This is a genomic window from Micromonospora sp. DT178 (assembly GCF_049841695.1).
GTDB lineage: Bacteria > Actinomycetota > Actinomycetes > Mycobacteriales > Micromonosporaceae > Micromonospora.
Genome location: NZ_JBNCKV010000008.1, coordinates 1 through 56,027, shown reverse-complemented (window position 1 = coordinate 56,027; position 56,027 = coordinate 1). Strand labels below are relative to the sequence as shown.

Here is a 56,027-nt window from a genome sequence, read left to right as displayed (position 1 = left end):
TGGTCGGCGCCGGCCCGGCCGGGCTGGCCGCCGCCGCCACCCTCGGCCGGCACGGCGCCGCCGTCACCGTCGTCGACGAGCAGGAGCAGCCGGGCGGGCAGATCCACCGCCGGCCGCCGGCCGGGTTCGCCCCGCCGGCCGCGCCGTCCTCCGCCGGTCGGGCGCTGCTCGCCGAGGCCACCGCCGCTCCCGGCGTCCGGTGGCTCGCCGACACCACGGTGTGGGGCGTCCTCGGCACCCGGGCCGGCCTCGACGGGTACGCGGGCGAGCAGCCACCGCCGGGCCGCTACCGGGTCGCCACGCACGGCCCGGCCGGGGTCCGCCTGCTCGAACCCCGGGCGGTGCTGCTCACCGCCGGCGCGTACGACCTGCCGGTGCCGTTTCCCGGCTGGACCCTGCCGGGAGTGCTCACGGCGGGCGGCGTGCAGACGTTCGTCAAGGCGCAGGGCCTGCTGCCGGGCGGCCGGTTCGTGCTGGCCGGGGGCCATCCGCTGCTGCTGGTGGTCGCCGCCCAGCTGGTGCGCGCCGGTGCCCGGGTGGTCGAGGTGGCGCTGATCCAACGCCGCCGCGACCTGTTGCCCGGACCGGCCGGGCTGGCCGCCGTGGCGGGCGCGGGCGGCAAGATCGCCGAGGGCTTCGGCGCGCTGCGCGTGCTGCGCCGGGCGGGGGTGCCGGTCCGGTTCGCCACGGTGGTCCGCCGTGCCGACGGTGATCCGGACCTGAGCAGGGTGACCCTCGCCGAGGTCGGCGCCACGGGGCAGCCGGTGCCCGGGACCGACCGGGACGTGCCCTGCGACGTGCTGGCGCTGGGGTACGGCTTCGTCCCCTCCGTCGAGCTGGCCCGGCAGGCCGGTTGCGCGGTGACCTGGGACTCGCCCGCGGGCGGCTGGGTGGTCCGGCACGACGAGTGGTTGCGCACCTCGGTGCCCCGGATCGCGGTGGCCGGCGAGCTGACCGGCGTCGCGGGTGCCGAGCAGGCGGCGGTCGAGGGCCGGCTGGCCGCCCTCGGCGTGCTGCGCGACCTGGGGCTGCTCGACGAGCGTCGGGCCGCCGCGCTGGCCGGCCCGGTGCGCCGGGAACTGCGCCGCCGGCGACGTTTCGTCACCCGGGTGCTCGACCGGTTCGCGCCGGACCGGGCGGCCCTGGGCAGCCTGGTCACCGACGACACCGTGCTCTGCCGCTGCGAGGAGGTGCGGGCCGGTGACGTGCGCCGCGCGCTGCGGGCCAACCCGCACCTGGGCACCGCGAACGCGGTGAAGCTGGTGACCCGCGCCGGGATGGGCCTGTGCCAGGGCCGGTCCTGCCAGCCGGGCCTCTGTCAGCTCATTTGCACGCTGACCGGCCGGGGGCCGGAGGAGGTCGGGGCGTTCACCGCGCAGGCGCCGGTCAAGCCGGTCCCGCTGCGCGCCCTCGCGGCCGGCGACACGCCGCCCTGCGCGCCCTGACCGGAGCGCCCGCCGCCCGCCGTTGGTCGGGCCGCCCGCAGCCCGGCCGCGCCGACCCCCCCTCGATCGACAACTATCAATTGCATTCCGTCAATCCCTTGATCGGCGGGACCGGCGCGGGCCGGCCGGTCGCAGGTGCTCGCGGATCATCCGATTTTCCGCCGAGGACGCTCGACGGGGTCACGCCGTCGCCGTCGGTTCCGTAGGTTGCCCAGCACATCCGCCTCGCCGGAGAGGGGTCGCCATGGGGAACATGCCGAACCTGGGGGGCGTGCCACGTCGACGGTTGCTGCGCGACGGTGCCGTCATCGCCGCCGCCGTGCCGCCGCTGCTGCTGGTGGGCCCGTCCGGCGCGTCGGCCGCCGTGCCCCACTACGACCCGCAGCAACGGTTCATCCGCCTGGTCGGCGGCGGGTACGGCGTCATCTTCGCCATCCAGGCCGACGGCGCGCTGTACTGGTACCGGCACACGGGCTGGCAGACCGGCGCGTTCAGGTGGGCGAGCGGTTCGGGCCGCCGCATCGGCTCCGGGTGGCACCAGTTCCGGGCGGTCTTCGGTGGGCTCGACGGCTCGCTCTACGCCGTACGCGGCGACGGCACCGTCCACTACTACCGCTACCGGCTGACCAACGCGACGACCGGCGCCGGCACCTGGATCAGCGGCGGGCAGATCGGCGCCGGATTCGAGCGCTACCCGCGGCTGTGCGGGTTCCACGGCGCGTTCTACGGGCAGAACGCCGCGGGCGAGCTGTTCCTGCACCAGTACGACCTGGTCAGCAGGGCGTGGACGGTCCAGGGGGCGCGGATCGGTGGCGGCTTCACCGGCGCGGTGTTGCAGGCGGACACCTCCGGGGTCCTCTACGCCTACCACTACGGCGACATCCGCTGGCACCGGCACCTCGGCGGCGGCACCTGGGCGTCGGGTTCGGGCCTGCGGATCGGCTCCGGGTTCCGCAACTTCTTCCTCAACGACGGGGTGTGGTTCACCGGCCAGGGGGCGCTGTACGCGATCCCGCCGGACGCGGCGACCGCCCGGCAGACCGGCGCGCTCGCGCAGTACCGGTTGACCAACCACACCACCGCCGGCCCCGACCGGCGGGCCGCCTGGATGAACAGCGGCACCGGGAAGAGGGTCGGTTCCGGTTGGACGGTGCAGACCCAGGCCGCCCTCCAGGGCTACGCCAACACCCCGAGCGTGGCGCAGGGCGAGGTGGCGCGGATCGCGGTGTCGACCGGATTCCCGTCGCTCACCGCGTCGATGGTGCGGCTGGCGCCCAACCCCGGCGCCCCCGTGGTCGTCTCGGCACCGCTGCCCGTGACCGGCGGGGTGCAGTCGCTGCCGGTGGGGTTCCTCGGCGTCGGCTGCGGGTGGTCGGACCGGTTGCAGTTCCGGGTCCCCGCCGACTGGCAGCCCGGCCTCTACGCCGCCCGGCTGGAGGGCCCGAACGGGCTGCACCGGTACGTGCCGTTCCTCGTGCGGCCGACCCGCCCCACCAACAAGATCGCGGTGCTGCTGCCCACCTTCACCTACAACGCCTACAACAGCTGGGGCGGGCACAGCCAGTACTGCCCGGACACGACCGGCCGGCGCCCCCTCTCCGTGCGTCGGCCGTCGACGGAGCTGAACGTCGACGACCCCGGGATCCGCGACCACACCCTCTTCTCGGATCTGCTGCTGACCCGCTGGATGTCCCGACAGGGGCTCGACTTCGACGTCTACGAGGACGCCGACCTGCACGGCTCCAACGGCTGGCTCACCAACTACCGGGTCCTCGTGCTGGGCAGCCATCCGGAGTACTGGTCCGACACGATGCGCCAGCGCCTGGTCAACTTCCAGGCCGGCGGCGGCCGGCTGATCTATCCGGGCGGCAACGGCCTGTACGAGCGGGTGCAGGTCAACTCCGGCCGTACGGTGGTCACCTACCGCCGCGCGGACGGCAGGCGCGACATCTACACGGAGCTGGGCCTGCCCGCCTCGCAGCTGCTCGGCACCAACTACACCGACGCCGGCACGTACGCGCCGTACCAGGTGCTGCGTGAGCACCCGTTGCTGGCCGGCACGGGCCTGGTGGTCGGCAGCAGGTTCGGCCGCACGGGTTACAACGGCGCCGCCAGCGGCTGGGAGACCGACGGGCTGCGCGGGCTGGCCGGCGAGGCGTCCCCGGCGCAGGTCATCGCCCGGGGGGAGAACCCCGGGGGCCACGGCGCCGCGCTGGTCTTCCTGGAGCGGCCCAGCGGCGCCCTGGTCTTCAGCGCGTCCTCGATCTCGTTCGTCGGCGCCCTGGCGGACGACCCGGCGATGTCGACGCTGTTCCGCAACGTCTTCGACCGGATGCTGGCGTCGGCCCCGGCGGTCCGGGCCACCGAGGTCCCGATGCCGCGCACCAGCCCGGCGCCCGCGATCCCGGAGCCGTCCACGATGGAATGACGGCGCTCAGAGCCAGCCCGAGCGGCGGAAGAGGCGGTGCAGGGTGAACGCGGTCAGCGCCATCAGGCCGAGCACGGTGGGGTAGCCGTAGCGCCAGTGCAGCTCCGGCATGTTGGCGAAGTTCATGCCGTAGATCCCGGCGATGCCGGTCTGGGTGGCGGCGATGGCGGCCCACGCGGCGATCTTGCGCATGTCGTTGTTCTGCTCCACCGCCAGCTGCGCCAACCGGGACTGCACGATCGAGTTCAGCAGGTCGTCGTAGGCGGCGACCCGGTCCACCGCCCGGGTCAGCCGGGCGTCCACGTCGACGAACCACCGGTGCAGGCCGCGCGGCGGGTTGTCGGGCCGCTGGTCGAGCAGGGAGCGCAGCGGCGCCTGCAGGGGCTGCACCGCCCGCCTGAACTCGACCACCTCCCGCTTGAGCTGGTAGACGTGCTGGATGTCGGCCGAGCGGTCGCGGGCGAACACGGCCTCCTCGATGCGTTCCAGGTCCCGCTCGACGTGCCCGGCGACCTCCAGGTAGAGGTCGACCATCCGGTCGCAGACCGCGTACGCGACCGCCCACGGGCCCTGCGCGAGCACCGCCGGGCGCTGCTCGACGTCGGCGCGCACGCAGGTGAGCGCGCCCGCGGCGCCGTGCCGCACCGTGACGGCGAAGCGGTCGCCGAGCAGCACCATCACGTCGCCGGTGTCGACCACCTCAGAGGTGTCGGTCAGCTCGGCGTGCTCGACGTAACGGGCGGTGCGCAGCACCAGCAGGGTCACGTCGCCGTCGCGGCGCACCGTGGGGCGGTGGCCGTCGGCGAGGGCCTGCTCGACGGTCAACTCGTCGAGCCCGAAGGTGCGGCCGACGGACGCCATCACCGCCGCGTCGGGCTCGTGCAGGCCCAGCCAGACGAAGGCGTCGCGGCCGCGACGGCTGCGGGCGTATGCGTCGGCGTAGTGGGGGCGGCCGGGCTCGCGCCGCCCGTCGACGTAGACGGCGCAGTCGACCACGGCGTCGGGATTGGAGCGTGGGGGCTCCGGCGCGCGCTGCCCGGGCAGCGGTCGGCCGAGCAGCCGGTCGAACACGGCCGACAGCCTCACCCGTTCTCCCACCCGACGAGCCACCCGTCCCCCTCCGTCGCGCCCGCATCCGCGCGGACACCGTACTCGGCTGCGGCGAGTCCGGGGTCACGGCACCCGGGTGGCGAAGACGACGACGTTGTCGACGTAGTTGCCGGTGTCCCGGTCGAACCGGCCGCCGCAGGTGATCAGGCGCAGGCCGGTCGCGTCGCTGGGCCCGTAGACCAGGTCGGTGGGGAAGCGGTCCTTCGGGTACGACCCGACGCCGTCGACGGCGAAGGTGGCGACGCTGGCGTCGGCGCGGGTGATCCGCACGGTGTCGCCGGGCCGCAGCCGGCCGAGGTCGAAGAAGACGGCGGGGCCGGCGGCGGAGTCGACGTGCCCGACGATCACGGCGTTGCCGGTCTCGCCGGGGCTGGCACCGTGCCGGTACCAGCCGGCCAGGGTGGGCCGGTCCAGCGGCGGCACCTCCAGGTGCCCGTCGGCGTCGGCGCCCACCGGGACGATCCGCGCCCGTACGTCGATGGCCGGGATCCGCACGTCGACCGGCTCGGCCCGGTGCAGCGGCGGCACCGACGGCGCGGAGCGGGTCGGTGCGGGGGCGGCGGCCCCCGGCCGGGGCGGGCGGGGCGGGGTCGTCGCCAGTCCGGCGGCGACCAGGCCGAGCCCGGACGTGGCGAGCAGGACGATGACCGTCACCGCCCAGCCGGGCCTGCGCCAGGACACGATCCCACCTCCGTACGCGTTCGCCCGGGTGCCCGCTCCGGTGGTTCACCGGTGCGGGCACCCGTTGCAGGGATGGACGGCTTCCAGGAGTGGACGGCGCGGGGCCGTCGGTCAGAGCGTGGCCGCTGCCATGTGGCGTCGGCGGCGGGCCAGGATCAGTGCGCCGCCCGCGGCGGAGCCGAGCAGGGCGCCGCCGGCGGCCAGTTCCCCGGTCCCGTCGTCGGTGCCGCGGCCGCCGGCCTGGGCCCCGCCGATCGGGGTGACGGTGAACGTGGCGCTGCCGGCCGCGCTGCCGTCCCCGCAGGTCGCGGTCACCGTGTAGGTGCCCAGGGTGAAGCCGGCGGTGAAGAGTTCGGCGCTCAGGCCGCCGCCGGCCGCCGCGGTGGTGGACCGGACGTTCTGGTCGCGGTCGGGGCCGGTGACGCGGAAGATCGCGTCGCCGGACTTCGGGTTGCAGGTCGTCGCGGTGAGCACGACCGTGCCGCCGACCGGCGTGGTGGCCGGTGACACGACGGTGTCGGCCAGCGCCGCGCCGGGGAGCAGGAGCGTGCCGAGACCCACGCCGAGCGCCGCCGATACGAGAACTGTCTTTGCCTTCATACGCGTCTTCCCTCACTTTTCGTCCGCTGACTGCGTGGGACGTCGTTCGGGTGGCCAACTCCGTGACTAGCACCGGTGTGACCAACCCTAGGAGGGTTGGGGCCCCGATCCGGTGAAAATGAGAAATCTTCGTTGCCGTCACGTGTCCACCCGCGAGGCGGAGGGAGCAGCGGAAATGCCGGCACGGCCCGCCCGCGAGGGTTGGCCGGGTCGGTGTCGTCCGGGGTCGTGCTGTCGGGGCTGGGCCGTCTCGGCCCGTCTCGGGACCGATGCCCGGCGGCGGGCGCGTACGCGCCCGGCCCGCCGCGGTGGTCCGGTCCTGGCCGGTTTGCTCAGGGCAGGACGCGCCGCCGTTCCGGTCGCCCGGCAGCGGGTCCGCCGGTGCCGGCCGCGTGCGCGACGAGGTGCTCAGCCCTGCGCGGTGGCGCTCTCCGGGCGCGGCTCGGGCAGCGGCTCCCCGGTCTCCAGCAGCGACTTGAGGCTGGCCAGCAGCTCCGGCCAGCCGCCACCGCCGTCGAGTTGACCGCTGACGGCCCGGTACATCTCGCTGCCCGGGGAGAAGTCCTCGTGGGTGACGGTCAACTTGACGAACTCGCCGTACGGGGCGATGTCGAAGGTGACCCGGGACCTCCGCTCGCGGAGCCGGGCCGCCAACTCCTCGTCGGACCAGCCGAAGTGCGCGGCGTGCTCCGGCTGGAAGCCGTGCCAGCTGTAGGAGAGCCGGCGGAACGGCTCGGCGACCAGGACGCGCTGGCCGAGGTCGCGGAACTCGCCGCCCGGCTCGTCCTGCCACAGCACGGGGGAGCCGACCCTCCAGTCGGAGCGCAGCGCGACGCCGCCCCAGTAGCGGCGGGTGAACGCCGGCTCGGTCAGCGCGGCCCAGAGCCTCTCGGGGGTGGTGTTGACGTAGGTGGTGTAGACGAAGGTGGGACTGTCCATCGGCTCCCGCTCCAGCGCTGTCCGTAGGTCGGCGAGTGCGCGCACCCGCTCGCGGTCGTAACGGTCGATCCATCGTTCGGCGACGGCGTTGATCGGGACGGGGTTGAGGTAGTGCAGCTTCTCCCGGCCGCGTCGCACGGTGGTCACCAGGTTGGCCGCCGAAAGCACCGCCAGGTGCTTGCTGACCGACTGCCGGGTCATGTCGAGCCCGGCGCACAGCTCGCGCAGGCTCTGCCCGTCGCGCCGGTTGAGGTCGTCGAGGAGCCGGCGCCGACTCGCGTCGGCCAGCGCCCGGAACACGTCGTCCACCCTGCCCACCTCGCACACGCAGCCGTCCGGCTGCCTGTCAGATTAGGCAACCGGACGACTGCATGTCCAGCATGTCGCCGCATCCACCCGTCAGGGGGGCGGCGGGGGCGGTCAGGCCGGGCGACCGGCGTCGTCGTGCAGCAGCCCCACCAGCGCGGAGACGCCCTCCTCGCCGTGGCCCCGGGCGACCGCCTCGTCCAGCAGGTCACGTACCGGGCGCATCAGCCCGGCGTCGACCCCCAGGTCCCGGCAGGCTGCCAGCAGGTTGCCGAAGCTGGCGGCCTGCATCCCCAGGGAGGACCCGTCGGCGTCGTGCTCGCCCGAGTCGACGGCCGCCGCCATGGCGGGCAACTCCCCGAGCATGGCGGTCAGCCACCCGGTCACCATCGGCGCGAACTGGCCCGCCGGCGTGCCGGCCGCGCGGATCATCGCCGTGGCGTGCAGGAATCCACCGAACATGCCGTACATGGCGGCGAGCAGGGCCAGGTCGTGCACGGCCGCCCGACCGGAGTCGGCGCCGAGCCAGTGGACGTCGCCGAACACCGCGAGGGTGTCCCGCCAGTCGAGGAAGGCGTCCTCCGCGCCGCTGTAGAGCACGAACGCGCCGGGCTGGCCGATCATGAACGGAACGGCCATGATGCCGCCGTCGACGTACCTGGCGCCCCGCGCGGTCACCCACTCCGCGAGCCGGCGGGCCTGCTCGGGGGTGCCGTTGGTCAGGTTCACCACCGTCCGCCCGGCCAGGGCCGGCGCCGCCTGTTCGAGCACCCGACGGGTGACGTCGTCGTCGAGCAGGCACACCACGACCAGTTCGCCCGCCGCGACCGCCTCGGCAGCGGAGCCGGCCACGTCCGCTCCCGCCCCGGCCAGCGCGGCGGAGCGCTCCGGCGACCGGTTCCACACGGTCGTGGGGTGCCCGGCGGCGAGCAGCGCGCCGGCCAGGGCCCTGCCCATCGCGCCGAGCCCGAGCACGGCGACGGGCCGGTGGCGCGGGGCGCTCACGCGGCCGCCTCCGCGTACACCCGGACCAGCCGGGAGAAGTCGTCGGCACCGTGCCCGGCGTCCACCGCGCGGGCGGCGACGGCGTTGGCCGCCCGGAGCGTGCTGGTGTCGATGCCGTGCCCCTCGGCCGCCTCGACGATGTGCGCCATGGTGGCGGCGGCGGAGGCGATGGTGGAGACGTCGGCGGTGTGGTTCCCGACGTCGATCCGCCCGGCCAGGTCGTCGACGAGGTCGGGCAGCAGGCCCGAGATCCCCTTGGCGTACGGCGCAAGCTCGGTCGCCGTGATCCCCTCCGCCCGGGCCAGGGCGAAGGCGTGCGCGATGCCGCTCATGGCGGTCCAGAACACGTCGAGCAGCGCCACGTCGTGGGCGGCCGCACGAGCCGGGTCCGCGCCCAGCCAGTCGGCGGAGCCGCCCAGGCTCCGCAGGGTGTCCCGGTGGGCGTGCCAGACCCGTTCGGGCCCGCTGTAGAGCACCAGCGCCGCGGACCCGCCGATGGTGGGGGCCGGGGTCATGATCGCGCCGTCGAGGTAGTCGACACCCTGCCTGGCGGCCCAGGCCGCCATCGCCCGGGCCCGCTGCGGGGTGTCGGCGGTCAGGTTCACCAGGGTGCGCCCGGCGAGGGCTTCGACCGCGGGCTCGACGACAGCGCGGACGGCGGCGTAGTCGATGACGCAGGCGAGCACCAGCGGGCTTGCGCGGACGGCCTCCGCCACGGTCGGCGCGCGCCGGGCGCCACGTGCGACGAGGGGATCGGCCCGGGCGGCCGTGCGGTTCCAGACGGTGGTCGGGTGGCCGGCGGCCAGCAGCGCGCCGGCGAGGGCCCGGCCCATCGGCCCGAGGCCCAGCACGGTCACCGGGGACAGATCGCGGTCGGTCACGGAAATGCTCCTTCGTGGATGGGGCGGCTCGGCCCTTGCGCGTGCCGCCGGGCCGGTCCCATCCTGTTTCCGTACGCGCGAAGCATCAAGTACCGACTATTTCCTCAGGTACTTACCTTTTGGTAAGTGAGAGCGGGGCGACGTGAAGAAGCGGACCTACACGTGCGGGCTCGACGCCGCGATCGACGTCGTGGGCGGCAAGTGGAAGGCGCTGATCCTGTGGGAGCTGGACGGGGGCCCCCGCCGCTTCGCCGAGGTGCGCCGGGGGATCACCGGGATCAGCGAGAAGATGCTGATCCAGCAACTGCGCGAGATGGAGGCGTACGGCCTTGTGCACCGTGAGGTCTACCGGCAGGTCCCGCCCAAGGTGGAATACTCGCTGACCGACTTCGGCCGGTCCCTCAACGAGGCGCTGATGCCACTCGGCGACTGGGGCGAGCGGAACATGGCGACCATCGAGGCCATCCCCCGGGACTGACCGGCCGGCGCGAATCCGCGTGCCCCGGCGGCTGCCCGGCGCATAGGGTCGCGCGGTGACGGAGATCAGGACCGAACGGCTGCTGCTGCGCGACTGGCGGGAGTCCGACCTCTCGCCGTGGGCCGCGATGAACGCCGATCCGGAGGTGCGCGAGCACCTCGGCCCGCTGCTTACCGCCGAGCAGGCCGCCGCCTCGGCGCGCGCGTTCCAGGCCGACCTCGACCGGCTCGGCTACGGCTTCTGGGCCGTCGAGGTCCGCGCCGGCGGCGCGTTCGTCGGCTTCGCCGGCCTGGACCGGGTCGACGAGGGTGTGCCGGTCACCGGCGTGGAGGCGGGCTGGCGGCTCGCCCGCTCCGCCTGGGGTCACGGCTACGCCACCGAGGCGGCCCGGGCCGTCCTGCGGTACGGCTTCGACACCGTCGGGCTGCCGGAGATCCTGGCCATCACCACCGCGACCAACCTGCGCTCGCAGGCGGTGATGCGTCGCCTGGGCATGACCACCGATCCGGCCGACGACTTCGACGACCCGGAGGTCGACTCCGGTCCGCTGCGCCGGCAGGTCGTCTACCGCAAGCGGGCCGGGGACCGCTGAGCGTCGGGCGGCAGGCCCCGGTCGGCCGGCCGCTGATCACCAGCGCGTCGCTGGCCGGCGGCGCCGCTCAGGGCCGGGCCGCCGTTCGCTCCGGCGCCCCCCGGAACTGCCGGTCGACGACGGCCAGCAGGGCGGCGTGCGTCTCCGCGTCCGCCGCCACGATGAGACCGCCCACGCCGGTGTGCGGGGGCTGCCCCCGCAGCCCGGTCACCACGCACCCGGCCGCCTGACACAGGGCGATACCGCCGGCGAAGTGCACGCTGTCGCGGAGGTCCCCGTCGGTGACGTACGCGGCCCGTCGACCGGCGGCGACCCACGCGACGGCCAGCGTGGTGGAGAGCACCCGTGGCCCGAACCGCGCGGCGAACTCCGCGTCCGCGAGCATCCCGGTCGCCCGGAACGCGGGGGCGTTCGGGAACGGCGGGTCGAGGTTGACGTCCACCAGCCGGGAGCTGGCCGACGGCGCGAGGGGCTCGTCGACGCCGTCGCGACGGATCTGGGCCGCCCTGCCGTCCCCGAACCAGAACACCTCCCCGGCGAACGGCTCGGCGATCGCGGCGGCGGTGACCTCCGGACCGGTGCGCAGCGCCACGTTCACCGCGACCAGCGGGGTGCTCGCCGCGTAGTTCAGCGTGCCGCACAGCGGGTCGACCAGCCAGGTCCGGTCGGCCGACCGGGAACCGGTGTGCCCGCTCTCCTCGCCCAACACGGCGTCGTGCGGCCGGGCGCGGCGCAGCACGTCGAGGACGGCCCGCTCCGACTCGAGGTCGGCGGCGGTGGCGAAGTCACCGGGCGACTTGTCGAACCGTTCCAGCGGCCCGCCGAACCGGGCCCGGACGACAGCCGCGCCCGCCTCCGCCGCGACGATGGCCAGTTCCGGGTCGGTGAGGATCATGGCCGAACGGTAGCCGAGGCCGGCGGAATCGGCGGCGCGCCCGGTGCTCAGCCGCGAGGGTCGGGATCGGTCACCCAGCCGGCGAGCAGCACCAGCCCGGTGGGCCGGTGCACGGCGAGGAAGCCGAAGGGCCGGTCGACGTCGAAACGTACCCGCCGCCTGCGGGCGGTGAGCCGCGGGCGGGCGGAACCCGCCCGCGTGGCGACGGCGGTGACCACGGCGGCGCGGAAACCCGTCGCGCTGAAGGTGGCCGTGGCGCTCTGCCGCGCCTGCGAGACCGCCAGGAGCCGGGAGATGCCGGGGAAGTGGTCGCCGTCGCCGGCCGCGGTGGACAGGCCGAACAGCGCGGCCCGCTCCAGCAGGTCGTGGTCGGCGGAGGCGGTGAAGGCCACGGTGCGGACGAGCAGTTCCGGCCGGTCGTCGAGGGCGTCGACGACCTGCTCGTCGACGCCGGGGCCGGCGGCGATCGGCAGCGCGGCCGGCGCCTCGAGCGCGCCGACGGCGGCCGGCAGCACCTCCGCCGCCCCGTGCTGCGGCGCGCCCAGGGCGAGCACCACGTCGACGTCCTCGGCGCCCCGCACGGTCAGCAGGCTGAGCGGGCCGGCGGGGGTGTCGGCGGCCCGCAGCGCGTCGAGGTCGTAGCTCGTCCGGCTCAGCCCGGCGAGCCGGCGACCGTGCCACGGCCCGGCGGACGGCTGGCACCAGGCGTCGCGGAACGGCGCGGCCCACCCGGTTCGCAGCGACAGCGCGCTGGCCAGGACCATCGCCGTCGTCGGGGTGACCCGCACCGGCATCCGGGGGACCAGGCCGTCGGTGTGGGTGGCGGCCCACTCGTCGAGGGCCGCCCCGTCGCGCGCCGGATCACCGGTCAGCTCCCCGCGCATGGCCGCCGGCACCTCGCGCGACCAGCGGTCGGTCAGCGGCAGGTCCCGCCGCGCCCAGGCGGCGAGCGCGAGCCGGGTGGTGGGGGAGCGGTCCAGGTCGGACCGGGCCGGCTCCGGCGCGACCGCCAGCAGTTCGTCGCGGGCCGGACCGGTCGCGTAGCGGGCGAGCAGCGCCAGCAGCGGATAGACGCCGGCGCCGGAGACGACCGTCTGCCCGGCGTCCACCGTGGACGCCCAACGGGCGGTGAGCGCGTTGGCGGCGGTGATGCTCATCGGCAGGCGTCCTCCCGGTTGCACGGTGGCCGTCGCCCGGGGGCGACCGCTGGCACCCTACCGCCGCCCGGCGACCGCCCGATGCCCCCGCGACCCGGGCCGGTCGGTGCCCGGGCGTCCGGGCCGGTGTGGCAGCGTGGGCGGCGTGAACACCTCCGCGCCGCTGGACGTCGACCTGGCGCTGGTCGGCGGCGGCGGCGCCGCGTCGCTGGTCCTCGCCGCCCTGGACCGGCACGGGGTGCGGGACCTCCGGGTCGCCGTCATCGACCCGGTCCACCGGCGCGGCCAGGACCGGACCTGGGCGTTCTGGGACCGTCCCGGCAGCGACCTGGACCCGCTGCTGGCCGCGAGCTGGCCCCAGGTCGAGGTGGCGACACCCGACGGCCGCCGCGTCCTCGATCTCGCCCCCCTGCGGTACGCCATGCTGCGCTCGGGCCCGGTCTACGACCGGTCTGCCGAGGCCGAGCGGCGGCTCGGGGTACGGCGGATCGTCGCGCCCGTCGACGCCCTGCACGACGACGGCGGGCACGTCACGGTACGCGCCGGCGGCGCCGGGCCGGCCGTCCGCGCGTCCTGGGTGCTGGACTCCCGACCCCGGCCGCCCCGGCGACCCGGGCGCACCAACTGGCTCCAGCACTTCCGGGGCTGGTGGCTGGAGTCCGCCGCGCCGGTCTTCGACCCGGCACGGGCCGTTTTGATGGACTTCCGCACCCCGCAGCCCGCCCGGGGCGTGTCGTTCGGCTACGTCCTGCCGGTGAGCGACCGGTACGCCCTGGTGGAGTACACGGAGTTCGGCCCCGACCTGCTCACCGACGCCGGGTACGACGCGGCGCTGGCCGGCTACCGGGACCTGCTCGGCCTCGACCCGACCCGGCTGACCGTCCGCGAGGTGGAGAACGGGGTGATCCCGATGACCGATGGCCCGTTCGAGGCCCGGCCCTCGCCCCGGGTGGTCCGCCTCGGCACGGCCGGCGGCGCCACCCGACCCTCCACCGGCTTCACCTTCTCCGCCATGCACCGCCAGGCCGAGCAGGTCGCCCGCGCCCTCGCCGCCGGCCGCCCGCCGGTGCCCGCTTCCGCGTACCCCCGTCGGCACCGCTGGATGGACGCGGTCGCGCTGCGGGCGCTGGACGCCGGCGGTGTCGGCGGCCCGGACTTCTTCGGTCGGCTCTTCGACCGCAACCCCGCCGAGCGGGTGCTGCGGTTCCTCGACGGCGCGACCACCCCGGCGGAGGAGGTGGCGCTGATGAGCTCCACCCGGCTGCGGCCGATGGTCGCCGCCACCGCCGGCGACGCCGTGGCCCGGCTCCGCGACCGCCTCGACCCGACCCGTCGGGCGGCGACCTGGACGGTCCCGCGACCGGTGGTCGGCGACCGGGCCGACGCCGACGGCTGAGCCGCCTCAGCCGGCGCGGACGGCGTCGCGGATCAGGACGCGCAACTCCTCCATCGGGTCGCCGTCGCCGGCGCCGAGCAGCGTCTTCGTCGCGGCCACGGTCAGGCCGAGGTCCGGATAGGCGTACGCGAGGCTGCCGCCGCTGCCCGCGGAGCCGAACGCGCCGTCCGGCTCGACCGCGTAGCCCAGCCCGAAGCTCGCCTCCCGGCCGAAGACCCACTCCGTGCCGCGCACCGCGACGGCGCTGACCTCGCGCAGCCGCTCGGGCGAGATCAGGCGTACGCCGTCGACCTCGCCGATCAGCGCGGCGAACATCCGGGCGACGGCCCGGGCGGACATCGTCCCGGTGGCCGGAACGTCGGCGCGGAGGAACTCGTCCCGGGTGCCGACGGAGGCGTCCGGTCGGAGACCGGGCGGGGCGACCCGGTCGAAGTTCGGCAGGTTGGCGGCGGCCCAGGCCAGCAGGGCCGAGAGGTTGCGGTCGGCGACCGGGGCCAGCCGGCGCAGGTCGGCCTCGGGCACCCCGAAGAGCAGCTCTCCGGGCACGCCGAGCGGCCCGGCGACGTCCTCGGCGAGCACCCGCGAGATGCGCCGGCCGGTGACCCGGCGGACCACCTCGCCGACCAGCCAGCCGAAGGTCCAGGCGTGGTACGCGAGCACGTCGCCCGGCGCCGAGAGCGGCACGCTGTCGGCGACGATCCCGCACATGCGGTCCCAGTCGGTGGCGTCGGCGACGGCGACGTCGGGCGGCAGCGCGGGCACGCCCGCCGTGTGGGTCAGCACGTGTCGCAGGGTGATGCCGCCCTTGCCGTGGCGGGCGAACTCCGGCCACACCTCGGCGATCCGCAGGTCGTAGTCGAGCAGGCCCCGCTCGGCGAGCACGTGCACCACGGTCGCGGTGAGGCCCTTGCCGGTCGACACGCTCCAGATCGGTGTGCCGGAGGTGAGCGGCCGGCCCGTGGCGCGGTCGGCCACGCCTGCCACCTCGTCCACCACCCGCGTCCCGTGCAGGTAGGCGGCCACCTGCACGCCGGCCTCGCGGCCGGAGGCCACCAGCTCGTCGATCCTGCCCCGCACCTCGGCCCGCAGGCCGTCACAGCTCCCCGTCACGGGAGGCCATCCTGCCAGCGGCGGGGAACCGGGTCACGGCCTTTTCCACCGCCCCACGCCCGGCCGGTGGGGCGACCCTCCGACCGTCGGGCGCGTACGCGCGGGAGGTGCCCCGTGCCGCGCCGCCGCCCGACGGCGGGGGAGGCGGTGCGGATTCGGTAGGTTGCCGGAATGGTGGACGAGACGACCGGCAGGGTCGTGCAGATCTGGACCGACGGGGCGTGCAGCGGCAACCCCGGCCCCGGCGGGTGGGGCGTGGTGCTGCGCTACGGCGCGCACGAGCGGGAACTGTGCGGCGGCGAGGCGACGCCGACCACCAACAACCGGATGGAGCTGATGGCGGCCATCCAGGCCCTGGAGAGCCTGACCCGGTCGGTCACGGTCGAACTGCACACCGACAGCACGTACGTGCGCAACGGCATCACCAGCTGGCTGGCCTCGTGGAAGCGCAACGGCTGGCGGACGGCCGCGAAGCAGCCGGTCAAGAACGCCGACCTGTGGCAGCGGTTGGAGGCCGCGTGCGCCCGGCACGAGGTCACCTGGCTGTGGGTGAAGGGGCACAACGGCCACCCGGAGAACGAGCGCGCCGACGCGCTGGCCAACCGGGGCATGACCGAGGCCCGCGCGTCGGCGGTGCCCGCCGGTCGCTGACGAACCGGCGGGCGGGCCGGCGGTCAGGTCACTCGGTGCGGCTCGGGTCGGTGGTGCCGGACACGGCGTCCACGTCGTAGCCGGCGCGGCTGACCTCCCGGGCCGAGCGCCGGTCCTCGGCCGGCAGGTCGGCGAAGTCGTCGCCGGTGTCGTCGGTGCTGCGCAGGGACTCGCCCGGCGGACGCAGCGACGCCTGCATGGCGGTGGCGCCGTCCGGCTCGTCGGTGGCGGCCCGGTCGGTACGGTTCTGATCGGTCATGCCGCTCTCCTGCCCCCGTGGCCTGCCCGCAAACGTGCCTCGCGGTGCTCAGCGCGCCGCGTCCGGATGGCCCGGCATGCCGGACCCGCCGCTGGAGGTGCCCGACGCGCCGCCCGCCATGCCCGACCCGTCGTCCTCGGTGACGATGTCGGGCTTCGTCGTCGTGTCGTCCGGCGCCGGGACGTCGGTGTCCGCCTCGACCTGGACCAGCCGGGCCTGGCCGGCCTCGTCCTCGGCGTGTGCCGGGTCGACCGGCAGCTCACCGTCGCGCGCCCGATACCCCACCGCTGCCTCCCCTGCCGTCCGCCGCTGCCGTTCCGCCCCCGGCTACCCGCGACCCCCCACCCGAAACCCCACCCCGCCCCCGCCTCTGCCCGCCCGGGCGGCCCTGCCGCGAGGCCCGTCCGGGCGGGGGCGGGGCGCACGGGGCGAGGGCGCGGCGGTGGGGCGGGAGAGTGGGTCAGCGGCGGCGGGGTGGGCGGGTGGGGCGGGTGGGGGAGCGGGGTGGGCGGCGCAGGGGGGTGAGGGACAGCGGGGACCAGTGGCCGGGGCGCGTCCGGTCGGGCGGTAGGACGGTGTGCTGGTCGCCCCGGGCCGCGTCGAGCTGCGACTGGTGCAGGAACAGGGCGCCGGAGAGGTCCGCGCCGCGCAGGTCCGCCCCGCGCAGGTCGGCGCCGGTGAGGTCGGCCAGGCCGAGGTCGACGCCGCGCAGGTCGGCGCCGATCAGCAGGGCCCCGCGCAGGTTCGCCCGGCGCAGGTCGGCCCGGCGCAGGTCGACGCCGAACAGTTGCGCGCCCCGCCGGTCCACGCCGGGCCGGCCGCCCCGGGCCCGGGCCGCGTCCCCGGCGCGGGCCAGCAGCGGGTTGACCCGTCCCCGGTACGCGTCCACGTCGAGCCCCAGCAGCGTCCCGGCCGGCTCCCGGGCCAGCCGCTCGGTCTCGTCGAGCGCGGCGGACAGCTCGTCGCGCAGCGGCTGCGGCGGGCGCGTCGCGAGCGCCTCGGTCAGATACCAGAGCAGCTCGTGCAGCGGCCGCATCACCGCGAACGTGTCGAACATGCGCGCCGCGGTCTCCGGCGCGTCGCGCCAGTCCCGCCCGCCGAAGGTGACCTGGGCCACCCGCTGCCCGGCGCCGAAGCAGTCGAAGACGGTGCAGCCGGGGAAACCCCGCTCGCGCAGGTCGGCGTGGATGCCGCAGCGCGAGTCGGCCCGCAGGTTCGGACAGGGCCGCCCGGCGGGCTTGTCGATGGCGAAGTCGGCCGACGCGGAGAAGGCGGGCGCGACGCAGCAGAGCCCGAAGCACCGGGCGCAGTCGGCGCGCAGTCCGTCCGCGGGCGACGTCGCCCCGGGAGTCTCCGACACGCTGACCGTTCTCCTGCCGATCGGGGTCTTCCGCCGGCGGTCTCGCGGGCGGAGGCTCCCATTGTCCCGCCCCCGCGAGGCCACCGGGCCACAGGGTGCGCGGCCCACGCCCCGGGCGCGGGGAGCCGCGGCGTATCGTCCGCGCTCCGCGCTGCCAGCGCGGGCCACGCCTGCGCTCAGCCCCGCACCGAACGCCAGTCGTGCGACTCCAGCGCGTTGGCCTGCGGGCCCATCATCAGCATGCCGCCGTCCACCGGCCAGGACGCGCCGGTGACGTACGCGGCGGCGGGCGAGGCGAGCAGCGCGACCACGGCGGCCACCTCCCGCGCGTCGCCGGGCCGCCCGACCGGCACCCCGGGGCGCTCCTGGGTGAACGGGTCGACGTCCTCCTGGCCGGTCATCGGGGTGGCGATCTCGCCCGGGGCGACCGCGTTGACGGTGATCCCGTCCGGGGCCAGCTCCTGCGCCATCACCTTGGTCAGCAGGCCGAGCCCGCCCTTGGCGGCGCAGTACGCGGCCGAGCCGACCCGGGGCGCGTGCTCGTGCACGCTGGTGATGTTGACGATCCGCCCGCCCAGCCCCGCGGCCCGCATCCGCCGGGCGGCCCGCTGCCCGCACAGGAACGGCCCGTCGAGGTCGACGGAGAGCACCTCGCGCCACTGCTCCCAGCCGGTGTCGACGAACGGCGTGGACGCCCCAGTGCCGGCGTTGTTGACGAGCACGCCGAGGCCGCCGAGCCGGTCGGCCAGCTCGTCGACGACCGCGTCGGCGCCCGGCAGCCGGGTCAGGTCCAGCTCGGCGACCTCGCAGCGCCGGCCGGCGGCGCGTACCTCGGCGGCGGTCCGCTCGCCGCCCTCGGCGTCGCGGTGCCAGGTGACGCCGACGTCGAAGCCGGCCTCGGCGAGGGCGACGGCGCAGGCCCGGCCGATGCCGGAGTCCGCGCCGGTGACGATGGCGGTTCTCGGGTAGTTCTCGTAACGCGATGGCATGCTGGCGCACTACCCGTTCCCCGCGAATGCAACCACGCGTCGATCCCCGTCCATGAAGAGGATTGTCTGCGTCGATGCGCTCTGTCATTCTCCACCGTGGACGCTGCCAGCGGCGGTCGGCAATCCGGAGGGTCGCGCTGAGGTGGCGCCGTCATCTGCCGGAGGGATCTCGTGAAGCGCAGACGTCGCCATCTGCTCGCAGGACTGGCGGTCGGTGCCCTGGTGGCGTCGACCGGGCTCGTCGGAATCCACTTCGCCGGCGCCGAGGTGCCGACGCCCGTCGCCGCGGCCGGCGACGGTGAGATGCCCGGCGCGCTGGGCGCCCACATGGAGCGGCTGCGCCAGGCCGTGCCGGGCAGCGACGGCATGTCGCCGGACGGGCCCGGCAACGCCGCGCAGCAGGAGTTCCTGGAGCGCGCGTACCCGGCCGGCACGATCAGCATCGCCCAGGTCGACCGCTCCAAGTCGGCGTACGCCGCCGCCGAGCGGCGCGCCGGCGGCACCCGGGGCTGGACGAACATCGGCCCCAGCGAGGCCCTCTACCCGTTCACCGAGTTCCGCAACGCCGCCAACTACGTGCCGAACGCGTACGTCGCGGGTGGCCGGGTCACCTCCATCGACATCGCTCCCGACTGCAACGCCCTGCTCTGCCGGGCGTACGTCACGCCGGCCGGCGGCGGCGTCTGGGGCACCCTGAACGTCCTCGCCGCCGAGCCGAAGTGGTTCTACCTGGGCGGGCCGCTCGGCATCAACGCGGCCGGCTCGGTCAAGATCGACCGCAACGACAGGACCGGGCTGACCATCTACGTCGGCACCGGCGAGGCGAACACCTGCGCCTCCGGCTGCGTCGCCGGCGTCGGGCTCTACAAGTCGACCAACGGCGGCGTCACCTGGAAGGGCCCGCTGGGCAAGGACGCCCTCGCCGGCAAGGGCATCGGTGAGATCACCATCAAGCCCGGCGACCCGAAGACGCTCTACGTCGCCACCACCACCGCCCTGCGCGGCATGTCCGGCTCCTGCTGCACCGGCGTCACCCGGCCCGTGCCCGACGCGGAGAAGTGGGGCCTCTACAAGTCGTCCGACGGCGGCGCGAACTGGACGTTCATCCACAACGGCTCGGCCGACGCGACGCAGTGCACGGGCAGCGCCGCCGAATACAACAACACCGCCGCCTGCTCGCCGCGCGGCGTGCGCTACGTCAAGCTCGACCCGCGCGACGCGAACACCGTCTACGCCTCCTCGTACGCCCGGGGGGTCTGGCGCTCCGCGGACGCCGGCGCCACCTGGACGCAGATCAAGCCCTCGCTGAACCCGGCGGTCTTCCAGACCCGGGCCGCGATCGACGTGACCGCCCTGCCGAACGGCAAGACCCGGATGTACGTCTACGAGGGCAACCTCGGCAACCCGTACTCGCGGCTGTTCCGCAGCGACGACGTGGCCGGGACCACGCCCGCGTTCACCGACCTGAGCAGCGCCAACCCGGCCGACCCGGGCTACGCCACCTACAACCAGTGCACCGGCCAGTGCTGGTACGACGTGTTCGTGCACACCCCGGCCGGGCACCCCGACATCGTCTACACCGGCGGCTCGTACGTCTACGGCGAGACCGTCGCCCACAAGCGGGCCGTGGTGCTCTCCACCGACGCCGGCGTCAGCGGCACCGACATGACCTACGACGGCACCGACGAGCTGCACCCCAACGGCCTGCACCCCGACCAGCACGCCCTGGTCACCAACCCGCGCAACCCGTACCAGTTCTTCGAGGCCAACGACGGCGGCGTGATGCGCTCCAGCGGCCAGTTCGTGGACCGCTCGGCCTGGTGCGACAACCCCGACCGCAACCTGACCACGCAGGCGCAGAAGGACCGCTGCCGGCAGATGCTGTCGAAGATCCCGTCGAAGCTGGACGGCATCAACAAGGGCATGAACACGTTGCAGTTCATCAGCCTCTCGGCCAGCCCGCACGACCACCGGCTGCTGCAGGGCGGCACCCAGGACAACGGCACCTGGGAGAACAAGGGCGAGCGCCGGCGCTGGGTCAACACGATGATCGGTGATGGCGGCGCCTCCGGCTTCGACGTCGGCAGGCCGGAGTTCCGCTTCCACACCTTCTACGACGCCTCGCCCGAGGTGAACTTCGCGGGCGGCGACGTGGGCAGCTGGATCTCGATCTCCGACCCGATCTTCGGGCAGCCGGGCACCCTGTTCTACGCCCCGGTGATCACCGACCCGAAGGTCAGCGGCACGATGTTCGCCGGCACCTCGCGCACCGTCTACCGGACGAAGACGTTCGGGCTGGGCGACCGGAGCCTGGCCGAGGCCGACCGGATCTGCAACACCTGGACCGGCACCTTCGAGGCGCAGTGCGGCGACTTCGCGCCGCTGGGCACGGTCAACCTGACCGACGCCGCGTGGGGCGACCGGGCCGGCGGCGCCGTCTCGGTCGTCGAGCGCGTCGCCTCCGACTCGTCCACGGCGTACGCGGCCACCAGCACCGGCCGGGTCTTCGTGTCCCGCAACGTCGACGCCGAGCCGGCGTCGGCGGTCACCTGGACGCGCATCGACACCGCCGCCACGCCGAACCGCTTCGTCACGAGCGTCCACGTCGACCCGGCCGACCCGGCCCGGGCGTGGGTCTCCTACAGCGGCTTCAACTCGAACACGCCGGCCACCGCCGGGCACGCGTTCGAGGTGCGGCTGGCCGGCGCCGGCGCGACCTGGACCGACCGGTCGTACGACTTCGGCGACCAGCCGATCACCGACCTGGTCCGCGACGACGTCACCGGCACCCTCTACGCGGCCACCGACTTCGGCGTGCTGCGGCTGGCCAAGGGCAGCACGACCTGGGTGAAGGCGGCCCGGGGCATGCCGAACGTGGAGGTCGCCGGGCTGACCATCGTGCCGGGCGAGCGGGTGCTCTACGCCGCCTCGCACGGTCTCGGCGCCTGGCAGCTCACGCTCTGAGGCAGGCGACCATCGGCAACGACACGGTGAGGGGCCGCGCACGCGGCCCCTCACCGCTGCCCGAGGCGGCCGGCCGCGCCTGGCGGACCCTCGGCGCGGCCTTCGTCCTGCTCGTCTTCGTCCCGCCGCTGCTGCTGCTGGTCTCCGGTTCGCTCACCGAGCCGGGCCTGCCGCCGCCGCCCACCCCGCAGCTCGTGCCGGAGCCGGTGTCCACCACCGGCTACCGGGAGGCCGTCGAGCTGGGCGGGCTGCTGCGCGCCTCGCTCAACTCGGTCCTGGTCGCGGTCGTCGCCGTGCCGCTGAGCGTGCTCGTCGCCTCCCTTGCGGGCTTCGCGCTGACCCGGCTCGCCCCGCGCGTCACGGGCGTCGTCGTGGCGGCCTCCCTGGTCGCGCTGATGGTGCCGGCCACGGCGCTGCTCGTGCCCCGCTTCGCGATCTTCCGGACGCTGGGCCTGACCGACACCCTAGTGCCGCTGGTGGCCCCGGCGTTGCTGGGCACCTCGCCGCTCTACGTCCTGGTCTACCACCTGGCGTTCCGGGCGCTGCCGAGCGACCTCTACGACGCCTGCCTGGTGGCGGACCTGTCGCCGCTGCGCACCTGGTGGCGGGTCGCCCTGCCGCTGGTGCGCCCGGTCACCGCCGGCCTCACCGCGCTGACCTTCGTGCTCACCTGGTCGAACTTCCTCGACCCGCTGGTCTACGTCTACGACCGCGACCTGTTCACCCTGCCGCTGGCGCTGCGCTCCCTGTCGGTGCTGGACCCGACGAACTTCCCGGTGTTCCTGGCCGGGGCGGTGCTGGCCACGGTGCCGGCGCTGGCCGTCTTCGTGCTCGCCCAGCGGCGCTTCCTCCACCACGACGACCCGACGGGACGGGACTGACGATGCGACCGGCAACGGAACCGACGATGCGACCGAGGGCGCTGCTCGCGCTGCTGCTCACCGCCGTGCTGGCCGCCACGGGGTGCGGCGCCGGCTCCGGGTCGTCCGCCGACGGCCCGGTGCGGCTGCTGGTCTTCGGCGCCCCCGAGGAACTCGTCGCCTACCGCACCCTCGTCGAGGCGTACGAGAAGGCGCGTCCCGGCGCCGACGTGCAGCTCGTCGAGGCCAGCGACCGCAAGGACCTGCTGGCCCGGCTCGCCACCTCGGTGGCCGGCGGCGCCCCGCCGGATGCGTTCCTGATGAACTACCGCTTCTACGGCCAGTTCGCCGCCAAGGACGTCATCGAGCCGCTGGACGACCGGCTGGCCGCCTCCGAGGCCGTCGACCCGGCCGACTACTACCCGGTGGCGTGGGACGCGTTCCGGTGGAAGGACCGGCAGCTCTGCCTGCCGCAGAACGTCTCCAGCCTGGCCGTCTACTACAACCGCACCCTGTTCACGAAGTACGGCGTGCCCGAGCCGAGGGCCGGCTGGACGTGGAACGACCTGGTCGCCACCGCGACCGCGATGACCCTCGACTCCCGTGGCGTGGTGGTCAAGGCCACCGAGAGCGAGGGCGCGGCGCTGCGGCCGGCCGTGCACGGCCTCGGCGTCGAGCCGTCGATCATCCGGCTCGCCCCGTTCGTCTGGTCGGGCGGGGCCGAGATCGTCGACGACCCGGCGAGGCCGACCCGGCTGACCCTGGACACCCCGGCCGCCCGGGAGGCGCTGAAGAACCTCGTCGACCTGCGGCTGGCGTACGGGGTGGTGCCCACCGACGAGGAGGTGGAGGCCGAGGACGACGAGTCCCGCTTCGCCAACGGCCGGCTCGCCATGCTGATGAGTTCCCGCCGCTCCACCACCACGTTCCGCTCGATCACCGGCTTCGAGTGGGACGTCGCCCCGCTGCCCGTCTACAAGGAGCAGGTCGGGGTGCTGCACTCCGACGCGTACTGCATGACCCGGGGCGCGAAGCACAAGGACGCCGCGTGGCGGTTCCTGGAGTTCGCCATCGCCGAGGAGGGCCAGCGGATCATCGCCGCCACCGGACGTACCGTCCCGTCGCACATCGGGGTGTCGCGGTCCCCGGCGTTCCTCGGTCCCGCCCAGCCGCCACGCAGCGCGAAGGTCTTCCTCGACGCGATCCCCACCGTCCGGGCGCTGCCGACCGTCTCCACCTGGCCGGAGATCGAGGACGTCACCTACGGCATCCTGGAGAACGCCATGCACCGGGGCGACCGGCTCGACGACGTCGTCCGCGAGCTCGACCGGCAGACCCGGCCGATCTTCGCCCGCGGGGAGCACGGGTGAGCGATCCGGGCCTCGCCCTGGCCGGCGTCTCGGCCGCGTACCGGGGGTCGACGGTGCTGCACGAGGTGGACCTGACCGCCGCCCGGGGCGAGCTGCTGGTGGTGCTCGGCCCGTCCGGGGCCGGCAAGTCGACAGTGCTGCGGGTCGTCGCCGGCCTGGAGCCGGTCACCGCCGGCCGGATCCGCATCGCCGGCCGCGACGTCACCGCCGAGCGTCCGGGCCGGCGCAACGTGTCGATGGTCTTCCAGTCGTACGCGCTCTTCCCGCACCTGAGCGTCGCCGAGAACATCGCGTTCGGCCTGGAGGTACGCGACACGCCCCGCGCGGTGGCCCGGGAGCGGGCCCGCGCGGCGGCCGAGACCGTCGGCTGCGCCACCCTGCTGGACCGCCGGCCCGGGCAGCTCTCCGGCGGCGAACGGCAGCGGGTGGCGCTGGCCCGGGCGCTGGTGCGCGAGCCGGACGTGTTCCTGCTCGACGAGCCGCTCTCCAACCTCGACCAGGCGCTGCGGGTGCAGATGCGCGCCGAGCTGCGGGCCCTACACGACCGGCTGGGCGCGACGATGGTGCACGTCACCCACGACCAGACCGAGGCGCTGGTGCTCGCCGACCGGATCGCCGTGCTGCGCGACGGGCGCATCGAGCAGGTCGGCACCCCCGACGAGATCTGGCGCACCCCGGCCACCACCTTCGTCGCCCGCTTCGTCGGGTCCCCGGCGATGAACCTGCTGCCCGCCGGAGGGCCGCTCACGCCCGGCGGCACCGCGCCGGTCGACCGGGCCGGCGCGGGCGAGCTGGAGATCGGCTTCCGGCCGGAGGCGGTCGTCCTGGACGCGCCCGACGGCGCGGCGGCCACCGTCGACCGGGTCGAGGTGGTCGGCGAGGACGCGTACGCGTACCTGACCCTCGCCGGCGGGCACCCCGTCGTCGCCCGGGTGCCCGCCGCCCGCCGGCCCGGAAGGGGCGCGCCGGTACGCGTCGGCGTGCGCTGGGCCGACGTGCACGTCTTCCACGCCGGCTCCGGGCGCCGGTACGCCCCGTGACGGGCACGGACCGCCGCTCGCGCCGGCAGCTGGCGCTGATGCTGACGCCGTACCTGGTCGGGCTGGTCGGGCTGGTGCTGCTGCCCGCCGCGGTCACCCTGGCGCTGGCCTTCACCGAGTACGACCTGCTGCGCCCGCCGCGCTGGGTGGGGCTGGACAACTTCGCGGCGCTGCTGGCCGACCCGGTGTTCCGGGTGTCGCTGACCAACTCGCTGGTCTTCGCGCTGGTGGCCGTACCGCTGCGGGTGCTCTTCGCGCTCGGCCTGGCGCTGCTGCTGCACCGCCGCGCGGTCGGCGTCGGCGGCGCCCGCACCGCGGCGGTGCTGCCGACCGCGGTGCCGGAGATCGCCTACGGGCTGCTCTGGCTCTGGCTGCTCAACCCGCTCTACGGCCCGATCAACCAGCTGCTGCGCACGGGCGGTGAGAACGGGCTGACCGCGCTGGGACGCACCCCGCCGCAGTGGCTCACCGACCCGACCGACGCCCGCGCGGCGATCGTTCTGATGAGCCTGTTCACCGTCGGGGAGACCTTCGTGGTGCTGCTGGCCGCCCGCCGCGCGCTGCCCCGCGACGTCTACGAGATGGCGGCGATCGAGGACGCCACCGGCTGGGACGTGTTCCGCCGGGTCACGCTGCCGCTGATGGCGCCCGTGCTGGGGCTGCTGGCGGTGCGCGACGCCATCCAGAGCCTGCACTTCTCCTTCGTGCCGGCCTTCGTGGTGACCGACGGCGGCCCACCCCCGTACGCCACCACCTACCTGTCGCTGTTCGTCTACCGCACCGGCTTCGAGTACCTGCGCTACGGCTACGCCGCCGCCGCGACCCTGGTGATGATCCTGCTGACCGTGGCGGCGGTGCTGGTGCAGTGGCGGCTGATCCGCCGCTACCGGGCGTTCTACCGGCTCTGAGGCCACCGGCGCCGACCCGATAATCCCGGGCGCCGGCCCCGGGAGCCGTGGCATGATCGCGCACTGCGTCGGCCGGGTGGCGGCGCGCGAGGAGGACGGCATGGAGTTCGAGGTACGCCGGATCGGGCCGGAGTCGACCGCCGAGGCGGCCGACGTGCTCGCCGACGCCTTCGACGGGTACCCCTGGATGGCCTGGACGGTGGCCGCCGACCGGCACCGAGAGCGGCTGGGGGCGATGTTCGCCGGCACCGTGGCCGCCGTCGGGCTGCCCTACGGCGACGTCTGGGCGGCGGTGGACGCCGACGGCCGGCCCGCGGCGGTGGCGGTCTGGCTGCGCCCGGACCGGCCGGTGCCGGACGAGGTCTGGGCCGGTGTCGCGGCGCGCAACGCCGAGCTGGCCGGCGACCGGCAGTCGGCGCTGCACGCCGCCGACGCCGCCTGCGCCTCCCTGCGGTCGGCCGAGCCGGCGTTCCTGCTCGCCACCGTCGGCGTGCGCCGGGCCGACCAGGGCCGGGGGCTGGGCGCCCGGGTGCTGCGACCCGGCCTCGCCGAGGCCGACCGCGCCGGCCTGCCCGCCGTGTTGGAGACCTCGTCGGAGCCGAACGTGCGGTTCTACCGGCGGCTGGGCTTCGCGGTCACCGGCCAGGCCCGGGTGCCCGACGGCGGGCCCGACGTCTGGGCGATGCGGCGGCCGGCCGCCGGCGAGCGGGTGTAAGGGCGGCCCGCCCGGGTAGCCGCCGGGAATGGAGCTGGTCGAGGAGTCGCCGTACCGCTTCCGGATCGACCGGCACGACCCGATGCGGGTGCCGGGGGTGGTGTTCGCGTCCCGGTCCCTGCTGCCCGACGCCGGGGAGGACAGGTCGCTGGAGCAGGTCGCGAACGTCGCCACGCTGCCCGGCATCGTCGACGCCTCGTACGCCATGCCCGACGTGCACTGGGGCTACGGGTTCCCGATCGGCGGGGTGGCCGCCACCGACGTCGCGAAGGGCGGCGTGGTCTCGCCCGGCGGGGTGGGCTTCGACATTTCCTGCGGCGTCCGGCTGCTCGCCGCCGACCTCGACCGCGACGGGCTGCGGCCCCGGCTGGACGCACTGATGGACGGGCTGGGCGAGGCGACCCCGCGCGGCATGGGCAAGGGCGCGGTGTGGCAGCTGTCGACGCGCGCGGAACTCGACGCGGTGCTGCGCGGCGGCTCCCGCCACGCGGTGGAGCGCGGCTTCGGCGTCGAGCGGGACCTGTACCGCTGCGAGGACGCCGGCGCCGTCGGCGACGCCGATCCGGCGCGGGTCAGCGAGCGGGCGATCGAGCGCGGCGCGCGCCAGGTCGGCAGCCTCGGCTCCGGCAACCACTTCCTGGAGGTGCAGGCCGTCGAGGAGGTGTACGACGACACCGCCGCCACCGCCTTCGGGCTGCGCCCCGGCCAGGTCTGCGTGATGATCCACTGCGGCTCCCGGGGGCTGGGCCACCAGATCTGCACCGACTACGTGCGCAAGATGGAGAAGGTGATGGCCCGCCACGGCATCGAGGTGCCGGACCGCCAGCTCGCCTGCGCCCCGGTCACCTCCGACGAGGGCCGCGCCTACCTGGGCGCGATGGCCGCCGCCGCCAACTATGCCCGGGCGAACCGGCAACTGCTGACCGACGCCGCCCGGAAGGTCTTCGCCCGGGTCACCGGCAGCCGGCTCGACCTGGTCTACGACATCTCGCACAACCTCGCGAAGATCGAGACGCACGGCGTCGACGGCGAGCGGCGGGCGCTGTGCGTACACCGCAAGGGGGCCACGCGCGCGCTGCCGCCCGGCCACGACGACCTGCCCGACGACCTGCGGGACGTGGGCCAGCCGGTGCTGATCCCCGGCTCCATGGGCACCGGCTCGTACGTGCTCACCGGCGTGCCGGGGTCGCCGGCCTTCGCGTCCACCTGCCACGGGGCCGGCCGGGTGCAGAGCCGCAAGCAGGCCGTGCGGTCGGAGCGCGGGCTGGACCCGCGTGCCCAGTTGGAGTCGCAGGACATCGCGGTGCGCGGGGCGTCCCGGCGCGGCCTGGCCGAGGAGATGCCGACGGCGTACAAGGACGTCTCGGCGGTGGTGGCCGCCGCCGAGGGCGCCGGGCTCTGCCGGAAGGTGGCCCGGCTGGTCCCGCTCGGCGTGGTGAAGGGCTGAGCGGCACGCGGCGTGGTACGGGGCCGAGCGGCACGCGGTGTGGTGCGGGGCCGGGCGGGCGGCTCACACGTCCAGCGTCACCGCGCAGCACCAGCCCTCGCCGTCGGGGCCGAAGCGCAGCCCGTGCAGGGAGACGGCCTTCGGCACCGCGCCGACCAGCTCGACGGCGTCGGTGTCCGCCGTGCGCCAGCGCACCACCAGGCCGCCGGCGCCGTCGTCGGCCACGTCGGTGCGCAGCGGCAGCTCACCCGCCGTCTCCATCCGGAAGATCACCTCGTCGAGTACGCCCACCAGCAGGTCCGCGTCGTCGCCGGGCGGTGCGCGGAACTCCCGCCGTGGGCCCGGCCGCGCCCCGGCGGGGTCGACGAACGTGCCGACCAGCGCGGCGACCGCCTCGGCGACGCACTCCTCCCGGCTCGGCGCCCACGCCTCGATGCGGACGTCGGCGGTGTGCGGCAGGCGGCGGTGCCCCCGCCCGGGTCGTCGCTGCATGCCCCGATCCTCCGCCACGGGGGCGCCGCGCGACGGCCGGTTCAGTTCAGCCCGAGCCGGGCGATCGGCTCGACGAGCTCGCGTTCCTCGTACGCGAGGTGGGACAGCAGCGTGTCGCTGAGCAGGTCGACCGCCGCGCGGAGCTCGGCCATCCCGTCGGCGACGGAGACGAACGCGACCAGCGCCCGGTCCACCCGCTCCAGCACGTCGTGGATCGCGTGGTGCTCCTGCTCCAGCCGGTCCAGCACCGGGGCGAGGCGGGCGTCGCCCCGGCGCAGGTGCGGGAAGATGCCCCGGTCCTCCAGCGTGTGGTGGGTGGTGACCACCCGGCAGTACGACTCGCAGTACGTGCCCAGGGTCCACTTGTTCTGCCGGATGGTCATCGTGTTGATGTGCGAGCGGGCCGTGCCCGCGTCGACCAGCCCGGCGCCCACCTGCTCCACCAGGTCGTACAGCCGGGTCAGCTCGGCGCGCAATCCGTCGTGCACGTCGATCAGGTGCTGGGCGCCGGCCTGGTCGTGCGGGGTGTAGGTGCGTGCCGGGTCCGGCGCGGGGCCGGTGGGCCGCGTGGTCTCGTCCCATACCCGGATCGCGCTGCGGCGCACGCCGTCATCGGGCGTCGGGACGACGGCGAAGGATCCGGCGCCGGCGGGCGGGCGGGCAGCGGCCGGCGCCTCCGCCGGGGCCGGCCCGGGCGTCGCCGGGGCCGCGGCGGGCGCGGCGCCGGCCGCGCGCTCGCCGGCCACGAGTTCGCGTACGGCGGGGGCGACCTCGGCGGCGAAGCGCCGCAGGTCCTCGGGGTCGTCGCTGCCCAGGATGAAGGTGCTTATCCCGTCGCTGAGCGCGAGGTTCGCCAGCTCCTCGGCCCACTGCTCGGCGGGGCCGTCGAGCGGTCCCCGGCCGACGGGGGCGAAGCGGCCGGTGACGTTGAGCAGGCGGCGCACGTCGGCCGGGTCGCGGCCGGCCTCCCGGGCGGAGTCGTCGATGATCGTGTTGCCCCTGCCGAGGTCGCCGGGTTGCAGGTAGCCCAGCGACGGCAGCCACCCGTCGGCCCGGCTGCCGGTCAACGCCAGCATCCGCGGCTTGTACGCGCCGAGCCAGATGCCCACGTCGTGGGCGGGGGCGGGGCCCCGCTTCGCGCCGAGGACCCGGTGGAACTCGCCGTCGACCCGGACGCCGCCGCGCGCCTCGACGTCCCAGACCTGGCGGATGACGTCGATCGCCTCGGCCAGGGCCCGCACGCCCTGCCCGGGGGAGAGCCGGCGCCCGCCCATCGCCTCGATGGCCTCCCAGAACGCGCCGGCGCCCAGGCCGAGCTCCACCCGGCCACCGCTGAGCAAATCGAGACTCGCCACGCTGCGGGCCAGGACGGCCGGCGGCCGCAGCGGCAGGTTCGTCACGTTGGCGGCCAGCCGCACCGCGCCGGTGCGGGCCGCCACGAAGCTCATCAGCGTCCACGTGTCGAGGAACGCGGGCTGGTACGGGTGGTCCTGGAAGGTGACCAGGTCGAACCCGACCTGCTCGGCCAGCACGGCGAGGCCCACCACCCGCCCGGGCTCGGCGTTGCCGGGCGTCAGGAACGCCCCGAAGGCCAGCGGATGGCCGTAGTCGCCCATGTCGGTACTCCCTTCCGCCCCGCAGCCTCTCACGCGGCTCGGGGCGGCTCCTGAGCCGTCCGGCGAATCGATGCCGGCACCGCGCTCCGTGCGGCCCGTGCCGCCCGCCGCCGGGCACTGCGGGTGCCGCCACACGGCGTACGGTCGGCGGATGCGGATCGTGAAGTTCACCCACTCCTGCGTCCGGCTGGAGCACGACGGCGGCGTGCTGGTCATCGACCCCGGCACCTGGAGCGAGCCACGGGCCCTGGCCGGCGCGGACGCCGTGCTGGTCACCCACGAGCACACCGACCACGTCGACGTGCTCCGGCTGGCGGGTCTCGGCGTGCCGGTCTTCGCGCCGGAGGGCGCCGTCCTGCCCGACCTGGCGCCGCTGTCCGTGACCAGGGTCGGCGCCGGTCAGCGGTTCACCGCCGCCGGCCTCACCGTGACCGCGCTCGGCGGCCGGCACGCCACCATCCACGGCGGCCAGCCCGACTGCGCCAACCTGGGCTACCTCGTGGGCGACGCGGTCTACCACCCGGGCGACTCCCTGCACCGGCCGGACCGGCCGGTTGAGACGCTGCTGGTCCCGGCACAGGCATCCTGGCTGAAGCTCACCGAGGCGATCGACTTCGCCACCGCCGTCGGGGCCGAGCGGGTGTTCCCGATCCACGACGCGCAGCTCAACGAGCGCGGCCTGACCAGCGTGAACGGCTGGTTCGCCGAGACCGTGCCCGGCTATCGCCACCTGGCGCCGGGGGAGTCCGCCTGACCGGTGACCCCACTCAGGGGTGATCTCCACCGACACCGGCCGTGTCGTCCACGGACGAACTGCTATACGGTCGCGGGGTGAGGGTCGAAGAACACTGGTGGAACGGCGACACGTCGCAGCGTGGGCGTCGGGACGTGTACATCCGTACCGACGGGCAGCGATGGGACGTACAGGTACGGATCGGCGGCGAGTCAGGCCGCTCCCGGGTGCAGGAGTGCCCCGGTCGGACGTCGGCGGTCATTCTGGCCGGCGCGTGGCGCGGCAACCACCCCGCCTGGCGCGAGGTGTCCGACTGACGGCGACCGCCGGCCTCGGGCGGTGACAACCGGTCGCGGCCGGCGTTGACCGGGCTGCTCCCTCCGACGTTGGTTACGCTCAGGTGACCACGGCGGGGGGAGCAGCATGAGCGGCGGAACCGTTGCGGCGGTGATGCCGGCTGCGTTCATCGGTCACGGCAGCCCGATGAACGCGCTGGAACTCAACCGCTACACGCAGGCGTGGCGCGCCTTCGGGCGGGCGGTCCCGCGGCCCCGGGCGATCCTGGTCGTGTCGGCCCACTGGTACATCGGCGCCACCGCCGTCACCGCGATGCCCCGGCCGAGGACGATCCACGACTTCTACGGCTTCCCGCCGGAGCTGTTCGACGTCGACTACCCGGCGCCCGGCCTGCCGGAGCTGGCGGAGGAGATCGCCGACGTGGCCCGTCCCACCTGGGTGGGGGCGGACGTCGACTCGTGGGGGATCGACCACGGCACCTGGTCGGTGCTCACCCACGCGTTTCCCGACGCGGACGTCCCGGTCGTCCAGTTGAGCATCAACGCGTTCAAGGACCTGGACTACCACCTGGACCTGGGCGCGCGGCTCGCCCCGTTGCGCGAGCGCGGAGTGCTCGTCGTGACCAGCGGCAACGTGGTGCACAACCTGCGGGGGGTGGACCCGCGCATGGTCGACGAGGGCTTCGACTGGGCGCGGCGGTTCGACGAGGCGGCGAAGGACGTCATGCTCGGCGAGCCGACCGAGGCGGCCACGCTGGACGCCCACCGTGACTTCGGCCGGGCCGTGCCGACGCCGGACCACTTCGTCCCGTTGCTCTACCTCGCCGGCCTGGCGGGCGCCGCCGGCGACGGCGCGCAGGTGCTGGTGGACGGGTACGCGTACGGGTCGCTGTCGATGACCGCCTACACGGTGGGCTCGCCCTGCCCTACCGAGGCCCCGCTGGCCGGCGCACCCGCACTGCCGACCGACGTGCCGATCGACTCCTCCAACATCTGACGGCCACCGTCCGGCCGCCGCCGCTGTGGGCCGCCGCCCGTCGGCTTCCCCGGCTGGTGTCGGCGGGGCGGCGGGGCGGCGGGACGAGGGTTCAGCCGGTCGTGGGCGCCGGCTCGGCGACCGGTCCGCACGGCTGGGCCCTCATCCGTCGCCGCCGCGTCCGTCAGCGGCCCTTGACGACCTCGATCAGCTGGTCCAGCGCGGCGCTCCAGCCCTCGAGAAAGCCCATCTCCTCGTGCGACTTCTTCGCCGAGGCGTCGGCGTGGATCGCCGTGGCCGTGTACTTCGTGCCATTGCCGGTTGGCTCGAGCTTGATGATCGCGGTGAACGGGAAGCCGTCGCTGACCTGGGGGCGGAAGCCGGGGCCCAGCCCCGAGGTGAAGATCAGCGTCGATCCTTCCTCGACGAGGAGGATGCAGCCGGTGTTCGGGTACTCCTCGCCCTCGGGCGAGCGCATCACCGTGTTGAACCTGCCGCCGGGCTGGAGGTCGATCTCGCAGGACGAGGTCGACCAGGGCCGCGGGGCGAACCACTGCACGACCAGCTCGGGCGTGGTCCAGGCCTTCCAGACCAGCTCGGGCGCGACGTCGACGGTGCGCTCCAGGACGAGGTCGAGATTCGGGTTCACGCTCGGGTAGGCGGTCATGTCTGCTGCTCCTTCAGGTCGTGGAGAAAAGAGTCGAGCTGGTCGAGGCGCCGGGACCACGTCGCGCGCTGACCGGCGAGCCAGGTGTCGACGTGCTCGAGCGGCTGGGGGGCGAGCCGGTAGGTCCGCACCCGCCCCTTCTTCTCCGACGTCACCAGGCCGGAGCGCTCGAGGACGCCCAGGTGCTGGGTGAACGACGGCAGTGCCATGTCAAACGGACGAGCGAGCTCGCTGGTTGTCGCGGGCCCGCGGCCGAGGAGCTCGACGACCCGGCGGCGGGTCGGGTCCGACAGCGCGTGGAACACGCCGTCCAGGGTCCCGTCGTCCCTCCGGTCTCCGGCGCCCGATTGCTTAGGCATGAACCTAAGTATGCCCGCGCCCCATACTTAGGTCAAGCCCTAAGTGAAGCGGTCTGGTCCCGATCCGTCCGCGTCGGTCATGCTGGGGGGCATGACCGACGCCGGCGCCCCGGAACCACTCACCCTCAACGTGTACTGCCGGCTCACGGTGGCCGTGACCGATCCGCAGGTGCTCACCGACCACGCGGTGGCCGACCTGCGGGCCGCGGACATCGACTGGTCGGCGGAGGAGGACGACCTCGAAACGGCGGTGGCGGACCTGCGCAACGACGTCGTGGTGTCGCTGGCGTCGCTCGTGGACATCAGCCGGATGGTCGACGGACTGCCGGGCGTGGCGGCGAAGGGCGGGCTGTGCTGGGCCGAACCCGGCCCGCCCCGCGAGGCCGTCTGGCGCGCCGAGTAGGCCGTGTGTCGGTCCCGGACACTCCGGCGTCGCCCGAGGTGTCGACGGCACTCATGTCCACTGTGCCCGGCGTCACGTTAGCGTCTGCGCACGCCGGCACGACGCCCCCGCTGGCGGACAGGAGAGCGCCATGACCGCACCGCTGAAGGCCACCGCCGCCCTCGTCACCGCCCTGCTGCTCGTCCTCACCACCGCGGCCCCCGCCCAGGCCGCCACCCCGGCCACCAAGGCGCCGGTCGCCGGCACCCTGCGCGCCTACGACGTCTCCGGCGTGTACGTCGCCGGCGTCTCCTCCGGTGGCTACATGGCCACCCAGCTCCACGTCGCCTACTCGTCCCGGATCCGGGGCGCGGCGGTCTTCGCCGCGGGGCCGTACTACTGCGCGCAGAACAACGTCGCCCAGGCGCTCGACGGCTGCGGCGACAACGTGTACCCGACGAACGTCCCCGCCCTCCAGGCGTACACCCGGACGTGGGCCTCGTACGGCTGGGTCGACCCGGTGGGCAACCTGTCCGGCGATCCCGTGTACGTCTTCCACGGCAACGGCGACACCGTGGTCAGGAAGTCCGTGACCGACGACCTGGTCCGCTACTACCAGCACTTCGGTGCCAGCGTGCAGTACGACAGCGGCTCGCCGGCCGGCCACGCCTGGGTCACCCCGTACGGGACCCTCGGGTGCGCCGTCACCGCGTCGCCGTTCCTGGCCGACTGTGGCAGCGACCCGCAGAACGCCCTGCTGCGCAAGCTCCTCGGCAGCGTGCGGGCGCCGAACACCGGCCCGCTGGGCGGCAGCCTGATCCGGTTCAGCCAGCACACGTACGCGGTCAACGGCTGGGCACCCGGGCTGAGCATGGGGGCCGACGGGTTCGCCTACGTGCCGGCCTCCTGCGCCGCCGGACGGTCGTGCCGGCTGCTCGTGGCCCTGCACGGCTGCCTCCAGGGCCACGGCGCGGTCGGCACCGCCTTCGTGGACCGGGCGAACCTCAACCAGTACGCCGACACCAACGACCTGATCGTGCTGTACCCGCAGGCGAGCACCGCCGCCACGAACCCGAACGGCTGCTGGGACTGGTGGGGTTACCTCGGCGCGACCAACTACCCGATCAAGGGCGGCGCCCAGCTGGAGACGATCATGAACATGGTGCGCCGGCTGGACGGCTGAGCCGCGCGGGCGGGGCCCTCAACGGGGCCCCGCTCAGGCCGGCGCGTCGCTGCCCACCAGGCGGGCGTCGGCCGCGGCCTGACCGTCGACGTCTCCCGCCTCCTCGCAGACGCCCGCCGCGTCCGCCCAGTGCCGCCGGGCCTCGTCGGCGTCGTCGAGGGCCGCCGCGGCGTCGCCCAGGTGCAGCAGGGTCCGCCCCAGGCCGGCCGTCGGTCGCCCGTCGCGCAGCCGCAGGCTCTCCGCCAGCATCTCGTACGCCTGCCGGGCCTGGGCCGGCGTGGCGGCCAACAGCGCGGCCCCCGCGTTGAGCAGCGCGGCGGCCCGGTTGGTCGGATCGGCCACGGAGTCGTACTCGCGCAGCGCCGCCCGCCACGACTGCGCCGCGTCGAGGTGCTCGCCGAGCCCGGCGTGCACCAGCACCAGGTTGGTCAGCGCCGCCGCGTAGCCCCGGGCGTCGCCGAGCGCGCGGAAGGCGTTCGCCGCGCGGACCAGGTGGCGGTGCGCGACCTCCAGCTCCCCCCGGGCCAACCGGGCGGCGCCCAGGCCCAGATCGGTCAGCGCGTGCCCGGCCCGGTCCCCCGCGGAGCGGTGCCGCCGCGACAGCTCCAGGTGCTCCACCGCGTCGTCGAACTGCCCCAGGTCCAGCAGCACCAGGCCCAGGTTCATCCGCGCCTGCGCGGTGCCGCGCCGGCCCCGCTCCGCCACCGCCAGGCTGAGCGCCGTCGCCGCCCCCTGCGGGTCGTGCCGGCGGCGGCGCAGCACCCCCAGCTCGTTGTGCGCCCAGCCGGCGATCTCCGGCCGGTCGTCGGCCGTGGGCGTGGCGAGCACCGTGCGGCACACCTCCGCCCACTCGTCGAGCCGCTCGGCGTGGGCGAGCCAGCCGCACAGCGCCACCGCCAGGCGGAACCACCAGCGGCGTACCCGGCGCGGCAGGGTCTCCGCCGCGCCCGCCGGCACCCGGACCACGGCCAGCAGCAGCTCCTGGTGCAGGTCGAACCAGCCGTACGGGTCGTCGTCCAGCGCCAGCGTCGGCTCCCGGTCCGGCGGCGAGCCGACCACGGCGAGGCTCGCGGCGTGCCGCTCGGCCCGGCGGGCCAGGTGCCGGGTGAGCCGGGCCTGGGCGGCGACCCGCCGCCGCGCCGGCTCCGCGTCGCGCAGGTGCATCCGGGCGTACGGGGCCAGCAGCGGGCGCACCTCGTAGCGGTCGCCGGGCGCGCCGGTGACGAACCCGCCGGTGGCCAGCTCGTGCAGCAGGGCGGCCACCCGGTCCGGGCGACGACCGGCGAGCGCCGCGAGAGTCGGCCGGTCCAGCGGCACCGGGCTCAGCGACATCAGCCGCCACAGTCGCCCCGCCTCGCCGCCGAGCGCGTGGTACGCGGTGTCCCGCGCGGTCACCAGCAGGGTCGCCGGGGAGGCGGCGACGTGCTGGTGCGGGGGCGTGTCGACGGCGCGGCGCAGCGCGTCGAGCACGTCCGTGTGCCGCCACCCGTGCTGTGCCGTACGCCGGCCCAGCTCCGCGACCGTGCGGGGCTGCCGCCCGCAGAGTTCGACGAGGGCGCGTACCGCCGGGTCGGTGCGCGGGTCCGGGCGGTGCGGCCGGGCGACGGGCGCGGTGGCGCCCGCGGCGGCGAACAGCTCGACGGCGTCGTCGGCGTCCGGCTCGGCGAGCCCGTGCGCCACCACCCCGTCCAGCGCGGCCAGCGCTCCCGTGCCGGCCAGCAGCAGGCGGCACGTCCGCGCGGTCGGCGGCAGCAGCGGCCGGACCTGGGCCGGGTCGTCCACGTTGTCCAGCACCACGAGGATCGCCCGGCCGTCGAGCTGGCCGCTCAGCTCGTCGACGGCGTCGGCGAGGTCGTCGGCGCGCCCCGACGCCGGCGGCCGGGTGCCGAGGATCCGGGCCAGGGCGGTCAGCACCTGCCGGGCGTCGTGCCGCCGGCCGCCCCGGCGCAGGTCCAGGTAGTACTGGCCGTCGGGGAAGTCGTCCCGGCACAGGTTGGCGGCCTGGATCGCGCAGGCCGAGGTGCCGACGGCCCGCCGGCCGACCACCGCCACCGCGTGTTCCTTCTCCAACAGGCCGATGATCGCGTCGACGTGCCCGTCCCGCCCGGTGAACCCGGCCGGCCACGGCAGGGTGGGCGCGCCGGCGGCGGGTGTGGCCTCGCCGTCGTCCGGCGTCGCGGCCTGTTGCCGCTGGCGGCGCCACTCCACGATCATCGCGGCGGCGAGGCCGAGCACGATCACCCCGGCGCTGGCGGAGCCGAGCTGGGCGACGGAGAGCTCGGAGAGCAGGTTGCCGGTGACGTTGCCGAGCACCGCGCTGACCGTGCCGCCGACCACGCCGCCGATCGCGAGCAGCAGGCTCAGCCGCCGGGGCCGCCGCGAGCGGCGGGCCGGCCCCGGCGGCGTCACCGCACGCCCCCGGCGACCAGGCCGGCGACGAGCTGGCGGCGGGCCAGCACCACCAGCAGCACCGGCAGGATGGAGGCGATGACCGAGCCGGCGGCCAGCGCCCCGCTGTTGGCCGCGAAGCCCCGGGTCTGGCCGGCGAGGAACAGCCCCAGCGGCAGCGCGCCCGACCCGCTGAACAGCAGACCCACCACCAGGTCGTTCCACACCTGCACGAACTCCAGCACCGCGACCGCCACCACGGCCGGGCGGTTGTGCCGGGCGAGCAGCCGCAGGGTGCCCCACCAGTGCCGCCCGCCCACCCGGGCCGCCCGCACCTGCTCGGCGGGCAGGTCCGCGAACGCGTTGCGCAGCACCAGCACGGCGAACGGCACGCCCAGCGCGACGTGCACCAGCGCCAGGCCGCGCGCCGTGCCCGAGGAGAGCACCACGCCGAGCACCTCGTTGACCGGCCCGGCGATCACCTGCACCGGCACGATGCTGGCGGCCATCAGCAGCAGCCCGGTGGCCTGGGCGGGTGGCCCGCTCAACCAGGCCAGCGGGTACGCGGCGAGCAGCGCGACGCCCAGCACCACGGCGGTGACCACGGTCGCCAGCACCAGCGTGAAGCCCAGCGTGCGCCACAGCTCGGTGCCGGTCAGCAGGTCCCGGTAGGAGTCGAGGCCGGGCGGGCCCCACCACCAGCCCCGGGCCGCCGCGTCCACCGCGCCGTGCAGCGAGGTGGCGAGCAGCACCCCGAGCGGCACCAGCCAGGCGAGCGCCGCGCCCGCCACCAGCAGCCGGATCGTCCGGCGCGGCGCCGGCGCCACCGGCTCGGGCGCGACGGGCACCGGGTCCCGGGGCGGCGGCCACGCCTGCCGCACGAACAGCGCCGCGACCAGCATGCCGGCGGCCACCGCCACCAGCCAGACCACGCCGAGCGCGGCGCCCTCGCCGGTGGTGGCGCCGTTGGAGGTCTGCCAGACCCGCAGCGCGAGCACCGACGCCTCGTCGCGTACCGAGCCGGGCGTCATGACCAGGATCAGGTCGAACGTCCTGGCGGTGCCGAGCGCCGCCAGGGTGAACACCACCGCCACGGTGCGCAGCAGCAGTGGCCGCCACTGCGCGTCCCAGAGCACGTCGCGGCGGTTGCCGCCGTAGGCGCGCACCGCGTCGGCGAGGCTGGGCGGCACCGCGTCGAGGGCGGCCCGGAACACCAGCACGGCCAGCCCGACCCACGCCCACACGAACGCCGACATCAGCGCCACCGTGACCAGGCGGGGGCCGAGCAGTTGCGGGGCGTCGGCCGCCGAGCGGCCGGTCAGCGTCGCGGCGACCAGGGTGGCCAGCCCGCGTTCCGGGTCCGGGTCGTACATCAGCCGGAAGGTGACCCCGGTGACCACCAGCGGCAGCGCGGTGGGCACCACCAGGATGAGGCGGACCAGCCCGCCCTCCTGCGAGCGACGCGAGGCGGCGGCGAGCAGGTATCCCAGCACGGTGACCACCGCCGGCACCAGCAGCGCCCAGAGCAGCGTGCGTCCCACCACGGCGCCGGTGCCGGGCGCGGACAGCGCGGTGCGGAAGTGCTCCGCGCCCACCCACCGGCCGTCGGTGGTGACGCTGGCGTGCAGCGTACGCAGCACCGGCCACGCCACCAGCCCGCCGAGCAGCAGCAGGGCGGGCAGCAGCAGCGCCGAGGTGGCCCCCGCCGCCGGGTAGGCGCGCCCGCGCCGGGGCGGCCCGACGTCGTCGAGGACCGCCAGCTCGCCCAGGACCCGGCTCACCGGCCGCCGCCCGCCGCCCGGGCCGCCGCCGCCAGTTGCCCGACGGCCCGGCTGGTCGCCCTGCCGGCGGGGACCCCGTCGGTGACGTCGGCGAAGAAGTCCTGCATGATCCGCCACATGCCCACCCCGTCGGAGCCGGTGAACGGGCCCGGCAGCCGGTCGGAGAGGTCGAAGCGCACCGCCTCGGCCGTGCGGAGCTCGGCGGCGAGGCGGCGGCGGACGGGGTCGCGGTAGTCGTCCAGCGGCACGGACACGTTGGGGGAGAGGTAGCCGCCGGCGCGCAGCCACGGCTGGAACGCGGAGCCGTCGCTGAGCCAGCGCACCAGCTCCGCCCCGCGGGCCGAGCCGGCGAACGCCACGGCGGCGTCACCGCCGACGATCAGCGGTCTGTCGGCCACCCGGGCGCCGGGGAAGCGGAAGGTCTCCGGCTGCTCCGGGCCCCGGCGGAACCGGCGGCTGACGTCGTCGACGAAGTCGGCCTCGAAGAGCATCGTCGCCCGCCGGTGGTGCACCACCTGGATCACCGACTCCTCGTACTGGGTGAGCAGGGCCCGGCGGCCGCCGCCGGGGAACGCGCCGTCGACGCCCCACAGCTCGGCGAGCCGGTCCAGCGCCGTGTGCACCGAAGGGCTCCGCCAGTCGGCCTCGCCGCGCGCCAGCGCCTCGTAGTAGCCGGGCGGGGCCACGTCGGCGAGCACGTTCTCGAACCAGTCGGTGAGCACCCAGCCGTCGGCCGCGCCGATGGCCAGCGGTGCCGGGCCGTCGCCCGACCGGGCCCGCGCGCCGAGCCGCCGGGTGAGCGTCACGAGCTGGTCCCAGGTGCGCGGGGGCGCGGGGAGCATCGACGGGAAGTACCAGAACAGCGACTTGTGGGCCGCCTTGACCCAGACGCCGTAGTGGCGCCCGTCGGCGGAGAGCAGGTCGGCCATGCCGGGCGGGAGGGCGTAGCTGGTGGCGGGGGTCAGCTCGCGCAGCCAGCCGCGCCGGGCGTACTCGACGACCAGCCCCGACCGGGGCAGGATCGCCACGTCGGGGCTGGTGCCGGCCAGCTGGCGGGCGCGCAGGAACGCGTCGATGTCGTTGCCGGCGCTGATCACCTGCACGTCGGCGCCGTAGTTGCCCACGACCTCGCGGAAACGGGCCAGCTCGCCGCCGCTCCACACGACCGCGACCTGGACCGCCGGCGGCGTGGTGGCGCAGCCCGCGACGGCGGTCGCGCCGGCCGCGGCGGCGGCCCGCAGCAGGGTACGGCGGCTCAACCACGCCGCCGGCGCGGCCCGGCCCACCGGCGTCACCCGCCCACCTCGGCGGCGACCGGCACGTCGGCCAGCGCGCCCGGGTCGGCCGTGCACACCAGCACCGCGACCCCCGGGGTGTCCGGCGGGGAGAGCCGGCCGACCAGGTCGGTCAGCCGCCCACCGCCGGCCGGCCCGGTCGGCAGGTCGATCACCAGCACCTCGGGCAGGCAGACCACCGCCCGGGCGAGCGCCACCCGGAACCGCTGCGCGTCCGACAGCAGGTGCGGTCGCAGCCCCAGCGTCGGGGCCAGCTCCAGCCGGTCGACCACCGTCGCCGTCCACGCGTCGGCCATCTCCCGCACCCGTTCCCGCCGGCGCTGGCCGTAGGCGATGTTGCGGCGCACGGTCAGGTGGGGCAGCAGCGCGCCGCCGGCCGGCACGTAGGCGATGCGGCGGTGCGGCGGCGGCAGGGCGGTCACCTCCCGGTCGCCGACCAGGACCCGGCCGGCGACCGGCGCGGCCAGCCCGCTGACCACCCGGGCGACGGCCGTGCCGACGGGCGGGGCGGCGACCAGGGCGGCCGTGGCGCCGGCGGCGATGTCGAGGGTCACCGCGGCGGCGCCAGGCACGGCGACGAGCTCGCACAGTCGTAACGTGGCCATCACCTCCGGTGACCGGGGCAGTCGGTCCCAGGGTCGCACAACCGGGCGACGACCCGCGCCCCCGTCACCGTCGCCTGTGGAACGGCGGCGTGGGGTCCCGGGTCGGGACCGCCCCACCGGGCGCGGCGGCCGGTCGGTGCTGGCGGCGCCGCGCCGCGTCGCATCGCGCCGGCGCGACCGCCGTCCGGTCAGCCGGACTGGCGGGGCGGCAGCCCGAGTCGCTCGCACGCCTCCCGGTACATCCGCACCACCTCCTGCCGGATCTGGGCGCGTTCGGTCAGCCGGTGGGCGAACGGCACCCGCACCGGGACCTCGATGTCGTCCACGGTCACGGCGAACTCCATCCCCTCGGCGTCCAGCCCGGTGGCGCGGGCCCGGGTGGCCGCCGGCTGCCCGCCGAGCGTGCGGCAGATGAGCACCGAGTCCCCGGCGTGGTCGTCGTTCATGTGCCGGCAGACGGCGGCGACCACGTCGGCGCCGAACGGGGCGCTCACGCCGCCGCCTCCGCGTCCGTGGCCGGCACGAGGTGCGACAGGGCGGCGAGGACCTCGGTGTTGTGCCGGTACGCCACGAGCACCTCGGCCCGCAGCGCGGCCCGGCCCTCCTCGTCGAGCGGGAGGGCGTCGAGCCTGGCCCGGTAGGCGTCCTTGTACGCCTTCGGGCTGGGGATCCGGTCGAACCGGTAGAACGCCGCCCCGGCGTCCCCGGTCAGCCCGTAGTGGCGGGCGAGCGACCGTCCGATGTGCAGGCCGCCGGAGAGGTCGCCGAGGTAGCGGGTGTAGTGGTGCGCGACGAACCGTTCCGGCGAGCCGGCACAGACCGCGCCGAGGCGCCCGGCGTAGGCGACCGTCGCCGGGGTCGGGTCGATCCGTCGGCGCCAGTCGGGACCGAGCAGGAACTCCAGGTCCGCGGCGAGGGCGGGCAGCCGGGTCAGCGCGTCGTCGACGAACGGGCCGGCGAGCGGGTCGTGGCGCATCGCCTCGGCGGCGCCCTCCAGTGCCTCGTAGATCACGTGGTGCTGCACCACCAGCGCGGTGTAGCCGGCGCGGTCCAGGTCGCCGGCGACCAGGGCGGAGACGTACCGCTGGGACTCGGCGCCCTGGTGGGCCTCCTGGCTGGCGGCCCGCAGTTCGGCCGAGAACGGGGTGCTGGTCGGGCTCATGTCTCCTCCAGGGTGACGCAAGGCCGGGTGGGTCGCCGTCGGGGAACGATCAAACGTTAGCCGGGTACGTGGTGGGGCACGACCGCGCCGTCGAGGCGACGCCGTGCGGTTGCCGTCCGCCGCTACCGTCCTGGCCGTGTGGAGATGGTGGCGCATCGATCCCCTGGGCGCGCGGCAGGTGTTGAGTGGTTTCCTGCTCGCCGTCGCTTCCACCATGGCGGTCGTCGTCCTGGCTCCGCTGGCGACGAGCCGGCTCGACGTCCGTGACGCCTTCGGCCTCGCCGGCGTGGTGGCCCTCCTCGCGCTGTGGATAACGCTGGTCGCCCGGTACTTCCTGGTCGGTGTGTACGTCAACGACAGTGGCCTGCGGTTGCGCTACACCTTCTCCACCCGGACCCTGCCGTGGTCGCGGGTGACCGGCTTCGTCGTGCGGCCCGCCGAGCTCCTCGGGGAGCCGACCGTCCGGGACGCCTGCTGGGTGCGCACGGCCGACGGCGCGGTCGAGACGCCGGTGCAGCGGCGGTCCCGGACGGCGGGCTGGCGCAAGAACATCGGCCCGGTGCTGCGTACGGAGGACTTCGACCGGATGGTCGCCCGGCTCGACGCCGAGCTGGCCGCCGCCCGCCGCGGTCAGGCCGGCGGGGGAGCGGTGCTGCGGTAGATCGCCGCCAGCCACACGTCGCGCAGCACGTCGACCACGTCGCGCTCGGCCACCGCCGGCCCGTCGCCGGCGAAGGTGGCGTACCAGACGCGCTCGTTCATCGAGTTGAGCGCGATGGCGAGGTCGCGGGCCGGGACGCCGTCGGGGGCCGCCCCGCGCCGCCGCTCGGCCACGATGGCGGTCTCGATCGCGTGCACCCAGCGCTCCAGCACCCTCGCCCAGAGCCGGCGCACCTCGGCGTTGGTGCCGCGCACCTGGGCACAGGCCAGCACCACCGCGCGGTGCGCGCCGAACGTCTCGTGGAACCGGTCGATCAGCTCCCGCCAGCGCGCCGGCGGGTCCTCGGCCAGCCGCTCCAGCACGTCCCCGGCGGCGGCGTCGGCCTCCTCGATGACCCGGTCCAGCAGCGTCAGCAGCACCGCGTCCTTGGACGGGAAGTAGAAGTAGAAGGTGGGCCGGGAGATGCCGGCCCCGCGCGCCAGGTCGTCGATCGAGATGTCGGCGAAGGCCCGCTGCCCCAGCAGCCGCTCGGCGGTCGCCAGGATGGCCAGCTCCCGCTCGTCGCCGACGGAGCGCGCCGCACGCCGTCCGCGCCCGGTCGCGCTGCCGGTGGCCGTACGGGCGGGTGTCATGCCCGGTGACTCTACACCGGATCAACACCGTGTCGATCGAACTCGACAGGGTGTTGACGAGCCTCGACAGCCGTGGCTAGTGTCCGGTGTCTCACCCGCGGACGGGAGACGAGATGGCCACCGACCACGTCGACGTGCTCATCGTCGGGGCCGGCCTGTCCGGCGTCGGCGCCGCCTGCCACCTGCGCCGCCACTGCCCCGAGAAGACGTACGCGGTGCTGGAGTCCCGCGACGCGATCGGCGGCACCTGGGACCTGTTCCGCTATCCCGGCGTCCGGTCGGACTCCGACATGTTCACCCTCGGCTACTCCTTCAAGCCGTGGACCGACCCGAAGGCCATCGCCGACGGCGACTCGATCCGCGAATACGTCCGCCGCACCGCCGACGAGTACGGCGTCACCGACCACATCCGCTTCCGGCACCGGGTGCTCCGGGCCGACTGGGACAGCGCGAGCGCCCGCTGGACGGTGCACGCCCACCGCGACGACACCGGCGAGACGGTCGCGCTGACCTGCTCCTTCCTGTTCACCTGCGCGGGCTACTACCGCTACGACGCCGGCTACACGCCCCACTTCCCGGGCGCCGACCGGTTCGCCGGGCGGATCGTGCACCCGCAGCACTGGCCGCAGGACCTCGACCACACCGGCAAGCGGGTGGTGGTGATCGGCAGCGGAGCCACCGCCGTGACCCTGGTGCCGGCGATGGCCGAGCGCGCCGCCCACGTGACCATGCTCCAGCGCTCACCCACGTACGTCATCGCGCTGCCCTCGCGCGACGTGCTGGCCGACGCGCTGCGGCGCTGGCTGCCGGCGAAGGCCGCGTATCCGGTGGTGCGCTGGAAGAACGTCCTGCTCTCCACCGCCAACTTCCAGCTCAGCCGGCGCGCCCCCGCCCTGGTCAGGAAGCTGCTGCTGCGCGCCGCCCAGGGCCGGCTGCCGGCCGGCTACGACGTCGACCGGCACTTCTCGCCCCGCTACGACCCCTGGGACCAGCGGCTGTGCGTGGTGCCCGACGGCGACCTGTTCACCGCGCTGGCGCGGGGGAGGGCGTCGGTGGTCACCGACACCATCGACACCTTCACCGAGCGGGGCGTCCGGCTCGCCTCCGGTGAGGAGTTGGCCGCGGACGTCGTCGTCACGGCCACCGGGCTCAACCTGCTGGCCCTCGGCGGCATGACGCTGACCGTGGACGGCGCCGAGGTGGAGTTGCCCGGCACCGTCGCCTACAAGGGGATGATGCTCTCCGGGGTGCCGAACTTCGCGATGACCCTCGGCTACACCAACGCCTCGTGGACGCTGAAGGCCGACCTGGTCGCCACCTACGTCTGCCGGCTGCTGCGGCACCTGGACCGCACCGGCCAGCAGGTCGTCACCCCGCTGCCGCCGCCCGACGGCGAGCTGGAGCCGATCATCGACCTTACGGCCGGCTACGTGCTGCGCAGCGTCGACGCCCTGCCCAAGCAGGGCGCCCGGGCGCCGTGGCGGCTGCACCAGAACTATCCCCGGGACGTCCTGCTGATGCGGCACGGCCGGCTCACCGACCCCGGCGTGCGGTTCTCCCGCGCCGGCACAGCGGAAAGGAGGACCATCCGTGCGTAGGTTCGTCTTCACCGGCGGCACGGCCGTGGTGACCGGCGCCGCCAGCGGGATCGGGGAGGCCCTCGTGCACGGGCTGGCCCGCCGGGGCAGCGACCTGGTGCTGGTCGACCGCGACGCCGGGCGCCTCGACGCCGTCGTTGCGGCGGTCCGCGCCGCGCACCCCGACCGGCAGCTCACCGCCTACGTGGTCGACCTGGCCGACGCCGCCGCCACCGCGCGGGTGGCCGAGGAGATCCGGCGGCGGCACCCGGTGCTGCGGCTGCTGGTCAACAACGCGGGGGTGGCGCTGGGCGGCCGGTTCGACCAGGTGAGCCTGGACGAGTTCAGCTGGGTCGTCGACGTCAACTTCCGGGCCGTGGCGCAGCTGACCCACGCGCTGCTGCCGACCCTGCGGGTCGAGCCGGGCGCGCACCTGGTCAACGTCTCCAGCCTCTTCGGGATCATTGCCCCGGCCGGGCAGACCGCCTACTCGGCCAGCAAGTTCGCCGTCCGCGGCTTCACCGAGGCGCTACGCCAGGAGCTGGCCGGCGACGGGATCGGGGTGACCTGCGTGCACCCGGGCGGCATCCGCACCCGGATCGCGCAGAACGCCCGGGTGGGCAGCGGCGTGCCCGCCGCGGAGTTCGAGACCGGCCGCCGGCAGTTCGAGAAGCTGCTGACCATCGACCCCGCGAGGGCCGCCGAGGTGATCCTGCGCGGCGTGCACCGCCGCCGGGGCCGGGTGCTGATCGGCTGGTCGGCGAAGCTGCCCGACCTGCTGGCCCGGGTGGCGCCGGTGTCGTACCAGCGGGTCGTGGCCTTCGCGCTCGACCGCGTCGGGGGCGAGTCCACGCGCCGGCTCACCACCGGGTCGTCCGTCCCGGCGCAGCGGCAGCCCGAGGCGGCCCCGGCGGCCGACCCGACCGGGGAGCCGGCGTGAGCGCCCCGGCCGGACGCCGGCACGTGAGCGTGGACGGCCGCCGGGTGTGCCACCGCGTCGACGGCGACGGGCCGCCGGTGCTGCTGCTGCACGGCATCGGCCGCACCCTGCGCGACTTCACCGAGCTGCACGAGCTGCTCGCCGAGCGGTTCCGGGTGCACAGCGTCGACCTGCCCGGCTACGGCGGCTCGCTGCCGATGGCCCGCCCCTGCACCCTGCCGGCGCTGGGTGAGTTCGCCGCCCACTACCTCGACGCCGTCGGCGTCGACCGGCCGGCGCACGTGGTCGGCAACTCCCTCGGCGGCGCGGTCGCCATGCGCCTCGCGGCGTCCGACCCGGCCCGGGTGGCCAGCCTGACGCTGGTCAACAGCGCCGGCTTCGGCCGGGAGGTGACCATCGCGCTGCGGCTGCTGGCGCTGCGTCCGCTGGGCCGGCTGCTGCTGCGACCCACCCGGTGGGCGGCCCGCCGCGCCGAGCGGTCCCTCTTCCACGACCCGGCCTTCGCCACCGCCGAACGCGTCGCCCACGCCCTGGCGGTCGCCCGCCAGCCGTACGCCGCCCGGGTGATGCTGGAGACCGCGCGCAGCCTCGGCACCTTCCGCGGGGTGAGCCCGCAGTGGCGCGAGGAGCTGCTGGCCGAGGTGGAGCGGCTCGACGTCCCCACCCTGGTCGTCTGGGGCGACCGGGACCTGATCCTGCCGGCGGCGCACCTCGACGCCGCCCGGTCCCGGCTGCCGGGCGCCCGCACCCACCTGTTCGCCGACTGCGGGCACATGCCGCAGATCGAGTGCGCCGAGGAGTTCCACCGCCTGCTCGTCGGCTTCTGGGCCGAGGCCGGTGCGGGCGCCGCCGCCCCGCCCGAGGACGCCGCCGCCGGCGATCCCGGCGACCGGCCGGCGGTCGCCGGAACCGGCTGACCGACGCCGGCGTCCCGGCAATGCACGGCCGGTCGCCGGCGTCCCGGCAATGCACGGTCGGTCGGCGGCGCCCGGGCGTCGGCAGGTGAGGGGGCGGCGGGACGGGGAAAGCGGGCCGGGTGCCCGAGCTGACGCTGTTCCTCGGCGGCGACGTGATGACCGGCCGGGGCGTGGACGCGATCCTGCCCACGCCCGGCCCGCCCGAGCTGCGGGAACCGGCGGTACGCGACGCCCGCGACTACGTCGACCTGGCCCGGGCCGCCAGCGGGCCGGTCCCGCGGCCGGCGCCGCCGGCCTGGCCGTGGGGAGAGGCGCTCCACCTACTCGACGAGCTGCGGCCCGACGCGCGCGTGGTCAACCTGGAGACCGCGGTGACCGGCCGTGGCGGGCACGCCCCGGCCAAGGCGATCCACTACCGGATGCACCCGGGGAACCTGGACTGCCTCGCCGCGGCCCGGCTCGACGTCTGCGCCCTGGCCAACAACCACAGCCTCGACTTCGGCCCGGTCGGGCTCACCGACACCCTCGACGCGCTGGCCGACGCCGGCATCGCCACCGCCGGCGCCGGCCGGGACGCGACGTCGGCCTGGCGACCCGCCCGGGTGCCGCTCGGCCCGGGCGGCCGGCTGCTCGTCTGGTCGGTGGCCGCCCCGTCCAGCGGGGTGCCCCCGACCTGGGCGGCCACCGCCGGGGCGCCCGGGGTGGCGTACCTGCCGGAGGTCTCGGTCGCCTCGGCGGACGCGCTGGCCGGACGGATCGCCGCCGTGGCCGGGCCGGGGGACCGGGTGCTGGTCTCCGTGCACTGGGGCACCAACTGGGGGTACGAGGTGCCGCCCGCGCACGTCGACTTCGCCCACCGGCTGGTCGACGCCGGCGTGGACGTGGTGCACGGCCACTCGTCGCACCATCCCCGGCCCGTCGAGGTGTACCGCGACCGGCTGGTCCTCTACGGCTGCGGCGACCTCGTCGACGACTACGAGGGCATCGGCGGGCGGGAGGCGTACCGGCCGGAGCTGCGGCTGCTCTGGCTGCCGACCCTCGACGCGGCCACCGGGGCGCTGCGGCGGCTGCGGGCGGCCCCGGTGCGGATGCGCCGGATGCGGCTGGAGCGGGCCGCGCCCGACGAGGCGCGCTGGCTGGCCGGGCTGCTCGGCGGCTTCGGCCCACCGTTCGCGCGCGGGTTCGCCGTCGACGACGACGGGCTGCTGACGCTGCACCCGCGCTGACGGTGGCCCGCACCACCCCCGGCGGGGGCGCGGGGCGCGCCGAGGAGGCGGAGCCCCACCATAGATACATGACGCATCCCTCCCCGCCGGGCCGGACGGCCGCGCCCTCGGCCGCCGAACGCGCCTACCGGCACCTCAAGCGCGAGATCCTGGAGCAGATCCACCCGGGCGGGTCGCTGGTCAGCGAGGGGGAGATCGCCGAGGCCACCGGGGTCTCTCGCACCCCGGTCCGGGAGGCGCTGCTGCGCCTGGAGGCGGAGGGACTGGTCCGGCTCTATCCCAAGCGGGGCGCCCTGATCCGCCCGGTCTCCGCCCGCGAGATCACCGACGTGATCGAGGCTCGGCGGCTGGTCGAGCTGCACGCCGCCGAGCGGGTCTGGCCCCGGCGCGCGGCGCTGCGGGGCGACCTCGCCGCCCGGCTGGCCGACATGCGCGACGCGCACGCCGCCGGTGACCTGGCCGCGCTGATGCAGGCCGACCGGGCGTTCCACGCCACCGTCGTGGACGCCGCCGGCAACGAGATCCTCGCCGAGCTGTACCAGCGGCTGCGCGACCGGCAACTGCGGATGGGGGAGGCCAGCTTCCGGCTCTCGCCCGGCTGGGCCGAGACGGCACTCACCGAGCACGCCGACCAGCTCGCCGCGCTCGACTCCGACGACCCCGGGCGCTGGCTCGCCGCCGTCGCCGCGCACATCGACAACGCCGCGGCCGTGCTGCGGGCCCTGCGGTGAGGGTGCTGACCGCGCGGGTCGCCCCGCTCCGGTCGGCGGGCGGCCTCGTCTGGGGCGTGGCCGTGGCCGCGTACGTGGCCGCCGTGTTCCACCGCAGCTCGCTCGGCGTCACCGGCGTCGACGCGGCGCACCGCTTCGAGGTCAGCGCCTCGGCGCTGGCCACCTTCTCCGTCGCCCAGCTCGCCGTGTACGCGGCGATGCAGGTCCCGGTCGGCGTGCTGCTCGACCGGTTCGGGTCCCGCCGGCTGCTCATCGCCGGCGGCGCGCTGATGGTCGCCGGCCAGCTCTGCTTCGCCCTCGCCACCGACGTGCCCCTGGCGATCGCCGCCCGCGTGCTGATCGGGCTCGGCGACGCGATGACGTTCATCAGCGTGCTGCGCATCGTGGCGCTGTGGTTCCCGGGGCGGCGCTACCCGATGATGACCCAGCTCACCGGCACGCTCGGCCAGCTCGGGGCGATCCTCGGCGCCGTACCGCTGGTGTTCCTGCTGCACTCGGCGGGCTGGACCCCCGCCTTCCTCACCGCCGGGGCGGTCGGGGCGACCGTGCTGCTGATGGTCGTCGTCGCCGTCCGGGACACCCCGGGCGGGCCGGTCCCGGCCGGCGCGGGGCCCACCCTCACCGACGTCCGCCGGGAACTCGCCGCCGCCTGGGCCCAGCCGGGCACCCGGCTGGGGCTCTGGACGCACTTCGTCACCCAGTTCTCCGGCGCCGTGTTCGCCCTGCTCTGGGGGTACCCGTTCCTGGTGCAGGGGCAGGGGCTCAGCCCGACCACGGCGGCGTCGCTGCTCACCCTGATGACCGCCGCCATGCTGCTGACCGGGCCGGTGGTCGCGCACCTCTGCGCCCGGCACCCGTTCCACCGCTCGGTGCTGGTCTTCGCGATCACCGGCGCCACCGCCGCGGTCTGGGCCGTCGTGCTCGCCTGGCCGGGACGCGCGCCGGGCTGGCTGCTGGTCACCCTGGTGCTGGTGCTCGCGGTCAACGGCCCGGCTTCCCTCATCGGCTTCGACTACGCGCGCAGCTTCAACCCGGTCAACCGGATCGGCAGCGCCACCGGGGTCGTCAACGTCGGCGGCTTCGTCGCCTCGATCGTGCTGGTGCTGGCCGTCGGCGTGGTGCTCGACCTGGCGACCCCGGCCGGTCGGGCCACCCCGGACCTGGCCGCCTTCCGGTGGGCCTTCGCCGTGCAGTACGTCCTCTGGGCGCTCGGCGCGGTCCAGGTGCTGCGCTACCGCAACGCGGCCCGCCGCGAACTCGCCGCTGCCCCTTCCTGACGGCGCGCGCGGGACCTCAGCGGCGCCGGCGGCCGTGGGTGAGGTCGTCCAGCACCAGGGTCAGGCCGGCCCCGAGCAGCCAGACGTCCTTGGCCAGGCCGATGCCCTGCTGGGTGGGCCGGAGGCTGCCCGGCTCGCGCATGCCCGGGGTCCTCAGGTAGAGCTGGACCAGCCCCGCGCCGAACGCGGCCAGCCCCAGGCCGGCCAGCGCCGACGGCACGAACGGCGCGAGCAGCGCGGCGCCCAGGGCGATCTCGGCCCGGGAGAGCAGCCGGGCGAACCGGTCCGGGTCGAGCCTGCCGAGTTGCGGGACGGCGCCGACGGCCATCCCGTGCACACCCTGCGCGGCCTCCCCCTCCAGCGACCGCTTGCCCATCCCCGAGTTGAGGACGAACGCGCCGATGCTGACCCGCAGCGGCAGATGGCTGACCCTCATGGCGTACTCCCGTCCGACTGTCGAACCGTGCCCCCGCCTACCCCTCGCCGCCCGCGATAACCGCCCGGCGGCCCCGGTCGTCCGCGACGATCGGGGGTAGTTTCGGCCCGAGGGACGTGATCGAGGTGCCGCGTCAGCGCACCGACGGACGGCGGCGCGACGCGTCGTCGTGGAGCAGGAGGAAGCGTGAGCCAGGAGGTCAGGGGAGTCATCTCCCGCAGCAAGGGCGCGCCGGTCGAGGTGACCACGATCGTGCTGCCCGACCCGGGGCCGGGCGAGGCGATCGTGCGGATCCAGTCCTGCGGGGTCTGCCACACCGACCTGCACTACCGGGAGGGCGGCATCAACGACGACTACCCGTTCCTGCTGGGCCACGAGGCCGCCGGCGTCGTCGAGCAGGTCGGGCCGGGCGTCGACGGCGTCGCGCCGGGCGACTTCGTGGTGCTCAACTGGCGGGCCGTCTGCGGGGTGTGCCGGGCCTGCCGCCGGGGCCGCCCGTGGTACTGCTTCGCCACCCACAACGCGGCGCAGAAGATGACCCTCACCGACGGCACCGCGCTCACGCCCGCGCTGGGCATCGGTGCCTTCGCGGAGAAGACCCTGGTCCACGCCGGTCAGTGCACCAAGGTCGACCCGGCGGCCCGGCCCGCCGCCGTCGGTCTGCTCGGCTGCGGCGTGATGGCCGGTCTCGGCGCCGCCATGAACACCGGCGGGGTCACCCGGGGCGACTCGGTGGCCGTCATCGGCTGCGGCGGCGTCGGGGACGCGGCGGTAGCCGGCGCCGCGCTGGCCGGCGCGACGACGATCGTCGCGGTGGACACCGACCCCCGCAAGCTCGACTGGGCCCGCAAGTTCGGCGCCACCCACACCGTGAACGCCCGCGACGACGACCCGGTCGAGGCGATCCGCGCCGCCACCGGCGGCTTCGGCGCCGACGTGGTGATCGACGCGGTCGGCCGCCCCGAGACCTGGAAGCAGGCCTTCTACGCCCGTGACCTGGCCGGCACCGTCGTGCTGGTCGGCGTGCCGACCCCGGAGATGACCGTCGACCTGCCGTTGCTCGACGTCTTCGGCCGCGGCGGCGCGCTCAAGTCGAGCTGGTATGGCGACTGCCTGCCCAGCCGGGACTTCCCCGTGCTCACCGAGCTCTACCTGCAGGGCCGGCTCGACCTGGACGCCTTCGTCACCGAGGAGATCGCCCTGGACCAGGTCGAGGAGGCGTTCGCCCGGATGCACCGCGGCGACGTGCTGCGCTCGGTGGTGGTCCTCTGATGGCGGCCCGCGTCGACCACGCCGTCACCTCCGGCACCTTCTCCCTCGACGGTCAGACCTTCGACGTGGACAACAACGTGTGGGTGGTCGGGGACGACACCGAGTGCGTCGTCGTCGACGCCCCACACGACGTCGACGCGATCCTGGCCGCCGTCGGCGACCGACGGGTCCGGGCGATCCTCGCCACCCACGCGCACGACGACCACGTCCGGGTGGCCCCGGCGCTGGCCCGGGCCAGCGGCGCCCCGGTGCTGCTGCACCCCGCCGACCGGGTGCTGTGGGACATGGTGCACCCCGACGAGGCGCCGGGCGGGGACCTGCGCGACGGGCAGACCGTCGAGGTGGCCGGCACCGCGCTGACCGTGCTGCACACACCGGGCCACAGCCCTGGCGCGTGCAGCTTCCACGCGCCGCAGCTCGGCGTCGTGTTCACCGGCGACACGCTCTTCGCCGGCGGGCCGGGGGCGACGGGACGCTCGTACAGCGACTTCGGCACGATCGTCGCCTCGATCCGGGACCGGCTGCTCACCCTCCCGGCGGAGACGGTCGTGCACACCGGGCACGGGGAGAGCACCACCATCGGCGCGGAGGCTCCCCACCTCGACGAGTGGCTGGCCCGCGGGCACTGACCCAGGGCGGCCGCCGGGCGGTCTCGGGCAGCCGCTCAGCGACTGTCCGGGACGGCCTCGCGGCGGTCGTGCGCGCCGGTCACGGGGAGTCGCTGCCGGTCGGCGGGACCGACGTCACGCCGGACGGCGCACGTACATCCGGACGGTCGTCCCGGCGGCGGTGGTGTGCACGCGGACCAGGTCGCACAGCGCCTGCACGATCACCAGCCCCCGGCCGCCGATGCCGTCCGCGGCCGGGGTCAGCCGCCCGGCCAGCGGGTCGGACAGCCAGCCGTCGTCGCGGATCTCGCAGACCAGGTGCTCGGCGGTGCGCCACACGCGCAGCACGCCGGTGCCGCCGGCGTGCGCGACGCTGTTCGTCGCCAGCTCGGTCACCGCGATCTGCAGGTCGGCCAGCCGGTCCTCGTCCAGCCCGACGGCCTCGCCGTGCCCGGCCACGAACCGGCGCACGGTGGACAGCGTGTCGAACTCGTAGACCAGCGCCGAAACCGGCTCCGTCGGGCTCGGCAGGGGCTTGTTGTGGCGGGCGACCACGTCCGCCGGGGCGTACTCCCCGCTCGGCCGTCGCCCGGCGTCGTCGACGAGGATCGGGTGCGTGGCGTACGCGTCGGCCAGCACGTCGGCGTCGAGCCCGGCGACGTCGTACGGGCAGAGAATGGTCGCCTCGCGGCCGGCGAACGCCGCGTTGATCAGCGCCTCGTGCTGGGCGCACGCCGGATACTCGGTGTCGCTGCGCCCGGCCCAGATCGGCTCGCCGATGATCCGCACGCGGCGGCCGGCGTGCTGCTCGATGAACGCCTGCAACACCCAGGGGATGATCCGGCCCGGGTTCCGGCCGGCCTCTGACATGTCCGCCCAGTGCACCGAGTCCGTGGGCCCGACGGCGGCGCGGACCAGCCGCAGGTTGGCGCCGGGCATCGCGACCAGCACCGGTTCCCCGGCGGCGAGCCCGTCGGTGACGAACGGCACCGTGCCCGCGAGCAGACCCTCCGGGTCGTGGTAGAAGAGCCCCTCGTGCACGAAGGCGCCCGCCGCCTCCGGGTCCCACACCCCGGTCATGCCGGCTGTCCCAGGCTGGGGGCGAACCGGGTCTCGCGCAACCGCCGGTCGTAGCGGCACAGCGCGGCCACCCGGCGGGGCACCTGCTCGACCACCGCACCACCAGTCATCCGTCGGCTTCCAGTTCGCGTTCCCACTGTAATGGCCGGTCCCGGTGCCGGCCCACCGGGTGAAACGTCGGCGCCGCTCTGCCGCCCATCCGGCCGGCACGGGCCGGGCACCGCCCGCCCACAGGCGTGATCCGGGTCGCGCCCGAGGCGCGCCTCGACGCCCCGGCCGGCCTCCGGACCACCCTCCTCGAGGAGTCGCGCGGCGACCCGAAAACGGGGTGCGTCCCCGCCCGCTCGTGAGGGAGATTCGTCGGCGTGCGCCCCACCACGGAACCGGCAGCCACGCACGCGGCGCCGGCACTCACCCCCGCCCAACGCGCCGCCCTCGCGCACGTACGCGAGGCGGCGCTGCGCGAACGTCCCGCCGCCCTGGCCGCCATCGCCCGCGCGCTCGCCGGCTCGGGCGTCACCCACGGGCCGGAGCGCCTGATCGCGGCGGTCGGCGGGAACGGGCGGCTCACCCTGAACTTCCACCCCGACCGGCTGCTCGCCGACGGGCGTACGGTCGCCGACGCCCTCGCGGCCGAGGGCGTCTACCGCAGCCAGTTCGAGACCGGCATCTCCAACGGCGGCCTGTTCGCCTACCCCGGGGGCGACCGGGACCGCTGGGAGGAGACGCTCTTCGGCGGCGCCTACCAGACGGCCGGCGTACGCCCCGCCGACCGGCCTAAGTACGGCGGACTGAACCTGCTCGACCATCCGGACGGCGCGTGCCCCCGGTTCGGCTCCTGCCACCTGCGGCTTCGCCCGCAGGTGCTGGCGCGGACCACGTTCTGCTTCGGCGACAGCCACCTCGGACCCCGTGACCTGGGCACCGTGGACGTCTTCGAACCGGTGCTGGCGGCCCTGCTGGCCGCGACCGACAGCACCGGGATCAGCCTCGGCGTGCCGGGCGACGTGGTGACCCTGACCCGGGCGCTGCTGCGCCGGCGCGAGGACGCCGTGTGGGCCCCCGGCGCGGCCGGTCGCGCGCTCGACGACTACATCGAGGCACAGGTCCACGGCGAGCTGAGCCTCGCCCGGGACGTGGAGGCGATGGTGGTCGACCCGTCGTTCCGGGGCACCGAAGCCGGGGCGACACTCGCCGCGATCGCCCGGCGGCACGGCTTCGCCCTGCGCTGGCACGCCGGGTTCGCGCTGCCCGTCGACCGGATCGACGCCGAGTTCCGGGGGCCGGCCATCCCGCCGTTGGCCGCCCGGGTGCACGCCGAGTTCGCCCGGCCGGGCGAACCGGTCGACGCCGCCCTGATCGGCCGCGCGGCGGCCTCGCTGGTCACGGAGCCGTCCCGCTGGGCCGACCGTGGGCCGACGGAGGTCACCCGCCAACACCTCAAGCAGCTCTGGCACGTCCTCGTCCGCTTCGGTGCCCCGCACGCCGCCCGGGACGACCGGGCCCCGCGGCCCGCGGGCCCGTAGGGGAGCGCGGGCGGGTCGGTGAGCCGTCCGGCCCGCGGGCCCGAAAGGGGTGCGCGGGTGGGTCGGTGAGTCGTCCGGACGCGACCGGCGGACCGTGCCGGCCGTCCGGTTCCGGCGGCAGATTCCGGGACGCGACCGCCTGTGCCCGCCCGTCCCGAGCGCCGAGTGACCCGTGTCGCAGCCGACCGACACCGGTTCATATCTGGAATGCCCGACAGGCCAGGCTGGTTGTGTCCCCCGTACCGCCGGAACCGAAACCCCGTCCGGCGCGGAAGTTTCCCCCGAAGGAGTGCTCATCCAGGGAGCGCTTCGCCTGACCGAAAGGGCAACCATCGTGAAGTACGACTTCACTCGATGGCTCCCGGCCATCGCGAAGGACTCGAAGGACTCGAACCGCAAGATCGCGCTGAGCGTGGTGGGTGTCGCCGCCCTCGGTGGCCTCGCCTTCGGGCCGACGGCAGTGGCCGCCCCTATCACCACCACGCCCCACGAGGGTGCCGTGGCGGCGATCGAGCAGGCCACCGGCAAGGGCAGGCCGGGCGCGGCCGAGGAGTCGGCCCTGACCACCGGCGGTACCACCACCAAGCCGTCCGCCGACAAGCCCAGCCGCGAGGAGCTCATTCCGCACGGCGTGCAGGGCGCCCAGTCGCGCATCCCGCTCGACGACGCGCAGCTCGCCAACGCCAAGGCCATCATCGAGGAGGCCAAGGAGACCGGCGTGGGTGAGCGGGGCGCCGTCATCGGGATCGCCACCTCGCTACAGGAGTCGAAGCTCTACAACCTCGGCCACCTGGGCGCGTACAACGACCACGACTCGCAGGGCCTGTTCCAGCAGCGTCCGTCGTCGGGTTGGGGCTCGCCGGACCAGATCACCGACCCCGAGTACGCCTCGCAGGCGTTCTTCCGCGCGCTCAAGAACGTGGGCGGCTGGCAGGACCTGCCGCTGACCTCCGCCGCGCAGACCGTGCAGGTCTCGGCCTACCCCTTCGCGTACGCGCAGTGGGAGGAGCAGGCGGCGGACATCGTCTCCCAGCTCTGGTGACAACACCGCGACACCGGCCGGTCCCCGCATCGGGGGCCGGCCGGTCCCGTCCCGACCGACGCGACCCGCATCCGACCCGATGTCCGCTTGGTGGGCACCCGGACCCGCCCCTTCCCGCCCTCCCCGACCCGCCCCCTCCCGCCCTCCCGACCCGTTCTCGGCGATCATGAGGTTGGCGGCAGCCAGGTAGATCGAGATCGCCGCCAACCTCATGATCGTCGGCCTTCAGGGACGGTGGAGAGCGATCTTGGCAAGAAGGTGCCCCTCCGGGGGCCGCCGTCTACCAAGATCTCCGCGGCTCACCGATGAGTCGTTTGCGTGAGGTGTCCGGGTTGGGGGTGGCTGTCCAAGAGGGCGGGCTGGCTTGTGTCCCGTCAGGTCATCCGGTGACGGGTGTCCGGTTTCGGGGATGTGATCGGGGGCATCGTGGGGGCGGAATCGTGGCGGGGGTGGGGTCGTTACACCCTGCGTACGGCCGAGCAAGGCAAGGCCGCGCCGCCCGATGGGATGGTGTGGCGGGGCCCGGAATGATGGCGGGCCGGCGGTCGTTACACATGGTCCGGCCGACGTGAGGGCATCCC

At 75.3% G+C, this 56,027-nt stretch carries 55 protein-coding genes (1 of these 55 running past the window's edge); 29 read left to right on the top strand and 26 right to left on the bottom strand.

Annotated features, from left to right (window positions below):
- Together ACLQ22_RS16745 and ACLQ22_RS16740 are read left to right on the top strand one after the other, a co-directional pair.
- Positions 1–1,445, top strand: partial view of an NAD(P)/FAD-dependent oxidoreductase gene (locus ACLQ22_RS16745; RefSeq protein ID WP_425693107.1) — the 3' portion only. 22 nt of this gene lie to the left of the window's left edge; 1,445 of the gene's 1,467 nt are visible here — the last part of the coding sequence; its start codon lies off the left edge, out of view; its stop codon occupies positions 1,443–1,445.
- A gap of 271 nt (positions 1,446–1,716) precedes the next feature.
- A complete protein-coding gene (locus ACLQ22_RS16740) occupies positions 1,717–3,873 on the top strand; it encodes a N,N-dimethylformamidase beta subunit family domain-containing protein (protein ID WP_425693106.1) in 2,157 nt (718 codons plus the stop codon).
- 6 nt (positions 3,874–3,879) lie between these two features.
- Here ACLQ22_RS16740 and ACLQ22_RS16735 read toward each other — a convergent pair whose 3' ends face one another.
- The 6 genes from ACLQ22_RS16735 to ACLQ22_RS16710 form a co-directional block, all read right to left on the bottom strand.
- Complete coding sequence (locus ACLQ22_RS16735; RefSeq protein ID WP_425693105.1) at positions 3,880–4,983, bottom strand: magnesium and cobalt transport protein CorA; 1,104 nt, start codon at positions 4,981–4,983, stop codon at positions 3,880–3,882.
- Positions 4,984–5,046: 63 nt separating this feature from the next.
- Positions 5,047–5,664, bottom strand: a complete 618-nt coding sequence (locus tag ACLQ22_RS16730; RefSeq protein WP_425693104.1) for a class F sortase — start codon at positions 5,662–5,664, stop codon at positions 5,047–5,049.
- A gap of 111 nt (positions 5,665–5,775) precedes the next feature.
- A complete protein-coding gene (locus tag ACLQ22_RS16725; protein ID WP_121398434.1) occupies positions 5,776–6,264 on the bottom strand; it encodes a hypothetical protein in 489 nt (162 codons plus the stop codon).
- Between the two features lie 408 nt (positions 6,265–6,672).
- On the bottom strand, positions 6,673–7,512 hold the full coding sequence (locus ACLQ22_RS16720) for an ArsR/SmtB family transcription factor (protein ID WP_425693103.1): 840 nt from the start codon (positions 7,510–7,512) through the stop codon (positions 6,673–6,675).
- Positions 7,513–7,623: 111 nt separating this feature from the next.
- Positions 7,624–8,514 carry an NAD(P)-dependent oxidoreductase gene (locus tag ACLQ22_RS16715; RefSeq protein WP_425693102.1) on the bottom strand — a complete coding sequence of 297 codons (891 nt, stop codon included), beginning with the start codon at positions 8,512–8,514 and terminating at the stop codon, positions 7,624–7,626.
- Positions 8,511–9,395, bottom strand: coding sequence for an NAD(P)-dependent oxidoreductase (locus ACLQ22_RS16710; RefSeq protein WP_425693101.1), 885 nt, complete (start codon positions 9,393–9,395; stop codon positions 8,511–8,513). Before ACLQ22_RS16710 ends, ACLQ22_RS16715 begins: the two co-directional genes overlap by 4 nt.
- A 142-nt stretch (positions 9,396–9,537) precedes the next feature.
- Here ACLQ22_RS16710 and ACLQ22_RS16705 point away from each other — a divergent pair, with 142 nt between their 5' ends.
- A complete protein-coding gene (locus ACLQ22_RS16705; RefSeq protein WP_132239631.1) occupies positions 9,538–9,873 on the top strand; it encodes a winged helix-turn-helix transcriptional regulator in 336 nt (111 codons plus the stop codon).
- Positions 9,874–9,928: 55 nt separating this feature from the next.
- Positions 9,929–10,465 carry a GNAT family N-acetyltransferase gene (locus tag ACLQ22_RS16700; RefSeq protein ID WP_425693100.1) on the top strand — a complete coding sequence of 179 codons (537 nt, stop codon included), beginning with the start codon at positions 9,929–9,931 and terminating at the stop codon, positions 10,463–10,465.
- A gap of 67 nt (positions 10,466–10,532) precedes the next feature.
- Here ACLQ22_RS16700 and ACLQ22_RS16695 read toward each other — a convergent pair whose 3' ends face one another.
- Together ACLQ22_RS16695 and ACLQ22_RS16690 are read right to left on the bottom strand one after the other, a co-directional pair.
- Complete coding sequence (locus ACLQ22_RS16695) at positions 10,533–11,360, bottom strand: inositol monophosphatase family protein (RefSeq protein WP_425693099.1); 828 nt, start codon at positions 11,358–11,360, stop codon at positions 10,533–10,535.
- A gap of 47 nt (positions 11,361–11,407) precedes the next feature.
- Positions 11,408–12,517 carry a serpin family protein gene (locus tag ACLQ22_RS16690; protein ID WP_425693098.1) on the bottom strand — a complete coding sequence of 370 codons (1,110 nt, stop codon included), beginning with the start codon at positions 12,515–12,517 and terminating at the stop codon, positions 11,408–11,410.
- A 145-nt stretch (positions 12,518–12,662) separates the two neighbouring features.
- Here ACLQ22_RS16690 and ACLQ22_RS16685 point away from each other — a divergent pair, with 145 nt between their 5' ends.
- Complete coding sequence (locus ACLQ22_RS16685; protein WP_425693097.1) at positions 12,663–13,913, top strand: lycopene cyclase family protein; 1,251 nt, start codon at positions 12,663–12,665, stop codon at positions 13,911–13,913.
- Between the two features lie 6 nt (positions 13,914–13,919).
- Here ACLQ22_RS16685 and ACLQ22_RS16680 read toward each other — a convergent pair whose 3' ends face one another.
- On the bottom strand, positions 13,920–15,023 hold the full coding sequence (locus ACLQ22_RS16680) for a serine hydrolase domain-containing protein (protein ID WP_425693096.1): 1,104 nt from the start codon (positions 15,021–15,023) through the stop codon (positions 13,920–13,922).
- A gap of 171 nt (positions 15,024–15,194) precedes the next feature.
- Between ACLQ22_RS16680 and rnhA the strand changes: the two genes are divergently transcribed.
- On the top strand, positions 15,195–15,674 hold the full coding sequence (rnhA, locus tag ACLQ22_RS16675) for a ribonuclease HI (RefSeq protein WP_366644096.1): 480 nt from the start codon (positions 15,195–15,197) through the stop codon (positions 15,672–15,674).
- A 28-nt stretch (positions 15,675–15,702) separates the two neighbouring features.
- On the opposite strand, the gene ACLQ22_RS16670 is transcribed toward rnhA, so the two are convergent.
- From ACLQ22_RS16670 to ACLQ22_RS16655, 4 genes are all read right to left on the bottom strand, one after another.
- Positions 15,703–15,933 (bottom strand): hypothetical protein, encoded by a 231-nt coding sequence (locus ACLQ22_RS16670; protein ID WP_121398427.1) that lies wholly within the window; start codon positions 15,931–15,933, stop codon positions 15,703–15,705.
- A 48-nt stretch (positions 15,934–15,981) separates the two neighbouring features.
- Positions 15,982–16,218, bottom strand: coding sequence for a preprotein translocase YidC (locus ACLQ22_RS16665; protein ID WP_121398426.1), 237 nt, complete (start codon positions 16,216–16,218; stop codon positions 15,982–15,984).
- A gap of 175 nt (positions 16,219–16,393) precedes the next feature.
- Positions 16,394–17,293, bottom strand: a complete 900-nt coding sequence (locus ACLQ22_RS16660; RefSeq protein WP_425693095.1) for a pentapeptide repeat-containing protein — start codon at positions 17,291–17,293, stop codon at positions 16,394–16,396.
- Between the two features lie 176 nt (positions 17,294–17,469).
- A complete protein-coding gene (locus tag ACLQ22_RS16655; protein WP_425693094.1) occupies positions 17,470–18,282 on the bottom strand; it encodes an SDR family oxidoreductase in 813 nt (270 codons plus the stop codon).
- A 171-nt stretch (positions 18,283–18,453) separates the two neighbouring features.
- Here ACLQ22_RS16655 and ACLQ22_RS16650 point away from each other — a divergent pair, with 171 nt between their 5' ends.
- The 7 genes from ACLQ22_RS16650 (at position 18,454) to ACLQ22_RS16620 (ending at position 27,586) form a co-directional block, all read left to right on the top strand.
- Positions 18,454–21,246 carry an exo-alpha-sialidase gene (locus ACLQ22_RS16650; RefSeq protein WP_425693093.1) on the top strand — a complete coding sequence of 931 codons (2,793 nt, stop codon included), beginning with the start codon at positions 18,454–18,456 and terminating at the stop codon, positions 21,244–21,246.
- 26 nt (positions 21,247–21,272) lie between these two features.
- Entirely contained in the window at positions 21,273–22,127 is an 855-nt protein-coding gene (locus ACLQ22_RS16645) for a carbohydrate ABC transporter permease (RefSeq protein WP_425693092.1), read from the top strand.
- Positions 22,128–22,153: 26 nt separating this feature from the next.
- Positions 22,154–23,476, top strand: a complete 1,323-nt coding sequence (locus ACLQ22_RS16640) for an ABC transporter substrate-binding protein (protein WP_425693091.1) — start codon at positions 22,154–22,156, stop codon at positions 23,474–23,476.
- Positions 23,473–24,516 (top strand): ABC transporter ATP-binding protein, encoded by a 1,044-nt coding sequence (locus tag ACLQ22_RS16635; protein ID WP_425693090.1) that lies wholly within the window; start codon positions 23,473–23,475, stop codon positions 24,514–24,516. Before ACLQ22_RS16640 ends, ACLQ22_RS16635 begins: the two co-directional genes overlap by 4 nt.
- Before the next feature lie 38 nt (positions 24,517–24,554).
- Complete coding sequence (locus tag ACLQ22_RS16630; protein WP_425693310.1) at positions 24,555–25,424, top strand: carbohydrate ABC transporter permease; 870 nt, start codon at positions 24,555–24,557, stop codon at positions 25,422–25,424.
- A 100-nt stretch (positions 25,425–25,524) separates the two neighbouring features.
- Positions 25,525–26,139: a GNAT family N-acetyltransferase gene (locus tag ACLQ22_RS16625; RefSeq protein ID WP_425693309.1), complete on the top strand. Its 615-nt coding sequence runs from the start codon at positions 25,525–25,527 to the stop codon at positions 26,137–26,139.
- A gap of 28 nt (positions 26,140–26,167) precedes the next feature.
- Positions 26,168–27,586: an RtcB family protein gene (locus ACLQ22_RS16620; RefSeq protein WP_425693089.1), complete on the top strand. Its 1,419-nt coding sequence runs from the start codon at positions 26,168–26,170 to the stop codon at positions 27,584–27,586.
- Between the two features lie 63 nt (positions 27,587–27,649).
- On the opposite strand, the gene ACLQ22_RS16615 is transcribed toward ACLQ22_RS16620, so the two are convergent.
- Both ACLQ22_RS16615 and ACLQ22_RS16610 read right to left on the bottom strand, forming a co-directional pair.
- Positions 27,650–28,078 carry an archease gene (locus ACLQ22_RS16615; RefSeq protein WP_425693088.1) on the bottom strand — a complete coding sequence of 143 codons (429 nt, stop codon included), beginning with the start codon at positions 28,076–28,078 and terminating at the stop codon, positions 27,650–27,652.
- Positions 28,079–28,119: 41 nt separating this feature from the next.
- Positions 28,120–29,694: an LLM class flavin-dependent oxidoreductase gene (locus ACLQ22_RS16610; RefSeq protein ID WP_425693087.1), complete on the bottom strand. Its 1,575-nt coding sequence runs from the start codon at positions 29,692–29,694 to the stop codon at positions 28,120–28,122.
- Positions 29,695–29,845: 151 nt separating this feature from the next.
- On the opposite strand from ACLQ22_RS16610, the gene ACLQ22_RS16605 reads away from it, so the two are divergent.
- The 3 genes from ACLQ22_RS16605 (at position 29,846) to ygiD (ending at position 31,720) form a co-directional block, all read left to right on the top strand.
- Complete coding sequence (locus ACLQ22_RS16605; RefSeq protein WP_425693086.1) at positions 29,846–30,448, top strand: MBL fold metallo-hydrolase; 603 nt, start codon at positions 29,846–29,848, stop codon at positions 30,446–30,448.
- 77 nt (positions 30,449–30,525) lie between these two features.
- Positions 30,526–30,744, top strand: a complete 219-nt coding sequence (locus ACLQ22_RS16600) for a hypothetical protein (protein WP_089000245.1) — start codon at positions 30,526–30,528, stop codon at positions 30,742–30,744.
- A gap of 106 nt (positions 30,745–30,850) precedes the next feature.
- Positions 30,851–31,720: a 4,5-DOPA dioxygenase extradiol gene (gene ygiD, locus ACLQ22_RS16595; protein WP_425693085.1), complete on the top strand. Its 870-nt coding sequence runs from the start codon at positions 30,851–30,853 to the stop codon at positions 31,718–31,720.
- Positions 31,721–31,883: 163 nt separating this feature from the next.
- Here the strand turns inward: ygiD and ACLQ22_RS16590 are convergent, their stop codons facing one another.
- A complete protein-coding gene (locus ACLQ22_RS16590) occupies positions 31,884–32,366 on the bottom strand; it encodes an SRPBCC family protein (protein ID WP_425693084.1) in 483 nt (160 codons plus the stop codon).
- The gene (locus tag ACLQ22_RS16585; protein ID WP_199729471.1) at positions 32,363–32,671 is read right to left on the bottom strand and encodes an ArsR/SmtB family transcription factor; all 309 of its coding nucleotides are present in this window, start codon (positions 32,669–32,671) and stop codon (positions 32,363–32,365) included. Before ACLQ22_RS16585 ends, ACLQ22_RS16590 begins: the two co-directional genes overlap by 4 nt.
- Positions 32,672–32,816: 145 nt before the next feature.
- Between ACLQ22_RS16585 and ACLQ22_RS16580 the strand changes: the two genes are divergently transcribed.
- Together ACLQ22_RS16580 and ACLQ22_RS16575 are read left to right on the top strand one after the other, a co-directional pair.
- Complete coding sequence (locus ACLQ22_RS16580; RefSeq protein ID WP_425693083.1) at positions 32,817–33,128, top strand: hypothetical protein; 312 nt, start codon at positions 32,817–32,819, stop codon at positions 33,126–33,128.
- A 130-nt stretch (positions 33,129–33,258) separates the two neighbouring features.
- Complete coding sequence (locus ACLQ22_RS16575) at positions 33,259–34,290, top strand: extracellular catalytic domain type 2 short-chain-length polyhydroxyalkanoate depolymerase (protein ID WP_425693082.1); 1,032 nt, start codon at positions 33,259–33,261, stop codon at positions 34,288–34,290.
- 33 nt (positions 34,291–34,323) lie between these two features.
- Here the strand turns inward: ACLQ22_RS16575 and ACLQ22_RS16570 are convergent, their stop codons facing one another.
- The 6 genes from ACLQ22_RS16570 to ACLQ22_RS16545 all read right to left on the bottom strand — a co-directional run bounded on the left by ACLQ22_RS16570 (position 34,324) and on the right by ACLQ22_RS16545 (position 41,521).
- Positions 34,324–36,699 (bottom strand): hypothetical protein, encoded by a 2,376-nt coding sequence (locus ACLQ22_RS16570; protein WP_425693081.1) that lies wholly within the window; start codon positions 36,697–36,699, stop codon positions 34,324–34,326.
- Positions 36,696–38,459: an ABC transporter permease subunit gene (locus tag ACLQ22_RS16565; RefSeq protein ID WP_425693080.1), complete on the bottom strand. Its 1,764-nt coding sequence runs from the start codon at positions 38,457–38,459 to the stop codon at positions 36,696–36,698. The genes ACLQ22_RS16570 and ACLQ22_RS16565 overlap by 4 nt, the downstream gene beginning before the upstream one ends.
- Positions 38,456–39,754, bottom strand: a complete 1,299-nt coding sequence (locus ACLQ22_RS16560) for an extracellular solute-binding protein (protein ID WP_425693079.1) — start codon at positions 39,752–39,754, stop codon at positions 38,456–38,458. Before ACLQ22_RS16560 ends, ACLQ22_RS16565 begins: the two co-directional genes overlap by 4 nt.
- Complete coding sequence (locus tag ACLQ22_RS16555) at positions 39,751–40,359, bottom strand: ATP-binding cassette domain-containing protein (RefSeq protein ID WP_425693078.1); 609 nt, start codon at positions 40,357–40,359, stop codon at positions 39,751–39,753. The genes ACLQ22_RS16560 and ACLQ22_RS16555 overlap by 4 nt, the downstream gene beginning before the upstream one ends.
- Before the next feature lie 188 nt (positions 40,360–40,547).
- The gene (locus ACLQ22_RS16550) at positions 40,548–40,853 is read right to left on the bottom strand and encodes a DUF2470 domain-containing protein (protein ID WP_425693077.1); all 306 of its coding nucleotides are present in this window, start codon (positions 40,851–40,853) and stop codon (positions 40,548–40,550) included.
- Positions 40,850–41,521 carry a heme oxygenase (biliverdin-producing) gene (locus tag ACLQ22_RS16545; protein ID WP_425693076.1) on the bottom strand — a complete coding sequence of 224 codons (672 nt, stop codon included), beginning with the start codon at positions 41,519–41,521 and terminating at the stop codon, positions 40,850–40,852. Before ACLQ22_RS16545 ends, ACLQ22_RS16550 begins: the two co-directional genes overlap by 4 nt.
- Positions 41,522–41,657: 136 nt before the next feature.
- Between ACLQ22_RS16545 and ACLQ22_RS16540 the strand changes: the two genes are divergently transcribed.
- On the top strand, positions 41,658–42,182 hold the full coding sequence (locus ACLQ22_RS16540; protein ID WP_425693075.1) for a PH domain-containing protein: 525 nt from the start codon (positions 41,658–41,660) through the stop codon (positions 42,180–42,182).
- On the opposite strand, the gene ACLQ22_RS16535 is transcribed toward ACLQ22_RS16540, so the two are convergent.
- Complete coding sequence (locus tag ACLQ22_RS16535; protein WP_366644068.1) at positions 42,152–42,814, bottom strand: TetR/AcrR family transcriptional regulator; 663 nt, start codon at positions 42,812–42,814, stop codon at positions 42,152–42,154. The two genes, ACLQ22_RS16540 and ACLQ22_RS16535, sit on opposite strands and share 31 nt — an antisense overlap.
- Before the next feature lie 113 nt (positions 42,815–42,927).
- Between ACLQ22_RS16535 and ACLQ22_RS16530 the strand changes: the two genes are divergently transcribed.
- The 6 genes from ACLQ22_RS16530 (at position 42,928) to ACLQ22_RS16505 (ending at position 49,482) form a co-directional block, all read left to right on the top strand.
- Positions 42,928–44,412: a flavin-containing monooxygenase gene (locus ACLQ22_RS16530; RefSeq protein ID WP_425693074.1), complete on the top strand. Its 1,485-nt coding sequence runs from the start codon at positions 42,928–42,930 to the stop codon at positions 44,410–44,412.
- Positions 44,405–45,331, top strand: coding sequence for an SDR family NAD(P)-dependent oxidoreductase (locus ACLQ22_RS16525; protein WP_425693073.1), 927 nt, complete (start codon positions 44,405–44,407; stop codon positions 45,329–45,331). Before ACLQ22_RS16530 ends, ACLQ22_RS16525 begins: the two co-directional genes overlap by 8 nt.
- Positions 45,328–46,248 carry an alpha/beta fold hydrolase gene (locus ACLQ22_RS16520; protein WP_425693072.1) on the top strand — a complete coding sequence of 307 codons (921 nt, stop codon included), beginning with the start codon at positions 45,328–45,330 and terminating at the stop codon, positions 46,246–46,248. Before ACLQ22_RS16525 ends, ACLQ22_RS16520 begins: the two co-directional genes overlap by 4 nt.
- A 119-nt stretch (positions 46,249–46,367) precedes the next feature.
- Complete coding sequence (locus ACLQ22_RS16515; RefSeq protein ID WP_425693071.1) at positions 46,368–47,474, top strand: CapA family protein; 1,107 nt, start codon at positions 46,368–46,370, stop codon at positions 47,472–47,474.
- Positions 47,475–47,542: 68 nt separating this feature from the next.
- Positions 47,543–48,205 (top strand): GntR family transcriptional regulator, encoded by a 663-nt coding sequence (locus ACLQ22_RS16510; protein ID WP_425693070.1) that lies wholly within the window; start codon positions 47,543–47,545, stop codon positions 48,203–48,205.
- Complete coding sequence (locus ACLQ22_RS16505; RefSeq protein ID WP_425693069.1) at positions 48,202–49,482, top strand: MFS transporter; 1,281 nt, start codon at positions 48,202–48,204, stop codon at positions 49,480–49,482. Before ACLQ22_RS16510 ends, ACLQ22_RS16505 begins: the two co-directional genes overlap by 4 nt.
- 16 nt (positions 49,483–49,498) lie before the next feature.
- Here ACLQ22_RS16505 and ACLQ22_RS16500 read toward each other — a convergent pair whose 3' ends face one another.
- Complete coding sequence (locus ACLQ22_RS16500; RefSeq protein WP_425693068.1) at positions 49,499–49,918, bottom strand: hypothetical protein; 420 nt, start codon at positions 49,916–49,918, stop codon at positions 49,499–49,501.
- 186 nt (positions 49,919–50,104) lie between these two features.
- Here ACLQ22_RS16500 and ACLQ22_RS16495 point away from each other — a divergent pair, with 186 nt between their 5' ends.
- Both ACLQ22_RS16495 and ACLQ22_RS16490 read left to right on the top strand, forming a co-directional pair.
- Complete coding sequence (locus ACLQ22_RS16495; RefSeq protein ID WP_425693067.1) at positions 50,105–51,190, top strand: S-(hydroxymethyl)mycothiol dehydrogenase; 1,086 nt, start codon at positions 50,105–50,107, stop codon at positions 51,188–51,190.
- Positions 51,190–51,819, top strand: coding sequence for an MBL fold metallo-hydrolase (locus ACLQ22_RS16490; protein WP_425693066.1), 630 nt, complete (start codon positions 51,190–51,192; stop codon positions 51,817–51,819). The genes ACLQ22_RS16495 and ACLQ22_RS16490 overlap by 1 nt, the downstream gene beginning before the upstream one ends.
- A gap of 114 nt (positions 51,820–51,933) precedes the next feature.
- Here ACLQ22_RS16490 and ACLQ22_RS16485 read toward each other — a convergent pair whose 3' ends face one another.
- A complete protein-coding gene (locus ACLQ22_RS16485; protein WP_425693065.1) occupies positions 51,934–52,878 on the bottom strand; it encodes an anti-sigma factor RsbA family regulatory protein in 945 nt (314 codons plus the stop codon).
- Between the two features lie 365 nt (positions 52,879–53,243).
- Here ACLQ22_RS16485 and ACLQ22_RS16480 point away from each other — a divergent pair, with 365 nt between their 5' ends.
- Together ACLQ22_RS16480 and ACLQ22_RS16475 are read left to right on the top strand one after the other, a co-directional pair.
- On the top strand, positions 53,244–54,404 hold the full coding sequence (locus ACLQ22_RS16480) for a DUF3626 domain-containing protein (protein ID WP_425693064.1): 1,161 nt from the start codon (positions 53,244–53,246) through the stop codon (positions 54,402–54,404).
- A gap of 334 nt (positions 54,405–54,738) precedes the next feature.
- Positions 54,739–55,446, top strand: a complete 708-nt coding sequence (locus ACLQ22_RS16475; RefSeq protein WP_425693063.1) for a hypothetical protein — start codon at positions 54,739–54,741, stop codon at positions 55,444–55,446.
- Positions 55,447–56,027 lie beyond the last annotated feature (581 nt).

Bases quoted from the DNA above. Each gene is read 5' to 3' on its own strand.
- ACLQ22_RS16545 (WP_425693076.1), bottom strand. From the start codon at position 41,521: ATGAGCCCGACCAGCACCCCGTTCTCGGCCGAACTGCGGGCCGCCAGC.
- ACLQ22_RS16655 (WP_425693094.1), bottom strand. From the start codon at position 18,282: ATGCCATCGCGTTACGAGAACTACCCGAGAACCGCCATCGTCACCGGC.
- ygiD (WP_425693085.1), top strand. From the start codon at position 30,851: ATGAGCGGCGGAACCGTTGCGGCGGTGATGCCGGCTGCGTTCATCGGT.
- ACLQ22_RS16670 (WP_121398427.1), bottom strand. From the start codon at position 15,933: ATGACCGATCAGAACCGTACCGACCGGGCCGCCACCGACGAGCCGGAC.
- ACLQ22_RS16630 (WP_425693310.1), top strand. From the start codon at position 24,555: ATGCTGACGCCGTACCTGGTCGGGCTGGTCGGGCTGGTGCTGCTGCCC.
- ACLQ22_RS16490 (WP_425693066.1), top strand. From the start codon at position 51,190: ATGGCGGCCCGCGTCGACCACGCCGTCACCTCCGGCACCTTCTCCCTC.
- ACLQ22_RS16485 (WP_425693065.1), bottom strand. From the start codon at position 52,878: ATGACCGGGGTGTGGGACCCGGAGGCGGCGGGCGCCTTCGTGCACGAG.
- ACLQ22_RS16530 (WP_425693074.1), top strand. From the start codon at position 42,928: ATGGCCACCGACCACGTCGACGTGCTCATCGTCGGGGCCGGCCTGTCC.
- ACLQ22_RS16590 (WP_425693084.1), bottom strand. From the start codon at position 32,366: ATGACCGCCTACCCGAGCGTGAACCCGAATCTCGACCTCGTCCTGGAG.
- ACLQ22_RS16575 (WP_425693082.1), top strand. From the start codon at position 33,259: ATGACCGCACCGCTGAAGGCCACCGCCGCCCTCGTCACCGCCCTGCTG.
- ACLQ22_RS16695 (WP_425693099.1), bottom strand. From the start codon at position 11,360: ATGATCCTCACCGACCCGGAACTGGCCATCGTCGCGGCGGAGGCGGGC.
- ACLQ22_RS16510 (WP_425693070.1), top strand. From the start codon at position 47,543: ATGACGCATCCCTCCCCGCCGGGCCGGACGGCCGCGCCCTCGGCCGCC.
- ACLQ22_RS16535 (WP_366644068.1), bottom strand. From the start codon at position 42,814: ATGACACCCGCCCGTACGGCCACCGGCAGCGCGACCGGGCGCGGACGG.
- ACLQ22_RS16625 (WP_425693309.1), top strand. From the start codon at position 25,525: ATGGAGTTCGAGGTACGCCGGATCGGGCCGGAGTCGACCGCCGAGGCG.
- ACLQ22_RS16725 (WP_121398434.1), bottom strand. From the start codon at position 6,264: ATGAAGGCAAAGACAGTTCTCGTATCGGCGGCGCTCGGCGTGGGTCTC.
- ACLQ22_RS16620 (WP_425693089.1), top strand. From the start codon at position 26,168: ATGGAGCTGGTCGAGGAGTCGCCGTACCGCTTCCGGATCGACCGGCAC.
- ACLQ22_RS16640 (WP_425693091.1), top strand. From the start codon at position 22,154: ATGCGACCGAGGGCGCTGCTCGCGCTGCTGCTCACCGCCGTGCTGGCC.
- rnhA (WP_366644096.1), top strand. From the start codon at position 15,195: ATGGTGGACGAGACGACCGGCAGGGTCGTGCAGATCTGGACCGACGGG.
- ACLQ22_RS16690 (WP_425693098.1), bottom strand. From the start codon at position 12,517: ATGAGCATCACCGCCGCCAACGCGCTCACCGCCCGTTGGGCGTCCACG.
- ACLQ22_RS16615 (WP_425693088.1), bottom strand. From the start codon at position 28,078: ATGCAGCGACGACCCGGGCGGGGGCACCGCCGCCTGCCGCACACCGCC.
- ACLQ22_RS16605 (WP_425693086.1), top strand. From the start codon at position 29,846: ATGCGGATCGTGAAGTTCACCCACTCCTGCGTCCGGCTGGAGCACGAC.
- ACLQ22_RS16500 (WP_425693068.1), bottom strand. From the start codon at position 49,918: ATGAGGGTCAGCCATCTGCCGCTGCGGGTCAGCATCGGCGCGTTCGTC.
- ACLQ22_RS16555 (WP_425693078.1), bottom strand. From the start codon at position 40,359: ATGGCCACGTTACGACTGTGCGAGCTCGTCGCCGTGCCTGGCGCCGCC.
- ACLQ22_RS16580 (WP_425693083.1), top strand. From the start codon at position 32,817: ATGACCGACGCCGGCGCCCCGGAACCACTCACCCTCAACGTGTACTGC.
- ACLQ22_RS16610 (WP_425693087.1), bottom strand. From the start codon at position 29,694: ATGGGCGACTACGGCCATCCGCTGGCCTTCGGGGCGTTCCTGACGCCC.